The organism is Streptomyces rectiviolaceus, from assembly GCF_039533825.1.
Lineage (GTDB): Bacteria > Actinomycetota > Actinomycetes > Streptomycetales > Streptomycetaceae > Streptomyces > Streptomyces rectiviolaceus.
Map to the genome: position 1 here is coordinate 1 of NZ_BAAAUG010000156.1, position 56,156 is coordinate 56,156.

The following is a 56,156-nucleotide window of genomic DNA, read 5'->3' on the forward strand; positions in this document are numbered from 1 at the left end:
GGTCAGCCCGCGCACGCGTCGGGCGCGGGTCAGCCGCAGTTCGCCGTGGCCGGCGCGCAGCCCTGGTCGGACGCGCCGCTCGCGGCTGCCGGGCACGCGGCCCAGGGCCCGCACATCCCGCACATCCCGCAGGCCCCTCAGTACGTGGAAGCCCCCGTGGCCCAGGCGCCCGCGTCCCTCGGCCAGTTCGTGCCGGTCGAGGGTTCGGTGCCGACCACGCCCCACCTGGCACCGACGCCGCCGCACGCCCTGTCCGTGCCCCCGGAGCAGGTCGAGGCCCAGCAGCCCGAGGTCCCTCAGGCGCAGCCGGAGCCCGCCGCAGAGGCCGAGGCCCCCGCGCCGGACGCCGTACCGGCAGCCGAGATCCCGGAGACACCGGGCACCCCGGATTCCCCCGAGATCCCGGAGGCCCCGGAGACCCAGGAGCCCTCGGCTCTGCTCGAAGCGGCAGAAGTCGCAGAAGCGGTAGAAGCCGCGGAAGCCGCCCGCGCAGCAGAAGCCGCCCGCGCAGCAGAAGCCGCCCAGACCCCCGAGTCCGTGTCGCCGCAGCCCGCTGCCACCGTCCCCGCACCGCGTGACGGCGGAGAGTCAGCGGTGGCAACTCCCGTACCGGACACGGCGGAAGAGCCCGTGCCCGAGGTGCCCGAACCGGCGGACGCGGCAGCCGAAGCCATGCCCCTCGAAGTGGGCGAGGCCCCCGTCGAAGCGGAAGCAGCGGCAGTGGCCGAGGCCGAAGCCCCCGAGTCCGTGGCCGTCGCCGAAGCCGGGCCCGCCGAGGTGACCGAAGCCGCCGACCCGGCGGAAGCCCCGGACGGGACCGCCCTCCCGGAGCCGGTCAAGGAGTCGGCGCCGGTCAAGGAGCCGGTCAAGGAGTCGGAGGCGCCCGCCGCCCCCGCCTACGACGACGCCGAGCGCGAGGCCGTCCTGCGCGTCATGCGCGAACGCCGCGACATCCGTAACGGCTTCCGCAGCGACGCCATCCCGCACGAGGTCCTGCTCCGCGTCCTGGAGGCGGCCCACACGGCGCCCTCCGTGGGCCACTCCCAGCCCTGGGACTTCGTCGTCATCCGCTCGGCGGAGACCCGCCGCACCATGCACGAACTGGCCATGCGCCAGAAGGACGCGTACGCGAAGTCGCTCCCCAAGGGCCGCGCGAAACAGTTCAAGGAACTGAAGATCGAGGCGATCCTCGACACCCCGGTGAACATCGTGGTCACCGCCGACCCGACCCGGGGCGGCCGCCACACCCTGGGCCGCCACACGCAGCCGCAGATGGCGCCGTACTCCTCGGCCCTCGCCGTCGAGAACCTCTGGCTCGCGGCGCGCGCCGAGGGCCTCGGCGTCGGCTGGGTCAGCTTCTTCGACGAACGCGAGATGGTCAGAACCCTCGGCCTGCCCGAGCACCTCGAAGTGGTGGCCTATCTCTGTGTCGGATACGTCGACGAGTTCCCGGAGGAGCCCGAGCTGATGCAGGCAGGCTGGTCCAAGCGCCGCCCGCTCTCCTGGGTGGTCCACGAGGAGACGTACGGCCGCCGCGCCCTGCCCGGCGAGGAACCGCACGACCTGCTCGCCGAGACCGTCTCCAACATCCGCCCGCTGGACGCCAAGGCGCTCGGCGAGGCGTGGGAGCGACAGAAGCGGATGACGAAGCCGCCGGGCGCGCTCGGCATGCTGGAGATCATCTCCGCGCAGCTCTCCGGCCTGTCCCGGCAGTGCCCGCCGCCGATCCCGGAGCCCGCGGCCGTCGCGATCTTCGCGGGCGATCACGGCGTGCACGCCCAGGGCGTCACCGCCTGGCCCCAGGAGGTGACCGCGCAGATGGTCGCCAACTTCCTCGGCGGCGGCGCGGTCTGCAACGCCTTCGCCAATCAGGTGGGTGCCGAGGTCTGCGTCATCGACGTGGGCGTGGCGAGTGAACTCCCGGCCACCCCCGGCCTGTTGCCCCGCAAGATCCGCGCGGGCACGGCCGACATGACGACAGGCCCTGCCCTGAGCCGCGAGGAGGTCAAGGCGGCCATCGAGGTGGGCATCGAGACCGCCCGCGACCTGGTGGCCGCGGGCAACAAGGCCCTGCTCACCGGCGAGATGGGCATCGCGAACACGACGGCGTCCGCGGCCCTCATCTCCGTCTACACGGACACGGACCCGGGCGAGGTGACCGGCCGCGGCACCGGCATCAACGACGAGATGCACAGCCGCAAGGTCGATGTCGTGCGCCGCGCCCTCGAACTGCACAAGCCCGACCCGGCCGACCCGATCGGCGTCCTCGCGGCGATCGGCGGCCTGGAGCACGCGGCGATGGTGGGCCTGCTGCTCGGCGGCGCTTCCCTGCGTACGCCCGTGATCCTGGACGGCGTGAGCGCCGGCGCGGCGGCTCTGGTCGCCCGCGCCATCGCCCCCGAGGTCCTCGCCGCCTGCATCGCGGGCCACCGCAGCGCCGAGCCGGGCCACGTGGCGGCCCTCAACAAGCTGGGCCTGCGCCCCTTGGTCGACCTCGACCTCCGCCTGGGCGAGGGCACAGGCGCCCTCCTGGCCCTCCCGGTGGTCCAGAGCGCGGCACGTGCGATGCACGAGGTGGCCACGTTCGACTCGGCAGGGGTGACCGAGAAGTAACCCGTTTGTGGGCAGGCGTTCCGCATGGCGGAACGGGTGGGCACTAACACCCACGACCCGCAGACGATAAGGGGTCCGGGGCGAAGCCCCGGTTTCGGGAAGGGGCGGGGTTGGGGAACACTCCCGCCCCCGCCCCAGCCATACTGAACCCGCACGTCAGAACATTGCGCCGCCCCTCCACAGCGGCAGCGCCCCCGCACGAGGAGCCACCCGCCATGGCAGAAAGCCCCGCCTACCCCGTAGGCCTCCGCCTCACCGCCCGCCGCACGGTAGTGCTCGGCGGCGGACAGGTGGCCCAGCGCCGCCTGCCCGCCCTGATCGCGGCGGGCGCCGACATCCTCCTCGTATCCCCGACGGCGACCCCCTCGGTGGAGGCGATGGCGGACGCGGGTGAGATCACCTGGGAGCGCCGCCGCTACGAGCACGGCGACCTCAAGGACGCCTGGTACGCCCTCATCGCCACCAGCGACCCGGAAGCCAACACGGCGGCCTCCGCGGAAGGCGAGGCGCACCGCGTCTGGTGCGTCCGCTCCGACGACGCCGACGCCGCCACCGCCCTGACTCCCGCGACGGGCCGTTCCGCCGGCGTCACGGTCGCCGTCCTCACCACGGACATCCACGACCGCGACCCGCGCCGCACCGCCGCCATCCGCGACGCGCTCGTCGAGGGCCTGAGCGACGGGACCCTCGTGGCGCGCCAGCACCGCACCCGCACCCCCGGCGTCGCCCTCGTAGGCGGCGGCCCCGGCGACCCGGACCTCATCACGGTCCGCGGCCGTCGCCTCCTCGCCGAGGCGGATGTGGTCATCGCCGACCGGCTCGGCCCCCGCGACCTGCTCGACGAACTCCCGCCGCACGTCGAGGTGATCGACGCCGCGAAGATCCCGTACGGCCGCTTCATGGCCCAGGAGGCCATCAACAACGCCCTCATCGAGCACGCCAAGCAGGGCAAGTCGGTCGTCCGCCTGAAGGGCGGCGACCCCTTCGTCTTCGGGCGCGGCATGGAAGAGGCCCAGGCGCTCGCCGAGGCGGGCATCTCCTGCACGGTCGTCCCCGGTATCTCCAGCTCGATCTCCGTGCCCGGCGCCGCGGGCATCCCCGTCACGCACCGCGGGGTCGCCCACGAGTTCACGGTGGTCAGCGGCCACGTGGCCCCCGACGACGAGCGCTCCCTGGTCGACTGGCCGTCCCTGGCCAAGCTGCGCGGCACGCTTGTGATCCTGATGGGCGTGGACAAGATCGGCAGGATCGCCGAGGCGCTCACCGCACACGGCCGGCCGCCCGAGACCCCCGTCGCCCTGATCCAGGAGGGCACCACCGCGGCCCAGCGCCGCGTGGACGCCACCCTCGCCACGGTCGCCGCCGAGGTCGCCGCCCACGAGGTGAAGCCCCCCGCGGTGATCGTCATCGGCGACGTGGTGAACGTGGGTCCGGACAGCCCCGCGTAACCACACCGAGCCCCCGTGTAACCACACCGAGCCCCCGCGTAACCATCGGTAACCCAACCTGCCCCCGGGCGTTGGCACCACACCCAGGACAAGGCAGTATCACCCTGTGGCTGATCTCATCACCGTTGACGACCCCACCGACCCGCGCCTGCGCGACTACACGGGCCTGACCGACGTCGAACTGCGCCGCAAGCGCGAGCCCGCGGAGGGCCTCTTCATCGCCGAGGGCGAGAAGGTGATCAGGCGCGCCAAGCAGGCGGGCTACGAGATGCGCTCGATGCTGCTCTCCGCGAAGTGGGTCGACGTCATGCGGGACGTCATCGACGAGGTCCCGGCCCCCGTGTACGCGGTCAACCCCGACCTGGCCGAGCAGGTCACCGGCTACCACGTGCACCGCGGCGCCCTCGCCTCGATGCAGCGCAAGCCGCTGCCGACGTCGGACGAACTCCTTAACCGGGCGCGCCGCGTCGTCGTCATGGAGTCGGTCAACGACCACACCAACATCGGCGCGATCTTCCGCAGCGCCGCCGCCCTCGGCATGGACGCGGTCCTGCTCTCGCCGGACTGCGCCGACCCGCTCTACCGCCGCTCGGTGAAGGTCTCCATGGGCGCGGTCTTCTCCGTCCCCTACGCACGCCTCGAATCCTGGCCCAAGGGCCTGGAGGGCGTACGCGAAGCGGGCTTCAACCTCCTCGCGCTCACCCCGGACGAGAAGGCGAAGACCCTGGACGAGGCGGCGCCCCACCGCATGGACCGGGTCGCTCTGATGCTCGGCGCGGAGGGCGACGGCCTGTCCACGCAGGCCCTGGTCGCCGCGGACGAGTGGGTCCGCATCCCGATGGCCCACGGCGTCGACTCCCTGAACGTGGGAGCGGCGGCCGCGGTCGCGTTCTACGCGGTGGCGACGGGCCGCCCTCAGCTCTGAGAGCTCTGAGAACCCGGCCCCGGGTCCTGCCGCTGGCTCTGCTGTACGTCGCGCACATCGTGCACGCCGCTGCCGCCGAGCCCGCGCGCGGGCCCCTGGCACCCCTGGGCCGCCGCGATCCCCAGGGCCACGAGCAGCGTCACGACCACGAACACGAAGAGCCGCTGGCGCAGCAGCCGAGGATTGGCGGGCCGCCGCGCGCCACCGGAGCGTGTCGTGTTCCGGGGCGTCGCGGGCCGCGAGCCGGACCGCGAGGAACTGGACCCGGCCCGCGAGGAATTCGGCCGTGAGGAACCCGTGCGGGATGAACCCGTACGGGAGGACCCGGTCCGCGAGGAACCGGTGCGCGGGGAACCCGGCCGCGACGAACCGTCCCGCGGCGGGGGAGTGCCCTGCGGGTGACGCCGCTGGGTGCGCTGGTCCGCGTACTCCTCGGCCATCCGCCCCGTCGGCCGGTCCTGGTCCTGCCGCGGCGCGGGCGGCCGCGGGTCGGTGAGGCCCTGGGCCTCACGGGCCGCGATCTCCTTGAGCCTGAGCGACAGTTGGAGCGTGCTGGGGCGCTCCTCGGGGTCCTTGGCGAGGCAGGCCCGGATCAGCGGGGCGAGCGCGTCGGGAACCCCGCCGAGCTGCGCCTCCTCATGGACGACGCGGTAGAGCATGACCTCTGAACTGCCGTGCCCGAAGGGCGAGTCCGCCATCCCCGCGTACGCCAGCGTGGCGCCGAGGGCGAACACGTCCGTGGCGGGCGTGACGGCGGCGCCGCGCACCTGCTCGGGCGCGAGGAATCCGGGCGACCCGACGGCCGTGCCCACATGGGTCAGCGTCGAGGCACCGGTGGCCCAGGCGATGCCGAAGTCGATGATCCGCGGCCCCTTCGGGGACAGCAGGATGTTCGACGGCTTCAGGTCGCGGTGCACGACACCCGCTTCATGCACGGCGACGAGCCCTTCGGCGAGCGCCGAACCGACGACCGCCACATCGGCCGCGGAGAGCGGCCCCTCGGCGGCGACCTTGTCGTGCAGGGAGGGCCCGGGAACGTACTGCGTGGCGAACCACGGCCGGTCGGCGTCGAGATCGGCGGCGACGAGCCGCGCGGTGCAGCCACCGCGGATCCGCCGGGCCGCGGAGACCTCGCGCGCGAAGCGCGACCGGAACTCCTCGTCCTCCGCCAGATCGGGCCGGATCACCTTCAGGGCGACGCGCTGCCCCCGCCGGTCCGACCCCAGGTAGACGACACCCATGCCGCCGGCGCCCAGCCGCCTGTGCAGTCTGAACGAGCCGACGACACGCGGGTCCTCGCGCCGGAGCCGCATCATCGCCATGTCCATCCCCGCTGCCCGGTCCGTTGTCGTGCCACAGCTTACGTTTCCGTGGCCGGGCAGGTGCAGAGGCCGCGCCCTCGCGGCCCGACCGATTGTCAGTGCCGGGTGGGAAACTTGAAGAGTGGTCAGGGGAGCCGGGGCGCGCGGCTGTTGTGCCGGACGCCGTCCCCAACCATCCATCGCTGAAGGGGGATTGATCCCGTGAAGGGTGATCGCGTGGAGATAGTCGTGGACGCCGGGGACACGACACGGACGTACGAGGTGGTGGCGAGCCGGGCGGGCCGCCGGGTGGAGACGGCGGTCCGCAGAGGGGTGGTCGAAGTGAGCGAAGTCACCCGCAGCGGCTCCGTGGTGCGCACGGCGCGGTTCATGGCGACCCGCGTCCTGGCGCTCGTCGAGCAGCCCGTGCCCAGAGAGGACACATCCGAGCAGGCGGCCCGTCCCCTCCGGGAAGACCCCGAGACCTAGGACCCCGTCTCCACCCATGGGAGTACGCGAGCGACGATCGCTCATCCTCCGGGAGGCCCGGCAATCGGTACGAGGGCATGACGACCCAGGGCTCCCGCGCACCTAAATTTGAGGTCAAGCGGCGGGTGCAGCACTCGTCCCCCGAGGTCAAGCACCCGCCGCTGCCAAATCCATACAGACTCGGTCAGGAGAGGAACCATGGCGGACACGGCACCGCGGGCAATGATCCGCACGCAAGGACGTAAGGCTTTCGCCACGTTCGGCGTCCGCCCGTCCGGCACGCGCCACCCCTTGGTGGCGACGGCCATGGTTCTTCCTCTGGCGGCCCTGCTGGTAGTCGTCTTCGGCGGCTGGGAAGCAGTGGTCACACAGGCGTCGTCCGTGGGCGTGATGCTGGGGCGCTGAGCGGCGCCCCAGGCCCGGATGAGCGGTCCGGGCGGGGACATCCGGCCAGGAAACCCCGTGGGGACGGGGGTGCGGCGGACGGCACGAGAAATGCCCGCGCAGCTGGGGAGCTGCGCGGGCACTTCTTTGCGCGCCGGGGCTCTGCGGGGATCTCGTGGGCGCCGTAGATCACCGGCTGCGCCGAGCTCGTCCTCAAACGCCGGACGGGCTGGATGTCCCAGCCCGCGTACGCTCACCGGGAACGCCGATCGACGCACCTCGGGGGACCCTTGACCGCCTTGCTGCCCGCGCTGACCGCCAAGGTCCGTCACACAGCCCACCGCGCCCCGCGGGCCTGCGCCTGCGCCCCCGAGGCCGTTTTGGTGGACCGGGACGACGCCACCGTCGTCCGGCACGGGGGCATCGTCGCCAAGGCCCACGCCCCCGGTACGGACCCCACCGGGCTCGCGGCCCGCCTCAAGGTCGCCGCCGCCCTGAACGGCACCCTCCTCCCTCCGCTCGGCGAGACCGCGGTCCCGCTCCACGGCCGCCTGGTCACCCTCTGGGAGGCCGGCACCCCGGTGGACCGCGACGACCCCGACGCCGCTCCCTGGGAAGCCGTCGCCACCCTCCTCGCCCGCCTGCACGCCACACCCACGGCCGAACTCCCGCACCCGCTCCCGGACATGCGCGGCCCCACCAAGGCCGCCCGGGCCATGACGCGGATGCGGGCCGCGAGTCCGCACCCCGCGGCCGTCCCCGTCGAGCGCGCCTGGGCCACGCTCCCCGCCTGGGCGCGAGCCGAGGCCCCGGCACCGCTCCCGGGGCTCCTGTGCCACGGCGACCTGCACCTGGGCCAGCTGGTCCGCACCCCCGAAGGGCGCTGGCTGCTCATCGACGTCGACGACCTCGGCCTCGGTGACCCGGCCTGGGACCTGGCCCGCCCCGCGGCCTGGTACGCCTGCGGCCTTCTCGCCCCGGAGGAGTGGACCCGCTTCCTCGCCGCCTACCGCGCGGCACGCGGACCGGCGATCCCTGCCGACGGCACGGACCCCTGGCCCGCCCTCGACGTACCGGCCCGCGCCCTCACCGCGCAGACCGCCGCCCTGGCGATCGCCAAGTCGGTCAAGGAGAACCGGCCCCTGGACGAGATCGAGCAGGCAGTGGTCGACGCCTGTGATCGAATGGCCGCCGTCCCGCCGGAGTTGGCGCCCACCGCCACGAAGTAGGGTGCAACGCACCGAAGCCGGGAAGAGATCCGGCCACGCAGTCACGACCGGCGAGGAGTTGAGCCGACCATGCAGTGTCCCAAGTGCCATGCACCGATGCACACGTACAACCGCAATGGCGTCCAGATCGAGCAGTGCAGCGGTTGCCGCGGGATATTCCTCGACTATGGCGAGCTCGAGGCCCTGAGCCGGGTCGAGTCCCAGTGGGGCGGCCAGCAGGCCCCGCCCCCGCCGGCCGCCCCGCAGGCGTATCCGGCAGCTCCCGCTGCCCAGGCGTACCCGGCCGCCCCCGCCCCGGCGTGGGGCGCTCCCCAGCACGGCGGCCACCACGGCGGTCACGGCGGGCAGTACGGCCACAACAAGCGCCACAAGAGCTTCGGGCACATGCTCTTCTCCTCCTGACCGGAGGAACGACGAAGCCCCCGGCCGTGGGAACGGCCGGGGGCTTCGTACGGATGGTGCGCGATACTGGGATTGAACCAGTGACCTCTTCCGTGTCAGGGAAGCGCTCTCCCGCTGAGCTAATCGCGCAGGTCAACCTGCGTGTGCTGCGTACTGCGTGCGCGATACTGGGATTGAACCAGTGACCTCTTCCGTGTCAGGGAAGCGCTCTCCCGCTGAGCTAATCGCGCGGGTTCAGACCTCAGGAAGGCGAGCCTTCGAGAAGATCCAGTGGACGATACTGGGATTGAACCAGTGACCTCTTCCGTGTCAGGGAAGCGCTCTCCCGCTGAGCTAATCGTCCTTGGAGGTGGAGACGGGATTTGAACCCGTGTAGACGGCTTTGCAGGCCGTTGCCTCGCCTCTCGGCCACTCCACCAGGAGTGCGGGGGTTCGGGAAGATCCCCCACTTCCTGCGAGCGGACGACCAGGTTCGAACTGGCGACCTCAACCTTGGCAAGGTTGCGCTCTACCAACTGAGCTACGTCCGCTTGTCTTTCCCGGCCCGCTTGCGCGTCCCGGCGACGTGTTGAACTCTAGCGGATTCCTGGGCCAGTACAAAAACGCGTTTGCGCAGCGTGCTGCGCTGTCACCGGCCCGGGGCGCGACCAGGACACCGGTCATAGACTCACAGGCGTGCACAGCGCCCCTCAGATGTCCTCCCGGCCGCCCTCCGGGGCGCCCCTGCCCATGGCGCGCTTCGGCGGCCTGCTCGCGACCGGCCTCAGGGACGTGACCAGCGATCCCTCGGCCCTGGATTCCCGCGGCTTCTGGGCGGTCAGCGCGAGCTTCGAGGGCGAACTGGTCTGTGCCCGCTTCGACGACGTACGCGAAGAGCCGGTGCCCGCCCCGGTGCCGGGGGCGTGGCAGGGTCCTGCCGCCGGTGACTGGACGTCGTCGCTCGACCGCGCCGCGTACGTGGACGGTGTGCGGCGCGTGCGCGAACACATCGCGGCGGGCGATGTCTATCAGGCGAACCTCTGCCGCGTGCTGTCCGCGCAGGTCCCCGATGGTGCCGACGTCGACGCCCTGACCGCGCTCCTCGCACGCGGGAACCCCGCTCCGTACGCCGGGACGATCCGCCTGCCCGAGCACGGCGTCGAGATAGCGACGGCCTCGCCCGAGCTGTTCCTGCGCCGCGAGGGGCGGGTCGTGGAGTCGGGGCCGATCAAGGGCACGGGCCGCACCGAGGCCGATCTCCTGGAGAAGGACTACGCCGAGAACGTCATGATCGTGGACCTCGTCCGCAACGACCTCGGGCGGATCTGCGTGACCGGCTCCGTGACCGTCCCCGACCTCTGTGTGATCGAGAAGCATCCCGGGCTCGTCCACCTCGTCTCCACCGTCCGGGGCGAGCTCGTTCCCGGCGCCGGCTGGCCGGAACTCTTCGCCGCCGCGTTCCCGCCCGGTTCCGTCACCGGCGCCCCCAAGTCCAGCGCCCTGCGCATCATCGACGCCCTGGAGACCGCGCCCCGCGGTCCCTACTGCGGCGGCATCGGCTGGGTCGACGCCGACCGGGGCACCGGCGAACTGGCCGTCGGCATCCGCACCTTCTGGATCGACCGCGCGGAGGGCGTGCTGCGGTTCGGCACGGGCGCCGGGATCACCTGGGGCTCCGACCCCGAGGGGGAGTGGCGGGAGACCGAGCTGAAGGCGGAACGGCTGCTGGCGGTAGCGTCGGGAGCGTACGAAGTGAGTGGAGGGACCTCTTAGTGAAGATCTGGCTCAACGGCGGCCTGCAGGACCTCGAGACCGCCCGTGTCTCCGTGCTCGACCACGGCCTCACCGTCGGCGACGGAATCTTCGAGACGGTGAAGTCGGTCGAGGGGCGGCCCTTCGCGCTGACCCGGCATCTGGACCGCCTCGCCCGCTCGGCACACGGCCTCGGCCTGCCCGAGCCGGATCTCGACGAGGTGCGCGCGGCCTGCGCCGCCGTCCTCGACGCCAACCCGATGCCGCTGGGTCGGCTGCGCATCACGTACACCGGAGGCATCTCGCCGCTCGGCTCGGACCGTGGCGACCAGGGTCCGACGCTGGTCGTCGCCCTCGGGGAGGCGAACAGGCGCCCCGACACGACCGCCGTGATCACGGTGCCGTGGACCCGCAACGAGCGTGGCGCCCTGACCGGCCTGAAGACCACCTCGTACGCCGAGAACGTCGTCGCCCTCGCGCGCGCCCACGAACAGGGGGCTTCGGAGGCGCTGTTCGCCAACACGGTGGGGCAGCTGTGCGAAGGCACGGGAACGAACGTCTTCGTGGTGCTCGACGGCGAGCTTCACACGCCGCCGGTGGCCTCCGGGTGCCTGGCGGGCATCACGCGCGCGTTGGCCGTCGACTGGACGGGCGCGCGCGAGACCGATCTGCCGCTCGACGTCCTGGACCGCGCCGACGAGGTGTTCCTGACCTCCACGCTCCGTGACATCCAGGCCGTGCACCGTATCGACGGCCGTGAGCTGCCGGGCGCACCCGGCCCGGTGACCGCGAAGGCGATGCGGATCTTCGACGAGCGGGCGGCGGAAGACCTCGACCCGTGACCGGTCGGGCAAGTGGCCGCAACCGCACGTAATCCTGATGACGCACGAGCCGCAGGGCGGGTAGAACACCTCTGATGACCACGACCCTGCGGCCGACCGGGCCGCTTCAGCAGAGCGCTGACGGCGCGAAGTCACGCACGTACGAAGTGTGTGTGAACAGCCGTCCTGTGGGCGGGATAGAACTCGCCACGCACGCCGTGTTCGGGCCCGGCGTGGCCGAGATGCGGGACCTGAGCATCAAGGAGACCGACCGGAGGCGCGGTCGCGCCACGGTCGCCGTGCTCGCCGCCGAGGAGGTGGTGCGCGGCTGGGGCTGCAAGCGGATCGAGGTGGCCGTGCCCGCCGAGGCCGCGGCGGCCCACCGCCTCCCCGTGTCCGTCGGCTACGTGGAGCGCAACCGCCACATGGCCAAGCCCCTGGCCGCCGAGCCGCCCGCGCTGCCGGCGGGCGTCGAGGGGCGGGAGATGAACGAGGACGAGTACGAGGTGTGGCTGGCCCGCGAGAAGGAGGACTACGCGCGCACCTGGATCGAGCGCGGGGTCCCGGAGGCGGAGGCGCGGGCCAAGTCCGACGCAGACCACGCCGACCACCTGCCCCAGGGCCTCGCCACCCCCGGCACCAGCCTGTGCGTGCTCACCCACGAGGGCGTGAAGGTCGGCAATCTCTGGCTCGCCCTGCGTGACGGCGACGCGTTCGTCTTCGACGTGGAGGTCGACGAGGAGCACCGCGGACGCGGCCACGGCCGCTCCCTGATGCTCCTCGCGGAGACCCAGGCCCGGGACGTGGGCCTCGGCCGCATCGGCCTCAACGTCTTCGCGGGCAACACCCCGGCCCTGCGCCTGTACGAGTCGATGGGCTACGAACCGGTCATGTACTACGTCTACAAGCAGCTGCTCTAGTACAGGAAGCCGCAGTACAGGAAGCCGCTCTAGGAGCCGTCCCGCCCGGAGGCCGCGAGCAGGAGGTCCGTGATCTCCTCGACGCGCTCGAGCAGGCCGTCCTGGCTCTTGCCGCCGTCGAGGCGCTCGCCCCCGATGACGTACGTCGGTGTCCCGGTGACGCCGATCGCCTTGCCCTCGGCCTGGTCGGCGTCGACGATAAGCATGTGCCGGCCGTCGACGAGCGCGGTGTCGAACTCCTCCGCGTCCAGGCCGAGTTCACGCGCGGCCTCGACCAGGAAGGGTTCGCCCTCGCGGGTCAGATCCTCGACCCGGCCGAGCACGGCCTCGACGTACGCCCAGCCCTGGCCCTGCTCGAAGGCCTCCTCGGCGGCCTGGGCGGCGGCGAAGGCGTGCTTGTGCTTCTCGAGGGGGAAGTGCCGCAGCCGCAGGTCGACGCGGTCGCCGTAGCGGGCACGGAGCGTGCGTACGTCGTCGAGGGCGGTCCGGCAGTCCGGGCACTGCAGCTCGCACCAGATGTCGATGACGAGAGGGTTGGTGGGGTCGGCGGGGGCAGAGTCGCTCATGGGGCACAGTCTTCCAGCCCCGCGTCCGCCTCCCAACCGGGGCGGGGGCGCCGACCTGAACCTGCGGAGGAGGCGTGACCCTGATATGTCCCTGAAGTCCGCTCGAGGCGTGGCTTGTGAGGGTCCACCCGGTGCAGGATGGAGGGAGGACAGTGCCAGTCAGGGCCACCGTCTTCGCCCGCACGCCTGGAGGACCGGATGATTGCCGAGACCGTCTGTTCCGCCGTATCCGCGGCCGGCCTCGGCATTGCCGCGATCACGGCCTATCGCAAGCGCTTCCTCGCGGCGACGCGCCTCGCCGCCTACTCCCTGGTTCCGGTCGGCCTGGTGATGACCGGCGTCGTCGGATGGCTGGCCGACACCGCCTTCAGCATGAAGGCATGGGCGGGCTTCGGTGTCCTCGGCGTCGCCTGGCTGCTCTTCATGATCAGCCGCGCCGTGGAGCGCCGCTCCGGCGGCACCCGCAAGGAGCGCAAGGCCGCGAAGGCGGCCCAGCGTGAGGCGGTGGCCCCCGCGGCATCCGCGCCCTCCCTGGGCCAGGGCGCCCGCCCGGCCGCCCAGCCGGCGGCCAAGCCGAAGGCGGCCGCGCCCAAGGAGGACTTCAGCGACATCGAGGCGATCCTGAAGAAGCACGGCATCTGAGCGCGGCCCGGCATCTGAGGGACCACGGCATCCGAGGGGCCACGGCATCCGACGGGAGCGGTTCCCGCCCCTGGGTCAGCCGCCCAGCTGCACCTTCGCGACCACGTTCACGCCGTCGACCCACTCCGTCGACGCGTTCGCGCACCGCACCGCGCGCCCCCTCCCGGGGAACGCGGGGTCGGGCAGGGCCAGGCCCACGCGATGTGGACCGCGCGCCCCGGCGGGCACGGCGAGCTCCGCGCGTACGGTCGCCACGGCCGGGCCCGAGTGGTCGTCCCCGGTCTCCGCACGCCCCTGCGGCCGCCAGTCGCGCCAGTCCGCCCCGGTGTCCGTGGAGGCCACCGTCCGCCCGTCCGCGTCCAGGAGCACGAGCCGCACGGGACGCGGGTGCTTCGGCGCCGCGAAGCCGCGGTTGACCACGTCGACCTGCACGGGGAGACGGCCGCGCCGGACGCCGGACGGATCGTGGCGTGCCTCGCGCACCTCGATCCGGTAGCCCAGGTGATCCCGCAGATATTCGAACTGCGTGCGCGCCACCGGCCGCCCGTCACGCCCCCGGAAGTAGCCGTCCGAGACCGGAAGCAACGCGTCCGCAGTCTGCCGCTCGGTGAGCTCCGCCGTCTTCCAGGCCGGAACGGTCACTGTGGCGTTGTGCACCAGGGAGAGGCTGTCGAATCCCAGCGTCTGCAGCCGCCGCGCGGCGGCCACCCCCGGGATGACGGTGCTCCACGCGTACGGATCCGCGCTCTGCCCCTTGTCCCACGGCATCTCCCCGTCCACCATCCGCGTCCGCGAGACGTCGAGATAGCTGGGCCAGCCAGGGTTGTCGGGGACGTAGTAGTCCCATTCGCCCTCGCCGAGCGTCACGTAGTCGTTGTGGAAGCCGACCCGGTCAAGGATCGCCCTGTTGGTGATCATGTCGCGCTTCTCGGCGTAGCGGACCTGGGTGTGCAGGCCGGGCGGCAGCGCCTCGACGAGACTCGTCATGATGGCGGTGACGGCGTCGGGGTAGGTCTCGTGGGCGTAGTGACTTCCGTGCCACTCGCCCCAGGCGCCCAGGAAGCCGGCCTGCCACACGGCCACCACGTCGCTGTTGCGCGCGACGACCGGTGCCAGCTGCCCGATGTGCCGCTGGATGTCCCGCACGGTGTAGCGGCGGTTCTCCCGCACACCGTCGTCGTACACGAAGCGCAGGACGGCCGCGTATCCCTTGCGGCGCAGTCCGCGCAGGACGCTCTCGATGTTGTCCAGCGCGCTCGGCGGGATCGTGGAGGTCGCGAAGTCCCAGAGGTAGAAGTACAGCTGGGTCAGGTTGGCGCCGGGGCCGTACTCGCGCTCCAGGAGCTCCAGGGTCCGTGCGGCGTCGGGGGAGTGGTCCTGCTCGTTCGGCCAGGGGCTCGTCAGATCCACGGCGTTGTACGACATCTCGTAGCGGAACCCGCGCCGTGGATTGGCCAACGGGGCGCGGCCCGCCGGGTCGTCGGGGCGGATGCCGCGGTGGGGGCCCCGGTGCCAGGAGGTGGCCTGGGTGGTCGCCCTGGCGGCGGACGCGGTGGGTGCCGCGGAGAGCGGCACCAGCGCTGCCGCGGTCGTGCCGAGCGCGGTCGTCAACAACCGTCTGCGTTCGATGGGCATGAGACTCCCTCGTTCGTGTGGACGGCGGCGGTGCCGAGTCTGACGAGGTGCGTCGCTGGTGGGCCATGGACGGAACGCGCGGGGCGCTGGACTTTCGCAGTTCACGGAATGCGGCGAACTCCCGCGCCTTCCGGGCGTGTTGGTCACCGGTACCCCCGGGACTGAGTCATCATCGCCGCGAGATGCTGGACACCGCACAGGGCGATGCCGCCCCGCCGACCGATGAGCGAGCCGCGACCGAAGAGCCCAAGGGCTGTCTGTTCGCGCTCTCCCAGCCACCCCTGATGATCTTCCTGGCGGTGATCGGCGTCCTGCTCCTGCTGGGGTCGTTGCACGATCTGCTGGGGCCCTAGGAGGCGCCGCGGTGGGCTCAGCCCGCCGCTTCCTTGCGCCGGGCCCGGTAGGCGGCGACGTGCAGCCGGTTGCCGCAGGTGCGGCTGTCGCAGTAGCGGCGCGAGCGGTTGCGGGAGAGGTCGACGAAGGCGCGCCGGCAGTCCGGGGCCTCGCAGCGCCGCAGCCGCTCCTGCTCGCCGGCGACCACGAAGAACGCGAGCGCCATCCCGCAGTCCGCCGCGAGGTGGTCGGCGATGGAGGCGCCGGGCGCGAAGTAGTGCACGTGCCAGTCGTAGCTGTCGTGGTCGGTGAGCCGGGGCGTGGTGCCCGCCGCCGCGATCAGTTCGTTGATCACCGCCGCCGCGGCCCGCGGCTCGGGCGCCGTGAAGACTTCGTGGAAGCGGCTCCGGATCTGCCGGACGCCGATCAGGTCACGCTCCGAGAGCACGCCGACGTCACTTATGCCATGGCTTCGTACGAATTCTTCCAGGGCTGCGACGTCCGTGAGCCCCTCCGTCTCGGCGCCCGCCGCGCCCTCGGTGTCCGGCGCGGTGTTCACCAGATCGACCACGGCGTCGAGTGCGCACCGGGTGTCGTGGGTGATCAGCACGATTTGCTCCCTGGCCTGGGGGTAGTGGGGCCTGCCCTGCTCATGGAGAGCTCGGGGAAGGGTGCCCGCCGATGCTGGCCGATGCTAGCGGCTTCACGACACGACACACCGGCGCCGTCCCCGCGGGAATCCGCGGCGACGGCGCCGGTGTGTCTGCACGTGTGTCTGCACTGTGCGGTTGTCATGCCCGAGCCGTCGCCCCGAGTCGGACGGCGCCGGGCGCTCTCGCGCGGCCTGGAGCTAGCTTTCGGCCAGGATGTGCGAGAGCTCCGTATCCAGATCGAAGTGGCGGTGTTCCGTGCCGGGCGGCACGGCCGCGTCGGTTCGCTTCAGGAACGATTCCAGGGCCCGCGCCGGGGCCTCGAGCAGAGCCTCACCCTCGGGGGAACTCAGGGCGATGCAGACAACGCCCTGACCGTGGCTCCGGGACGGCCAGACTCGGACGTCGCCGGTACCGGTGGGCCGGTGCAGGCCCTCGGCGAGGAGGTCGCGGGCGAACACCCACTCGACGGTTTCCTCGGCTCCGGTGTGGAAGGTGGCGTGCACGGCATAGGGATCGGCCGTGTCATACCGCAGTCCTGCGGGTACAGGCAGTGAGGACTCGCTCGACACAACGAGGCGCAGGTGCAGCTCGCAGCTGACCGTGGTGTTCATAAGCGCCAGGGCCTTTCGCTCAGTGTGCGCTCGGGGATTCGCACGTCGGCGAAATCGACATGCCACCTACGGTGCCGTTGTAAACCCCTCTGAGGGTTTTGGGTGTCTTTAGGTAGCTCGTACGGCGGGTTGTTTGTTCGGTGGGTACAGCCATTCCAGTGACGGGTTTCCGTCCGGTAGGGTTTGGCCGTATGAATACGGGGAGTAACGAGCCGGGGGTTGCTGAAACAATCACCGGTACGAAGGACGAACAGCCGCTCGGATCGCGTGCGCCGGAGTTCATTCAGGCGCGCAAGGCGCTGCACCTCAGCTGGCAGGTGGGCGTCTTCGTCGTCGGCCTCGCTGTGGTTGCCGCGGGCATCGTCATGCTGCCGCTGCCCGGCCCTGGCTGGCTGGTGATCTTCGGCGGAATGGCGATCTGGGCGACCGAGTTCGTCTGGGCCCAGCTGGTCCTTCGCTGGACGAAGCGGAAGGTCACGGAGGCGGCGCAGCGCGCGCTCGACCCGAAGGTGCGCCGCCGGAACATCATCCTGACGACCATCGGTCTGGTGATCATCGCCGTGCTCGTCGGGATCTACGTCTGGAAGTTCGGCCTCGAGATGCCATGGAAGATCAAGGAGTGACCTCCGGGTGACTCCACGGCGGTCGGAGGCACCCGCTGACATGCGGTAATGTTCTCCGTGCGCCCGGGGCGATTAGCTCAGTGGGAGAGCGCTTCGTTCACACCGAAGAGGTCACTGGTTCGAACCCAGTATCGCCCACCCCGGAACTGCGGCCCGGAGGCTTACAGCCTCCGGGCCGCAGTCGTATTCGCTCGCTTTCCCGTGCGGCACAAGGGAATTGATGCCCCGTCGGCTGTCGCACGGAAAAGCGGAGTCAGCGCATTCTGCCGAGAACGTCACGGACGCGGCGTGCGTCGCGCAATCGCTGTTCGTACGTCGCGCCGATGGCGAGGAGCAGGAGGCCGGCGAGCGCGGGCGGCAGCCAGCGCGGCAGGACGTCCACCACTTGGACGATGTAGGGCGCCAGTTCGTGCAGCGCGTCCAGGGCGAGGACCGTGCCGCCGAGCGCCAACGGCGCCTGCAGCCGGTGCCGGGCGCCCGCCAGCGTGATCAGCAGAGCCGCGGTGCCCAGGAGCAGCGGTCGCTGCCAGTGCGCGTCGCTCCAGGCGGCGACGAGGCTCGGCAGGAGGGTCGCCGCGAGGCCGGGGCCGTAGGCCGTCCAGGAGGACGTCTCGGGGGTGTGGCGGCGCCGCAGAGCGCCGATCACGAGCGCCGGGACGGTGACCGGCAGGGTGTACGCCTCCGGGGTCTCGACGCCCCAGGCGGCCAGGCGCACCCAGGTCGCCAGGAGGAACAGCGCCCCGGCCGCGTACCCGACGGGGCGGCGGTCCGTGCGGAGCGCGGTGCCCGCGGCGATGACGCCGCCGAGCGCGAGGGCCAGGGCGAAGGTCGTTGCGTGTCCCATGGTGAGGGCGACGGCGATTGCGCCCGCGACCGCCCCGGTGATCTCCACCGGCGGCGTCAGCGGATGACGGCCGAGCCGGGCCGCGGCGAGGGCGCCGAGCGCGGGGACGACGAGCATGAGCAGCCCGACGTGCTCCGGACGCAGGTTCCAGGCCGTGCCGGTGGCGCAGACGAGCGCGGCGGCGTACGCGACCGTGGCGCAGGCGGCGACGGGTGCCACGCCCGGCGTGGCTTCCCTGCGGCGGGCGGCGAGCACGGTCGCTGCCAGGAACAGCGCCGTCAGGGCGCCGAGGGTGCCGAGCGTCGCCGCAGTGGTGGCAAGGGCCAGGAGCGCGACGCTCACCGAAGAAGTGACCGCCAGAACCAGTGAGGTGAAGGCAACCGCCTTCGAGCGGACCCGCGACGCGACGGCGAGCAGGGCCGCGCTCAGCGCGACGTACGCCGATACCCCGAATGCGTAGGGGAGTTGGAGTGCGGACGGGAGGATGAGGAGGGCGGCCCAGGTGAGGGCCAGGGCGCCCGAGATGGTGACGTCGGGGAGGGGCGGTTGGGCAGAAGCCTTGGTGGCGGGATGCCCGGCGGGGCCTGAGCCGGGACCTGAGCCGGGCTCTGCGGCGGGTTCCGCAGGCGGTGCGGCAGGGGTGGCCGGTGCCTGGCCGCTCGGCGGTTCCCCAGGCTGCTCGGCGGCCGCGGGCAGCAGCCGGGCCGCCGCGAACAGGACTCCGGCGACGGTGGCGAGGACGAGCGAGGCCATGACGGGGTGCTGCGCGGGCAGTTCGGGCACGGCGAGCGCGTCGCCCGTGTCCGACGGGGCGCCCGACCACGCCTTCGCCGCCCAACTCGCGGGCCCGAGCAGGGCGGTGACGAACGCGGGCAGCGTCCACAGCGCCGCGAGCGCCTGCACCAGGAGCGCCGACCCGGCGATCCCGCGCTGAACGGGGCGCGGCAAGGCGGTGCGTACGACCGCCAACAGTGCGACGGCACACGCCAGATAGCCGGGAACCGTCCACGCCGCGGGCAGCGCCTCGCGCAGCACGCCACCGGCCGCAGCCGTCACGAGCAGGCCGCCCGCGAACGCCGCACCCGTCGCCTGCGGAGGCTGCGTGATCAGCCATGCCGCCACCAGCGCGATCGACGCGGCCAGCAGGAGGAGCGCGCCCGCCCGCGCCGCGTCCGGCAGATCCGTGGCCGACCAGGACAGATATCCGGCGGCCATCGCGCCCCACAGCCCGGCGGCGCAGGCCCCGACGGTCGCGATGACGCGCACGCCAGGGTCGCCGACCCGCAGCGCGACGGCGACGTCGAACGCCGCCGTCGCCAGAAGGGCCGCCGCCGTCGCGTGGTCACCCGCGTCCGCGGCACGCGCCCAGAGGAACAAGGGGAGTTGAGCGGTCGCGACGGCCAGCGGCAACGGCAGCCGCAGCTCGCGGAACGCAAGGCCGTAGCCCGCCCACAGCGCTGCGAGCACGGCGGACGCGGCCGCCGTGTAACCGAGGGTGTCGGCCTGTGGCAGGGCGACGACATGGAGGGCGTACGCGTCGAGGACGGTCAGGGCGAGGCCGAGCGCGGCCACCGTCTCCGCCGTCGAACGCAGCTTCCGGCGCAGCAGTAGCGCGGGGACGCCGAGTGCCGTCAGCGTCACGGCCGCGAGGACGGCGCTGCGCCCGCCGATGCCCAGGTGCCCCCAGCTCACCAGCGTGAAGGCGATCGCCGCGATGGTCAGCAGGATGCCGCCCAGCGTGAGCAGCGCGTTCTGCACGTTCGGCGGTGCGGCCTCGGGGGCGCGGACCGGCCGCGGGGGAGCGGGAGCGGGTGCGGCAGCCGCTTGCAGCGCGCCGAGGAGCCAGGCGCGGCGTTGCAGCAACTGCGTCCTGCGCGCGTCGATTCGGCGCAGCTCCAGGTCGAGGATGCGGAGCTCCTCGGCCGGGGGCGGAATGTTCGTCATGCCCGGGAGTGTGGTCCAGGACACTGCGGCGGGCATGGGTTCGGATACTCACTACGTACTCAGATCGGGGTCCTACCGGCAGACTCGGACCATGGACTGGAGCCACTACCGCTTCCGCAGTGTCTGGAACGTGCCCGCGCCGCCCGCCGACGTGTACGCGGCCCTCGAACGTGCCGAGGACTATCCGGCGTGGTGGCCCCAGGTGCGCGAGGTGACACCCCTGGACGGACGGAGCGGCACCGCGCGCTTCCGCTCCCTCCTGCCGTACGACCTGCTCGTCACCGCCGAGGAACGGCGCCGCGACCCGGAGGCCGGGATCCTGGAGATCGTGATGACCGGGGATCTGGACGGCTGGGCGCGCTGGACCCTCACGGCGGTCACGGGCGGCACGCGGGCGGTCTACGACCAGGAAGTGGTGGTGCGCAAACCGCTGATGCGACGTCTCGCCGTCCCCGGGAGGCCCGTCTTCCTCCTCAACCACGCGCTGATGATGCGCGCGGGTGAGCGAGGTCTGAAGAAGCACCTCGGAAGGGACCTCAGGGGGGTCTGAGGGCTCTCGCACAAGCGGTTTGAAGGAAACCCGCGAAGACCTGTATTGTTCAGTCCGTTCCCGGGCGATTAGCTCAGTGGGAGAGCGCTTCGTTCACACCGAAGAGGTCACTGGTTCGAACCCAGTATCGCCCACCCGGAGAATGCCGGTCCGTCATCGACGGACCGGTTTTTTCATGCCCTCAGGCCAGTGCCGGGCCGGTAAGAGTCAGGCGGCCGCGGGCATTTCGGGACGCAGCGGCCATGCGGGATCCACTGCCTCCGGCGTACCGCTGCGCGCGAACCAGGCCTGCAGACCGCGCGCCTGTGCCGCGTGCCACACCGCCTGCAGCGCGTGCAGCTCGGCCGGCGAGAGCCGTTCGAGCCGGGACGCGAAGCGCTGCCCCACGGCACGCACGACATCCAGCGCCGCCTGCGCGTCGGCCGCCGCGTCGTGTGCCTCGTCCAGCTCCACCGCGTAGTGCGCGCACAGATCGGTCAGCGTGCGGCGGCCCTTGCGGTACCGGTCGAGCTGCTTGTCCAGGACCCTCGGATCCAGGACACACAGCGGTGACCCCGCCATGTAGTGGCTGAGCGACGACGCGCGGTGCCTGCGCAACTCCCGGTCCAGGATGGTCAGATCGAAGGGTGCGTTCATGACGACGATGGGGCGGCCCGCCGCGCCCTGTTCCGCCAGCTCCCTTGCTATCTCCTCCATCACCGGCGCGGGCCAGCGGCCGTTGTGCTGCAGATGTTCCTCCGTCAGGCCGTGCACCGCGGTGGCGCTCTCGGGCACCGGAACGCCCGGGTTCACCAGCCAGCGCGTGATGCGCGGACGGGTGCCCGCGCCCTGCTGGACGACGACGGCGGCCGACACAATGCGGTCGGTCTCGACGTCGACGCCCGTGGTCTCCGTGTCGAATGCGGCCAAGGGCCCCTCGTACCAGCACGTCATAGTGACGCAACTCCTCGATCATGTCCGGCAGATGGCTTTCCTCCCCTGCCCACACCGGTGATACCCGGGCCGTTTGCGCTGTACGCGGCCCGGAGACAACAGAGGTACAGGGCACGGGAATTGACCGGCCCGATGCGGGAATTCACTGGTTCGGAAGGCACGTTGGACATGGCGCTCGCGCAGCCCGAACAGGGTGGGCTGCTGCCCGAGCGGATCGCACCGCCGCGCGGCACACTCGCCACCACCGCCTGTATGGAGACCCTCCAGGTGGGCTATCTGCACGCCGTCGCCGCCGCGGCGGGGTGCTCGCTCTCCCAGCCATTTCCGGACAACGGAATCGACTGGCACGTCAGCCACAGCGCCCCCGGGCACACGGTCGACGACGAAGTCACCATCAAGGTGCAGCTCAAGTGCACCTACCAGATACCGCCGAACCCCCCGGGCGCCGCCTTCTCCTTCACGCTCGACAACCCGCATCTGGAGAAGCTCGCCCGGACCCCGGTCTCGGTGCACAAGATCCTGGTCGTGATGCTCGTGCCCCGGTCGCAGGACGACTGGCTGCGCGCGGGCCATGACCGGCTCGACCTGCGGCACTGCTGCTACTGGACCAACCTCGCCGGACACCAGGTGACCGGCCGGCGCAGGACCACCGTGCGCGTCCCGACCTCGCGGATCTTCGACGACAGGGCCCTCTGCGAGATCATGACGCGGGTCGGGACGGGAGGGAGACCCTGATGCACCGCCCGATCGAAGAGCCAGTACGACCCGTCCGCCCGCACCCCGTTGAAGCCGCGGGCAGCTGGGCCGATCCGCTGGCCCCGCTGGGTCCCCCCGAGCCTTCGCAGGTCGACCCCGCCGTGCTCGGCGCGCTGCTCGACCGGCACGGCTGGCACCGGCGCGGAGGAGCGGCGGGCCGCTATGCCCGCTGGACCCCGCCTGGCCCCGGCGCCGGTGGCACGAGCCTGCTCGTGCCGGAGAGCAGGGCCTTCCCCGACTGCGAGGACCTGCTCGGCGAGGCGCTCGTCGCCCTGTCGCGCAGCGCGTCGCCGTCCGCGCGTGACGTGCTCGTCGGGCTCACCGTGCCGAGCGACGAGATCCGCTGGTGGCGGGACGTCCCGGCAGGTCCGGCGGGCGCCGCGACCTGGACGGCCGAGGAACAACTGCGGGCGGCGGCGCGGCAGATGCTGCTCGCGGGGGCCCTCGCGGCGCGTGGCCGTGCCGGGTACTACGGGGCGCGGCACCGCGGGCCCGCCGCCGCGTCCCTGGAGAGCGTCCTGGTCGGGCCCGCTCCCGGCGGGCGGCAGCTCACGGCGTTCGTGCCCGTCCTGACCGGGCGGCTCCTCGCGGTGCGGCTGCACCAGGCGCTGTACGCGGTCCGCGAGGCCGTCGACTACCAGCGCGCCACCGGTGGCATGGACGCCTTCGACGGAGCCGTGGAGGCAGGCGTCAGCCATGAGCTGACGGAGGCCGTCGTGGCCCTGGTGCGGGGAACGGAGGGGGCGCGGATCGCCGTGGAGTGGGCGCCGGCCGCCGGGGTGCCCGAGGGGTGCGCCGTCGATGCCGAGCCCGTCGAGTTCTCGCCCGGTGACCTGACGGTGCTCAGGGAGGCGAGCGCCCGCTATCTGCGGGACGAGCCGGCGATGCCGGTGCGGATCACGGGGGCTGTGGTGCGGATGCGGCGGTCGGGGCCGCGGGGCGAGGGCACGGTGCGGGTCCGGGTGCTCGGGGGCGCGGACGTCCCCCACGTACGCATGACCCTCGACGAGGAGTCCTACCGCATCGCGGGCCATGCCCATCTGGTGGGGCTGCCGATCCGGGTGCACGGGCGCCTGGAGAGCCGGGGCGGGTTCCGGCGGCTCACCGGGGCCTCGGGAGTGGTGCCGGTGCAGGTGGACGAGGGGGAGAAGGACCGCCTGATGAAGTCGCTCCAGGAGAATCTCGACTTCTTCGAGGAGGCGTGCAGCGGCGACTGAGGAGGCGTGCAGCGGCGACTAGGGGCGTCTGAGGCGGGGCGCGGCCGGGGCCGGGGAGGTAACCGTTTCGCGATGGGCGCCCCCGGCTCGGTACGATTCGTTTCGCGCGCAGGAGCAGATCTGCCGCGACCCCCTTCAGGTAGGAGAAGACCGGTGTCAGACGTCCGTGTGATCATCCATCGCGATTCCGAGCGGGAAGAGCGCGTGGTGACGACGGGCACTACGGCCGCCGAACTCTTCGCCGGAGAGCGCACCATCGTCGCCGCCCGCGTGGCCGGCGAGCTGAAGGACCTCGCGTACGCCGTGCAGGACGGCGAGGAGGTCGAGCCGGTCGAGATCTCCTCCGAGGACGGCCTGAACATCCTGCGCCACTCCACCGCGCACGTGATGGCGCAGGCCGTGCAGGAGCTCTTCCCGGACGCCAAGCTGGGCATCGGCCCGCCGGTCCAGAACGGCTTCTACTACGACTTCGACGTCGAGAAGCCGTTCACGCCCGAGGATCTCAAGGCCATCGAGAAGAAGATGCAGGAGATCCAGAAGCGCGGCCAGCGCTTCTCGCGCCGCGTCGTCACGGACGAGGCCGCCCGCGAGGAGCTCGCCGACGAGCCGTACAAGCTGGAGCTCATCGGCATCAAGGGCTCCGCTTCGAGCGACGACGGCGCGGACGTCGAGGTGGGCGGCGGCGAGCTGACCATCTACGACAACCTCGACCCGAAGACCGGCGACCTGTGCTGGAAGGACCTCTGCCGCGGTCCCCACCTGCCCACCACCCGCAACATCCCGGCGTTCAAGCTGATGCGCAACGCCGCCGCGTACTGGCGCGGCAGCGAGAAGAACCCGATGCTCCAGCGCATCTACGGCACCGCCTGGCCCACGAAGGACGAGCTCAAGGCCCACCTGGAGTTCCTCGCCGAGGCCGAGAAGCGCGACCACCGCAAGCTCGGCAGCGAGCTGGACCTCTTCTCCATCCCGGAGCAGATCGGCTCGGGCCTCGCGGTCTTCCACCCCAAGGGCGGCATCATCCGCCGGGTCATGGAGGACTACTCGCGGCGGCGCCACGAGGAGGAGGGGTACGAGTTCGTCTACACCCCCCACGCCACGAAGGGGAAGCTCTTCGAGACCTCGGGCCACCTGGACTGGTACGCCGACGGCATGTACCCGCCCATGCAGCTCGACGAGGGCGTGGACTACTACCTCAAGCCCATGAACTGCCCGATGCACAACCTGATCTTCGATGCGCGCGGGCGTTCCTACCGTGAACTGCCGCTGCGTCTCTTCGAGTTCGGCACGGTGTACCGGTACGAGAAGTCCGGCGTCGTGCACGGTCTCACCCGTGCCCGCGGCTTCACCCAGGACGACGCGCACATCTACTGCACCAAGGAGCAGATGGCGGACGAGCTCGACACGACGCTCACCTTCGTCCTGAACCTGCTTCGCGACTACGGCCTGACCGACTTCTACCTGGAGCTGTCCACCAAGGACCCGGAGAAGTTCGTCGGCTCGGACGAGGCCTGGGAAGAGGCCACCGAGACGCTGCGCAGGGTCGCCGAGAAGCAGGGCCTGCCGCTGGTCCCGGACCCGGGCGGCGCCGCCTTCTACGGCCCGAAGATCTCCGTGCAGTGCAAGGACGCCATCGGCCGTACCTGGCAGATGTCGACGGTGCAGCTGGACTTCAACCTGCCGGAGCGCTTCAACCTCGAGTACACCTCGCCCGACGGCTCGAAGCAGCGTCCGGTGATGATCCACCGCGCGCTCTTCGGGTCGATCGAGCGGTTCTTCGCGGTGCTCCTGGAGCACTACGCGGGTGCGATGCCGCCGTGGCTCGCCCCGGTGCAGGCCGTGGGCATCCCGGTCGGTGACGCGCACATCCCGTACCTCCAGGAGTTCGCGGCCGAGGCCAAGAAGAAGGGCCTTCGGGTCGAGGTGGACGCCTCGTCCGACCGCATGCAGAAGAAGATCAGGACGCAGCAGAAGCTGAAGGTCCCGTTCATGATCATCGTCGGTGACGACGACATGAACGCGGGCACGATCTCCTTCCGCTACCGCGACGGCTCGCAGGAGAACGGCATCCCGCGCGACCAGGCGCTCGCCAAGCTCCTCGACGTGGTGGAGCGTCGCGAGCAGGTGTGATCCGCCCCCGCCGACGCGGGAGTCAGGCCCCCGGGACGATCACCGTCCCGGGGGCCTCTCGTCGTCCTCCCGCGTGAACACCTGCAACATCCACGACGAGAACGACCCCGTCACCGCGCCGAGCAGCGCGAGGCCGCAGAGCATCAGGCCCACCGCGATCACGCGCCCCAGCGGCGTCACGGGCGCCACATCGCCGTATCCCACGGTCGCGAGCGTGGCCGACGTCCACCACACCGAGTCCCCGAAGGTGAGGATCGTCGCGCCCGGAGCCGCGTGCTCATGCTGGTAGACGGCCAGCGCCCCGGCGAAGCCGAGGAGCAGCACCGAAAGACCGGCGTACGTGACCACGCGCGCGTGCAGGGGCAGACGCGGCCTCCCTTGTCTGCGCTGGACGGCCTCATAGATGTGCACGATGCGCAGCGGCCGCAGCAGGGGCAGCACGAGGACGAGGGTGTCCAGCCAGTGGCTGCGTACGAAGCGCGGTCCCTGCCCGCTCAGCCGCCACCGCACCGCGTAGTCCACTGCGAAGGCGGCCCAGGCCGCGAAGATCACCGAGAGACAGACGCCGCGCCATGCCCCGGGCAGCCCAGAGGCCAGGACCAGCACCGCGTACGAGATCAGGTAGAGCAGCGAGGCCACGGCCAGCGGTGCCTCCGTGCGGTTCTCCCAGCGTGCCTGACGGCTGTCATGGGTCATTCGCACAGCTTCGCGGTGCTGCGCCCGGCGGGCGCCCCGGCGACACGCTTCGATCGGGCTAAGTCATATGCTTCACTGCATGACGAGTGAGCCGGAGCAGCAGATCGGAGTGGGGACGCAGGACGCGTTCCAGCGCCTGTGGACGCCCCACCGGATGGCGTACATCCAGGGCGAGAACAAGCCGAGCGGTCCGGGCGCCGACGACGGCTGTCCCTTCTGTTCCATCCCGGCCAAATCCGACGAGGACGGTCTGGTCGTCGCGCGCGGCGAGCAGGTGTACGCGGTGCTCAACCTCTACCCGTACAACGGCGGCCACTTGATGGTCGTGCCCTACCGCCATGTCGCCGACTACACGGAGCTGACCGTCCCGGAGACGGCCGAGCTCGCCGAGTTCACCAAGCAGGCCATGACGGCACTACGCACCGCGTCCGGCGCGCACGGCTTCAACATCGGCATGAACCAAGGCACGGTGGCGGGCGCCGGCATCGCCGCGCATCTGCACCAGCACCTCGTGCCGCGCTGGGGCGGGGACACGAACTTCATGCCGGTCGTCGGCCACACCAAGGTGCTGCCGCAGCTGCTCGCGGACACCCGCAAGATGCTGGCCGACGCCTGGCCCGCCCCCGCCCTCTAGCGATCACCCCGGTCACGCGTCGTACACGTCCGCCTTCCTCGGCATCGGGTCCTGGACCGCGCCGCTGAGGAAGCCGGAGCGTGTGCCGAACTTCTCCGTGTCGACGCCGTTCTCCTCGAGGACCTTGATGGCCGCCGAGTGCACCACGCGCAGCACCGGTGTGGCCGCGCGCAAGGCGTCGTCGGCCATGAAGCGGTGGCGCCACGGCTTGTCCGCCCAGGCGTGCCGCAGGCCGAAGGGCTCGGGCAGCACCAGCTTGCCGCCGAGGTGGTCCAGGATCGGCGGATACCAGGTGAAGGGGGCGCGCACCGCGAGGCGTACGACCTCGTCGGCGTCGACAAGCGGCAGCTTGCGCTCGGTGGTCTCCCAGAACTTGATGGGCTTGGAGACCTTCTTGACCTTGGGGTCGGGCTTGCTGGTGAACAGCGAGTGGACCGGTCCGAGCGCGTGTCCTGTGACCTCGATGCGCAGGGTCTCGTGCAGGACCGTCACCGTGATCAGCATCGTGATCACCAACTGGCCGTCCCACAGCGTGAACTGGACCCCCAGATAGTGCCGGTTGCCGCTGCCGAACTGCTGCTCGTTGCAGATCCGCTGTATCTCGTGGCCCCGGACCTGGAAGGCCTCGACCTCCGTGCCGCCGGGGCGGGAGACCGCCTTCGCGTTCTCCCCGATGGGGGAGACGATCCAGTGCTTTATCGACGGGGTCGGGAAGCCGCCGGTGTGCAGCGGGCCGCGCTCGAGGAGGCGCAGCTGGTCGTGCACCGCGCGTATGACGTCCCAGCTGCGGAACGGGTGGATCTCCGTGCCTTCCTTGCCGGAGACCAGCTCCTCGGCGAGCTGCCAGCTTCCCCAGCGCGTGCCCATGCCCAGTATTCCCTTGGGGCCTGCGTAGAACACCGAGTTGCTCTGCTGCTCGGCCGACAGGCGCGCCAGGCCCTGGCGCAGCTGCTCGGCGGCCGTCTCGCCCGGGCTGCCCGGCACCGCCTCGGGGATCTTGGCGCCGATGCCGCCGCCGGAGAGCAGACCACCCCAGCGGTCGCGCAGGTCCCGCGCGGTGCGCTCGGCGATCATCTTGGCCCAGAACCAGCCAAGGACGGGGACGACGATCGCGGCGCGTATGTACCAGCCGAGGGGGCCGCCGATCGGCAGCTTGATGAGAAAGATCACGGCGAGGACGCCCATGGCGACCAGGACGGCCGTGGCGATCGCGCTCGCCCGCTTGTTGTCCCGCTTGACGACCGCCTGCTTGGCGGTGAAGAGCAGCAGCCAGACGAGGAGTCCGGGCAGGAACAGCAGCCCGCACAGCGCCATCACGGCGGTGAGCCAGCTGTCGCGCTCCTTGCGGATGCGGTTCGCCGCGAGGCAGTGCTCGACCACCGACTGCGGCTCCGTGCCGAAGGACTGGATGAGCGGCTTGCGGGCGCCGCCCAGCATCCGCACCTGCACGGCACGGGAGAACGCCTCGCCCAGGTTCGGCGCGAAGAGCGACCAAAGGCCGTCCTTCACCTCTGACTTGTGCCATTCGTTGTTGGCGTCGAGGATCTTCTTCGCCTTGTCGTCGCGGTACGCGGCCGACGCGAGGGCGTGGGTCGCCGCCGTCTGTCCTGCGGCCCCGGACAGCGGGACCTGGGCCCCGGGCCTGAAGTCGAATACGTCATCCGCCACTGCCGCCCCCATCGCCGCAATTCGTTCGCTGCTGCGGCTTTTCCCGACTTCCCTGCCTGGCACACCTGTTGATCAGGTCATCAGCGTATCGGTGCGCACCGACATCCGGCAGGGGACCTCCGGATGCCGCCCGTCCCGAGGGGCGGGGCGGGCGGCATCCGGCTGGTGTTCCCCTCGCGGTCGCTCAACTAGGAGACGTCCTGGGCCTGTTCACGGATCTTCTCGGAGAGCTGTGACGGCATGGGTTCGTGGCGTGCGTAGGTGCGGCTGAAGCGCGCGGTGCCCTGCGAGAGGGACCGCAGATCCACGGCGTACCGCCCGATCTCGATCTCGGGCACCTCGGCCCGTACGAGCGTGCGCCCGCCGGGCGCCTGCTCGGTCCCGACCACCCGGCCGCGGCGCCCCGAGAAATCGCTCATCACCGAGCCCACATGCTCGTCGCCGACCAGGACCCGCACCTCGGCCACCGGCTCCAGGAGGTGGATCTTGGCGTCGGCCGCGGCCTCGCGCAGGGCGAGCGCGCCCGCCGTCTGGAACGCGGCGTCGGACGAGTCCACCGAGTGCGCCTTGCCGTCGAGCAGCGTGATGCGTACGTCGATGAGGGGGTAGCCGGCGGCCACACCCCTCGCGGCCTGCGCGCGCACGCCCTTCTCGACGGACGGGATGAACTGCCGGGGCACGGCGCCGCCCACGACCTTGTCGACGAACTCGATGCCGCTGCCGCCCGGCAGCGGTTCGACCTCGATCTCGCAGATCGCGTACTGGCCGTGGCCGCCGGACTGCTTCACGTGGCGGCCGCGCCCCGCCGACTTGCCGGCGAACGTCTCCCGGAGGGAGACCCTGTGGTTCACGACGTCGACCTGCACGCCGTACCGGCTGCGCAGCCGCTCCAGGGCGACGTCCGCATGGGCCTCACCCAGGCACCACAGGACCACCTGGTGGGTGTCCTGATTCTGTTCCAGGCGCATCGTCGGGTCCTCGGCGACCAGCCGGGAGAGCCCCTGGGAGAGCTTGTCCTCGTCCGCCTTGCTGTGCGCCTGGATGGCGAGCGGCAGGAGCGGGTCGGGCATGTCCCAGGGCTCCATCAGGAGCGGATCGTCCTTGGCCGAAAGGGTGTCGCCCGTCTCCGCGCGGTTCAGCTTGGCGACGCAGGCCAGATCGCCCGCGATGCAGCTGACGAGCGAGCGCTGCTGCTTGCCGAAGGGGGAGGAGAGCGCCCCGATGCGCTCGTCGACGTCGTGGTCCTCGTGGCCGCGGTCGGCCAGGCCGTGCCCGGAGACGTGCACGGTCTCGTCGGGGCGCAGGGTGCCGGAGAAGACGCGTACGAGCGAGACGCGCCCCACGTAGGGATCGGAGGCGGTCTTCACGACCTCGGCGACCAGCGGGCCGTCGGGATCGCAGGTGACCGCGGGCCGCGCCTTGCCGCCCGGTGTGGTGACGGCGGGCGCCGGGTGCTCCAGGGGGGTGGGGAAGCCGCCCGTGATCAGCTCGAGGAGCTCCACCGTGCCGATGCCCTGCCGGGCGCCCTCGGCCGCGGGCGCCGCCGCGAGCACGGGGTGGAAGATGCCGCGCGCCACGGCCCGCTCCAGATCGTCCACGAGCGTCTTGAAGTCGATGTCCTCGCCGCTGAGATAGCGGTCCATGAGGGACTCGTCCTCGCTCTCGGCGATGATCCCCTCGATCAGTTTGTTGCGCGCGTCCTCGATGAGCGGGAGCTGTTCCTCGCCCGGTTCGGACTCCTTGCGTTCGCCGGACGCGTAGTCGAAGATCCGCTGCGAGAGCAGCCCGACCAGGCCGGTCACCGGTGCGTGCCCGTCCGGCCCCTTGGCGCCGTGCAGCGGCAGGTACAGCGGAAGGACGGCGTCGGGGTCGTCAGCCCCGAAGGCCTCGGCGCAGGTCCGTGTCATCTCGCCGAAGTCGGCGCGGGCCGCCTCCAGGTGGGTCACCACGATGGCGCGCGGCATGCCGACCGCCGCGCACTCCTCCCACACCATGCGGGTCGCGCCGTCCACGCCGTCGGCTGCCGAAACGACGAAAAGGGCCGCGTCCGCCGCGCGCAGACCGGCCCTCAACTCCCCGACGAAATCGGCGTACCCGGGGGTGTCCAGGAGATTGATCTTGTAGCCGCCCCATTCGACGGGGACCAGGGACAGTTGTACCGAGCGCTGCTGCCGGTGCTCGATGTCGTCGTAGTCGGATACCGCGGTGCCGTCCTCCACACGGCCCGCCCGGTTCACCGCCCCCGCGGTCAGCGCGAGGGCCTCCACCAGAGTCGTCTTGCCCGATCCGCTGTGGCCGACCAGCACCACATTCCGTACGGAGGCGGGGTGGTCGGCCGCTGTAGCCCTGCCGGCGGCTCCGGGGTGTGCGTTCGCCTTGTCGCCCATGCCTTGGCCTCCCGGTCACGTGCACGGTGAGGAGGCACAGCCCCCTCGGGGATGCTGGCTGCTCGCGGACACGCGGGGCCGTGTGCGGGTCGGCTCCTGCGACGCCCGCGGTGCTTTCGAGCTTTCCACTCGGGTCACTGTGCGTCCATACGTCGTACGCGATCGTGAGGGGGCGAGCCGGTCCGTCAAGGGCGTGACTACGATGGGCCAGCCGGTGGCCAACAGGGCCGCGCGGCTCACCGACCCCTCGGGAAGGCCATGCTGAACAAGTACGCGCGTGCATTCTTCACGCGTGTTCTCACACCGTTCGCCGCGTTTCTCATCCGTCGCGGCGTGAGCCCCGACGCGGTCACGTTCATCGGCACGGCCGGTGTGGTGGCGGGCGCGCTGGTCTTCTTCCCCCGCGGAGAGTTCTTCTGGGGCACGATCGTCATCACGCTCTTCGTGTTCTCCGACCTCATCGACGGAAACATGGCACGGCAGCTGGGACGCTCCAGCCGCTGGGGAGCCTTCCTGGACTCGACGCTCGACCGGGTGGCCGACAGCGCGATCTTCGGCGGCCTCGCGCTCTGGTACGCGGGCTCGGGCGACAACAACATCCTGTGCGCCGTCTCCATCTTCTGCCTGGCCAGCGGCCAGGTGGTCTCCTACACGAAGGCGCGCGGCGAGGCGATCGGCCTGCCCGTCGCGGTCAACGGCCTGGTGGAGCGCGCCGAACGCCTGGTGATCACGCTGGTCGCCGCGGGCCTCGCGGGGCTGCACAAGTTCGGGGTCCCGGGCATCGACGTACTGCTGCCCATCGCCCTGTGGGCCGTCGCCGTCGGCAGTCTCGTCACGCTGATCCAGCGCGTGGTGACCGTGCGCAAGGAGTCCGCGGAGGCGGACGCTGCCACGGACGCCCAGGCGCAGGAGAGTGAGGCCACGTCGTGAAGGAACGACTGACCGACGCGCTCTACGGAGCCGCCTGGAGCTCGGTCAAGAAGCTCCCCGAACCGGTGGCGGTGCGCCTGGGCCGGACCATCGCCGACGCCGTGTGGAAGCGCCGCGGCAAGGGCGTCCTGCGCCTCGAGGCGAACTACGCGCGCGTGGTGCCCGACGCGAGCCCGGAGCGCCTTGCCGAGCTCTCCAAGGCGGGCATGCGCTCGTACCTGCGCTACTGGATGGAGTCGTTCCGGCTGCCGTCCTGGAGCCGGGAGCGCATCAGGGAAGGCTTCGACGTCAAGGACGTCCACCACCTGACCGATGGCCTCGCCTCCGGCAAGGGCGTCATCATCGCGCTTCCGCACCTGGGCAACTGGGACCTGGCGGGCGCGTGGGTCACCACGAAGCTCGAGACGCCGTTCACGACGGTCGCCGAGCGGCTCAAGCCCGAGACGCTGTACGACCGCTTCGTCGCCTACCGCGAAAGCCTCGGCATGGAGGTGCTTCCGCACGAGGGCGGCTCCGCCTTCGGCACCCTGGCACGGCGGCTGCGCGCGGGCGGGCTGATCTGCCTCGTGGCCGACCGGGACCTCTCGGCGTCCGGCGTCGAGGTGAAGTTCTTCGGGGACACCGCGCGGATGCCCGCGGGCCCCGCGATCCTCGCGCAGCAGACGGGAGCGCTGTTGCTGCCCGTCACCCTCTGGTACGACGAGTCGCCCGTCATGAAGGGGCGCATTCACGCCCCCATCGATGTCCCCGAGACAGGTACCCGCACGGAGAAGACGTCTGTCATGACGCAGGCGCTGGCAGACGCCTTCGCCACGGGTATCGCCGACCATCCGGAGGACTGGCACATGCTGCAGCGCTTGTGGCTCGCTGATCTCGACCCAGCCAAGGGGCCCGCTGACGACTCCGTGCGACCCGCCGAGGGGACCGCCCCGTGAGGATCGGCATCGTCTGCCCCTACTCGTGGGACGTGCCGGGCGGCGTCCAGTTCCACATCCGCGACCTCGCGGAGCACCTGATCCGCCTCGGGCACGAGGTGTCCGTCCTGGCTCCGGCGGATGACGAGACCCCCCTTCCGCCGTACGTCGTGTCGGCGGGCCGCGCCGTTCCGGTGCCGTACAACGGCTCGGTGGCCCGGCTCAACTTCGGGTTCCTGTCGGCCGCGCGGGTGCGGCGCTGGCTGCACGACGGCACGTTCGACGTCATCCACATCCACGAGCCGACCTCGCCCTCCCTGGGGCTGCTCACGTGCTGGGCGGCGCAGGGCCCGATCGTCGCGACGTTCCACACGTCCAACCCGCGCTCACGGGCGATGATCGCGGCGTATCCGATCCTGCAGCCCGCCCTGGAGAAGATCAGCGCGCGCATCGCGGTGAGCGAGTACGCGCGCCGCACGCTCGTCGAGCACCTGGGCGGGGACGCGGTCGTCATCCCGAACGGCGTGGACGTCGACTTCTTCGCCAGGGTCGAGCCCAAGAAGGAGTGGCAGGGCGGGACGATCGGCTTCATCGGCCGCATCGACGAGCCGCGCAAGGGCCTTCCGGTGCTGATGAAGGCGCTGCCGAAGATCCTTGCCGAGCGCCCCGACACCCGGCTGCTCGTCGCGGGCCGCGGCGACGAGCACGAGGCCGTCTCCTCGCTGCCCGTGGAGATGCGGGAGCGCGTGGAGTTCCTCGGCATGGTCAGCGACGAGGACAAGGCGCGGCTGCTGCGCAGCGTCGACGTGTACGTCGCTCCCAACACCGGGGGCGAGAGCTTCGGGATCATCCTGGTCGAGGCGCTGTCTGCGGGCGCACCCGTCCTCGCCAGCGATCTGGACGCCTTCGCACAGGTCCTCGACCAGGGAGCCGCGGGCGACCTGTTCACCAACGAGGACGCGGACTCGCTGGCCGCGGGGGCCCTGCGCCTCCTCGGCGACCCCAAGCGCCGCGAGGAGCTGCGCGAGCGCGGCAGCAAGCACGTGCGCCGCTTCGACTGGTCGACGGTGGGCGCCGACATCCTCTCGGTGTACGAGACGGTGGCGGACGGGGCGGCGGCGGTGGCCGCCGATGAACGCTCGGGTCTGCGGGCGCGGTTCGGACTGGCGCGGGACTGACCGCTCGCCGGGCTCCGGGTGCACCGCCCGGGAGCCCGGCGGTGAAGCGGCGCCGCCGATGCGACTAGCCTTCCCCCGGTGACCTCGACACTGATCTGGATCGCGGTAGCCCTCTTCGCGATCGGCCTCTACCTGAGCTGGACCGCGGGCCGGCTCGACCGGCTGCACGCCCGCATCGACGCGGCCCGCGCCGCCCTCGACGCCCAGTTGCTGCGCCGCGCCTCGGTCGCCCAGGAGCTGGCCACCTCGGGGGTGCTCGACCCCGCGGCCTCCATCGTGCTCTACGAGGCGGCGCACGCGGCCCGACAGGCGGAGGAGGAGCACCGCGAGGTCGCCGAGAGCGAGCTCAGCCAGGCGCTGCGCGCGATCTTCGGCGAGGTGCAGCAGGTCGAGGCGGTGCGCGAGGCTCCGGGCGGCGACGAGGCGGCGGCCGAGCTGGCCGCGGCCCTGCGCCGGGTGCCGATGGCCCGGCGCTTCCACAACGACGCCGTACGCGCGGCCCGCGCCCTGCGCAGGCACCGCAAGGTCCGCTGGTTCCGCCTCGCGGGCCACGCGCCCTTCCCGATGGCCTTCGAGATGGACGACGAACCGCCGGTCGCCCTCGCCGACCGCGCGACGACGCAGAACCCCTGACGGGACGGGCCGACGGGCACGCCGCTGACCAGGGATCTTCGGGCCGCTGACCAGGGGCGTCCGGGAAAAATGAGCCACCGGTCATCCATTGGCCCTTGCTGTGGACTGGTGGTCGGGAGTTTCCTCGTAGACGCAGTAACCCGTCTTCAGCGAGCGAGGTCAACTCCGTGTCCAGCACCCTCCCCAGCAGCAACCAGTCGCCCGAGACCGGCACCGCGCGCGTCAAGCGCGGCATGGCCGAGCAGCTCAAGGGCGGCGTCATCATGGACGTCGTCAACGCCGAGCAGGCGAAGATAGCCGAGGACGCCGGCGCGGTGGCCGTCATGGCGCTGGAGCGGGTTCCGGCCGACATCCGCAAGGACGGCGGCGTGGCCCGGATGTCCGACCCGAACATGATCGAAGAGATCATCGAGGCCGTCTCCATCCCGGTCATGGCCAAGTCCCGCATCGGCCACTTCGTCGAGGCCCAGGTGCTCCAGTCGCTCGGCGTCGACTACATCGACGAGTCCGAGGTCCTGACCCCGGCCGACGAGGTCAACCACAGCGACAAGTTCGCCTTCACGACCCCGTTCGTGTGTGGCGCCACCAACCTGGGCGAGGCCCTGCGCCGCATCGCCGAGGGCGCGGCCATGATCCGCTCCAAGGGCGAGGCCGGCACCGGCAACGTCGTCGAGGCCGTGCGCCACCTGCGCCAGATCAAGAACGAGATCGCCAAGCTGCGCGGCTTCGACAACAACGAGCTGTACGCCGCCGCCAAGGACCTGCGTGCCCCGTACGAGCTGGTCAAGGAGGTCTCCGAGCTCGGCAAGCTGCCGGTGGTCCTCTTCTCGGCCGGTGGCGTCGCCACCCCCGCCGACGCCGCCCTGATGCGCCAGCTCGGTGCCGAGGGCGTCTTCGTCGGCTCCGGCATCTTCAAGTCGGGCGACCCGGCCGCGCGCGCCGCCGCCATCGTGAAGGCCACCACCTTCTACGACGACCCCAAGATCATCGCGGACGCGTCCCGCAACCTCGGCGAGGCCATGGTCGGCATCAACTGCGACACCCTCCCCGAGGCCGAGCGCTACGCGAACCGTGGCTGGTAAGGCACTACGTAGATGACTGACACCCCTGTAGTCGGCGTCCTGGCACTCCAGGGCGACGTACGGGAGCACTTGATCGCCCTGGCCTCGGCGGACGCCGTGGCCAGGCCGGTCAGGCGCCCCGAAGAGCTGGCCGATGTGGACGGCCTGGTCATCCCCGGCGGTGAGTCCACCACCATCTCCAAACTGGCCGCCCTGTTCGGCCTGTTGGAGCCCCTTCGCGCGCGCGTGCGCGCCGGTATGCCGGTCTACGGCACCTGCGCGGGCATGATCATGCTCGCCGACAAGATCCTCGATCCGCGCTCCGAGCAGGAGACCTTCGGCGGCATCGACATGATCGTGCGCCGTAACGCCTTCGGGCGGCAGAACGAGTCCTTCGAGGCGGCCGTCGACATCGCCGGCATCGACGGCGACCCCGTGGAGGGTGTCTTCATCCGCGCCCCCTGGGTCGAGTCCGTAGGCGCGCGCGTCGAGGTGCTCGCCGAGCACGAGGGACACATCGTCGCCGTGCGCCAGGGCAACGCGCTCGCCACGTCGTTCCACCCCGAGCTGACGGGCGACCATCGCGTGCACGAGCTGTTCGTCGGGATGGTGCGGGGGCACGCGGCGGCGGGATCCTAGTAGGATCTCTGCGTTCGTACAGTTGGGTAACGCGAAGGAGACAGGCAGATGTCCGGCCACTCTAAATGGGCTACGACGAAGCACAAGAAGGCCGTGATTGACGCCAAGCGCGGCAAGCTCTTCGCGAAGATGATCAAGAACATCGAGGTCGCGGCCCGTACGGGCGGCGCCGACGTGTCCGGTAACCCGACCCTCTTCGACGCCATCCAGAAGGCCAAGAAGAGCTCGGTCCCGAACAAGAACATCGACTCCGCGGTCAAGCGCGGTGCCGGTCTCGAAGCCGGTGGCGCCGACTACGAGACGATCATGTACGAGGGCTACGGACCGAACGGCGTCGCGGTGCTCATCGAGTGCCTCACCGACAACCGCAACCGCGCGGCATCGGACGTACGCGTCGCGATGACCCGCAACGGCGGTTCCATGGCCGACCCGGGCTCCGTCTCGTACCTCTTCAACCGCAAGGGCGTCGTGATCGTCCCCAAGGGCGAGCTGGCCGAGGACGACGTCCTGGGTGCGGTCCTTGACGCCGGTGCCGAAGAGGTCAACGACCTCGGCGAGTCCTTCGAGGTCCTCTCCGAGGCCACCGACATGGTCGCGGTCCGCACCGCGCTCCAGGAGGCCGGCATCGAGTACGACTCGGCCGACGCCAACTTCGTCCCGACCATGCAGGTCGAGCTCGACGAGGACGGCGCGCGGAAGATCTTCAAGCTGATCGACGCGCTCGAGGACAGCGACGACGTCCAGAACGTCTTCGCCAACTTCGATGTGAGCGACGAGGTCATGGAGAAGGTCGACGCGTAGCGCTGCCGCGAGCTGAGCAGTTTCGGCGGGCCGGATGGGACACACGTCCACCGGCCCGCCGCTGTTGTCGGTGGTAACGGATAGCCTGGCGTGAAGTCAAAGATCGTCGCCGCGACAAGGGGAGGACGCGCATGCGCGTACTGGGGGTGGACCCCGGGCTCACCCGGTGCGGCGTGGGCGTCGTCGACGGGGTCGCCGGGCGGCAGCTGACCATGCGCGGCGTCGGTGTCGTACGGACGCCGCCGGACGCCGAGTTGGGTCACCGCCTGGTCGCCATCGAGCAGGGCATCGAGCAGTGGCTGGACGAGCACGACCCCGAAGTCCTCGCCGTGGAGCGGGTGTTCAGCCAACACAACGTGCGTACGGTCATGGGTACCGCCCAGGCAAGCGCCGTGGCCATGCTCTGCGCATCGCGGCGCGGCATCCCCGTGGCCCTGCACACACCCAGCGAGGTCAAGGCCGCCGTCACCGGCAGCGGCCGCGCCGACAAGGCGCAGGTCGGGGCGATGGTCACCCGCCTCCTGCGGCTCGACGCACCGCCCAAGCCCGCGGACGCGGCGGACGCCCTCGCCCTCGCCATCTGTCACATCTGGCGCGCCCCTGCGCAGAACCGGCTCCAGCAGGCAGTCGCCCAGAACCGTCTCCAGCAGGCCGCGGCCCTGCACGCATCGAAGACCGCACCAGCACAGAAAGGCCGTACCGCATGATCGCCTTCGTCAGCGGCCCCGTCGCCGCCCTCGCCCCCGATACGGCGGTGGTCGAGGTCGGCGGCGTCGGCATGGCCATCCAGTGCACGCCGAACACCCTCTCCACCCTGCGGATCGGCCAGCAGGCCAAGCTCGCCACCTCCCTCGTCGTCCGCGAGGACTCCCTCACGCTGTACGGCTTCGCGGACGACGACGAGCGCCAGACCTTCGAGCTCCTGCAGACCGCGAGCGGCGTCGGACCGCGCCTGGCGCAGGCCATGCTCGCCGTGCACAGCCCGGACGCCCTGCGCCGCGCGGTCGCCACCGGCGACGAGAAGGCGCTCACCGCGGTCCCGGGCATCGGCAAGAAGGGCGCCCAGAAGCTCCTCCTGGAGTACAAGGACCGCCTCGGCCAGCCCCTCGGGAACGGAGGCCCCGCGATCGGCGCCCCTGTCACCGCGGGCTGGAGCGACCAGCTGCATGCGGCGCTCATCGGCCTGGGGTACGCGACGCGCGAGGCGGACGAAGCCGTCACCGCCGTCACCCCGCAGGCCGAGGCCTCCGAGAGGCCGCAGGTGGGCCAGCTCCTCAAGGCCGCGCTGCAGACACTGAACCGCACCCGCTAGCACCTGCTGGTATTCGCCGGCACCCGCTGGTATTCGCCACCCCCTGATCACCAGAACCACATCGCGAGGCGAGCTCATGAACTGGGACGAGACGACCGACGACACGACCGCCGCGGCGGGCGCGGCCGAGCGGCTCGTCGGACCCGCCGCGGAGCGGCTTGTGGACTCTGTCGCCGACGGCGAGGACCAGGCGGTCGAGGCCGCTCTTCGCCCCAAGGACCTAGGCGAGTTCATCGGCCAGGAGAAGGTCCGCGAGCAGCTCGACCTCGTCCTGCGCGCGGCCCGCGCGCGCGGCGCCACCGCCGACCACGTCCTGCTTTCCGGCGCTCCCGGCCTCGGCAAGACCACCCTCTCGATGATCATCGCGGCCGAGATGGGCGCCCCGATCCGCATCACCAGCGGCCCGGCCATCCAGCACGCGGGCGACCTCGCCGCGATCCTCTCCTCCCTCCAGGAGGGAGAGGTGCTCTTCCTCGACGAGATCCACCGGATGTCCCGGCCCGCCGAAGAGATGCTCTACATGGCGATGGAGGACTTCCGTGTCGACGTCATCGTCGGCAAGGGCCCCGGCGCCACCGCCATCCCGCTGGAACTGCCGCCCTTCACCCTGGTCGGCGCCACCACCCGCGCGGGCCTGCTGCCGCCGCCGCTGCGAGACCGCTTCGGCTTCACCGCGCACATGGAGTTCTACGAACCGGCCGAGCTGGAGCGCGTGATCCACCGCTCCGCACAGCTGCTCGACGTGGAGATCGACCCGGCGGGTGCCACCGAGATCGCCGGGCGCTCGCGCGGCACGCCCCGTATCGCCAACCGCCTGCTGCGCCGCGTGCGGGACTACGCCCAGGTCAAGGCCGACGGCGTGATCAACAGGGACATCGCGGGCGCGGCCCTCAAGGTCTATGAGGTGGACGCCCGCGGCCTGGACCGCCTCGACCGCGCCGTCCTGGAGGCCCTGCTCAAGCTCTTCGGCGGCGGCCCCGTCGGCCTGTCGACGCTCGCGGTCGCCGTGGGCGAGGAGCGCGAGACGGTCGAGGAGGTCGCCGAGCCCTTCCTGGTACGGGAGGGGCTGCTCGCGCGCACCCCCCGCGGCCGGGTCGGGACGCCCGCCGCATGGGCGCATCTCGGCCTTGTTCCGCCGCGGCAGGCGGGCGGAATCGGACAAGGGGACCTGTTCGGGGCGTGACGGCGCGCGTACTCGCACGGTCAGGAACTGCGGTGCCATGCTGAGCGTTGTTCCTTAGGTGCGGACTCGCTTAGACTCCGCCGATGCCGCCCTTGTGGGCGGCGTGCCCACCCCCGTCCATCAGGCCGCTTATCTGCGCGGTCATGCGAAGGAAACTCCGTCCCGTGAATATCGTGACCCTCCTCCCCTTCATCGTGCTCATCGGGGCCATGTTCCTGATGACGCGCTCCGCCAAGAAGAAGCAGCAGGCGGCCGCGCAGATGCGCAATGAGATGCAGCCCGGCACCGGCATCCGCACGATCGGGGGGATGTACGCCACCGTCAAGGAGGTTCACGACGACGCCGTCCTCCTTGAGGTGGCTCCTGGTGTGCACGCGTTCTACGCGAAGAACTCCGTGGGCGCCGTCCTGGACGACGACGAGTACAACCGCATCGTCCACGGCACGAGTGAAGACCTGAAGTCGGACAACCCTGTCGTCCCGGACGACGCCTCCTCCCTCACCGAGACCGACGAGCCCGCCGCCGACGCTTCCGACGACTCGCCCATCGACCTCGGCAAGAAGGACGCGGACAGCGCTCCCAAGGCCGACGACGCCGAGCCGAAGAAGACCGACGGCGAGTCCGACACGAAGTAGCCACCACCGGGGTCCGTGGGGCGCGCCGCTCGCGCTGCCACGGCCCCCGTAGTGCGTGGGTTTCGTGACGGGGCTCGACACCATTTCATGGCCGCCCAACCCGGGAACTCCCCGCTCAGCGATGGGGCAGTGCACCGGACGCCGGGCGGTTGGACAGGGAGAACGAGAAGGTGGCAGCACCCAAGAAGGGCCGAAGGCAGAGCGCCCCGGGCAAGCCGGGACGCTCTTTGGTCTTCATCCTGATCGCCCTCGTGGCGCTCACCGGGGGGATGTTCCTCTCCGGGAACACCACGCCTCGCCTCGGCATCGACCTCGCCGGCGGCACGAGCATCACGCTCCAGGCGAAGGACGAGCCGGGCCAGAAGAAGAGCGCGATCAACCCGACCAACATGAACACCGCGGTCAGCATCATCAACAACCGCGTCAATGGTCTGGGTGTGTCCGAGGCCGAGGTGCAGACCCAGGGCGAAGACAACATCATCGTCAACATCCCCAAGGGCACGAACGAGAAGCAGGCGCGCGAGCAGGTCGGCACGACCGCTCAGCTCTACTTCCGTCCCGTCCTGACGGTGGCCAGCGGTGAGCCCACCCCCGAGCCGTCCGCCTCGTCCGGCAAGGACAAGGAGAAGGACAAGGGCGCGGACCCGGACAAGGCGACCGAGAAGGGCGACGGCAAGGCGTCCTCGACCCCGACCGCCTCCGGCTCTCCCACCTCCCAGGGCCGCGCCGTCACCGACGGCCTGAAGGCCGACGCGACCCCGACTCCGAAGGCCTCGGACAAGGGCAGCGACAAGGACAAGGGCGCGCCGACCCCCACCCCGTCCGCAGACCCGGCCACCGCGGCGCTGCAGAAGAAGTTCACCGAACTCGACTGCACCGACAAGGCGGCCCGCGGCAAGGTCGGCGACGGCATCAAGCCGTCCGAGCAGACCGTGGCCTGCGGCAAGAACAACGCGGGGCAGTGGGAGAAGTACGTTCTCGGTCCTGCCGAGCTGAACGGCAAGGACGTCGACGACGCCAAGGCGACCATCAACCAGCAGAGTGGTGCCTGGGTCGTCAACATGGACTTCACGAGCGGTGGCTCGAAGAAGTTCTCCCAGACGACCAGCAAGCTCTCGCAGCAGCAGCCGCCGATGAACCAGTTCGCCATCGTCCTCGACGGCGAGGTCGCCTCGGCCCCCAGCGTCAACCAGACGCTGAGCGCGAACGCCGAGATCTCCGGCAGCTTCACCCAGGAGTCGGCCCAGGACCTCGCCAACATCCTGTCGTACGGCGCGCTGCCGCTGACCTTCCACGAGCAGAGCGTCACCACCGTCAGCCCGGCCCTCGGCGGCGAGCAGCTGCACGCCGGTCTGATCGCCGGAGCCATCGGCCTCGCGCTCGTCATCATCTACCTGGTGGTCTACTACCGCGGCCTCTCGCTGATCGCCATCGCGAGCCTCCTGGTCTCGGCAGCCCTGACGTACACCCTGATGACGCTGCTCGGCCCGGCCATCTCCTTCACCCTGAACCTGCCCGCGGTGTGTGGTGCGATCGTTGCGATCGGCATCACGGCGGACTCGTTCATCGTGTTCTTCGAACGTGTCAGGGACGAGATCAGAGAGGGACGCACGCTGCGTCCCGCGGTCGAGCGCGCCTGGCCGCGTGCCCGGCGCACCATCCTGGTCTCCGACTTCGTGTCGTTCCTCGCGGCCGCGGTGCTCTTCATCGTCACGGTCGGCAAGGTGCAGGGCTTCGCGTTCACGCTCGGCCTGACCACGCTGCTCGACGTCGTCGTGGTGTTCTTCTTCACCAAGCCGCTGATGACCCTGATGGCGCGCAAGAAGTTCTTCGCGAACGGCCACAAGTGGTCCGGCCTCGACCCGAAGCGGCTCGGCGCCAAGCCGCCGCTGCGACGCACCCGCCGTGCCACTGGTTCTGCCGCTGGCCCTGTCGACCCGAAGGAGGCGTGAGATGTCGAAGCTCGGCAGTCTCGGCGCCAGGCTCTACAACGGTGAGGTCGGCTACGACTTCGTCGGCAAGCGCAAGATCTGGTACGGCATCTCGATCCTGATCACCATCACGGCCATCGTCGGCCTGGCGGTGCGCGGCCTGAACATGGGCATCGAGTTCGAGGGCGGTGCCGTCTTCACCACCCCGAAGACCAGCGTCTCGGTCGCGCAGGCCGAAAGGTACGCGGAAGAGGCCTCCGGTCACGACGCGGTCGTCCAGGAGCTGGGTTCGGGCGGTCTGCGTATCCAGGTCGCCGGTGTGGACACCGCCAAGTCCGACCAGATCAAGGCGGATCTGGCCAAGGACATGGACCTCAAGGCCGACGCCATCAACGCCGACCTCGTGGGCCCCAGTTGGGGTGAGCAGATCAGCCAGAAGGCCTGGACGGGCCTGATCATCTTCATGGTCCTTGTGGTGATCTATCTGGCGATCGCCTTCGAGTGGCGCATGGCGCTCGCCGCGCTGATCGCCCTGATCCACGACATCACGATCACCGTCGGTGTGTACGCACTGGTGGGCTTCGAGGTCACACAGGGCACGATCATCGGTCTGCTGACGATCCTCGGTTATTCGCTCTACGACACCGTCGTGGTCTTCGACAGCTTGAAGGAGCAGTCGAAGGACCTCACCAAGCAGACGCGGTGGACCTACAGCGAGGTCGCCAACCGCAGCATCAACAGCACCCTGGTGCGTTCGATCAACACCACGGTCGTCGCGCTGCTGCCGGTCGCCGGACTGCTCTTCATCGGTGGCGGCTTCCTCGGCGCGGGCATGCTCAACGACATCTCGCTGTCGCTGTTCGTCGGCCTCGCGGCCGGTGCGTACTCCTCGATCTTCATCGCCACGCCGCTCGTCGCCGACCTCAAGGAGACCGAGCCGCAGATGAAGGCGCTCAAGAAGCGCGTCCTCGCCAAGCGTGCCGCTGCCGCGGCCAAGGGCGAGTCCGTGGAGAGCGCGGAGCAGGGCTACGACGACGAGCCGCAGGACGACCTGCCGGAGGACGCCGCCCCCGCGGGCGTCGTCGGCCCGCGCTCGCAGCCGGCCTCGCGGGGCCGGGGCCGCGGCCGTCCTTCGGGGAAGCGCCGATGACCGAGCTCGCCGGGACGACGGAGCTGCTGCTCAGCCGCATCCGGGACGTTCCCGATTACCCCGAGCCCGGGGTGATGTTCAAGGACATCACGCCGCTCCTCGCGGACCCGGAGGCCTTCGCCGCACTGACCGAGGCCCTCGCGGGCCTCGCGGTGCGGCACGGCGCCACGAAGATCGTCGGCCTGGAGGCCCGCGGCTTCATCCTGGGCGCCCCGGTCGCCCTGCGCGCGGGGCTCGGCTTCATCCCCGTACGGAAGGCGGGCAAGCTCCCCGGAGCGACGCTCAGCCAGTCGTACGACCTGGAGTACGGCAGCGCCGAGATCGAGGTGCACGCCGAGGACCTCGCCGCGGACGACCGCGTCATGGTCATCGACGACGTCCTTGCCACCGGCGGCACCGCCGAGGCGTCCCTGCGGCTCATCCGCCGTGCGGGCGCCCAGGTCGCCGGTGTGGCGGTCCTGATGGAGCTCGGCTTCCTCGGGGGCCGCGCCAAGCTGGAGACGGCTCTGGAAGGCGCCCCGCTGGCGGCCCTCCTCACCGTCTGAGGCGTCCTGAGGCGTCTGAGCAGCCACCACGCACACCCTGAGGCGGGCCCGGAGGAATCCGGCGCCCGCCTCAGATGTTCCTCCTGTAGAGACCCCGGGTTCGCGGTGTGGAGACCTCAGGCGTTTCTCCCGTAGAGAGCCGTCTCACGAGCTGAGGGCGAGCCGAAGGTCCAGGATCGATACCATGGGCTCTTCGGGGCCTGACCGGGGGACCCGGATCGCGCACAGGGAGCGCCTCTTGCCAGACGAGTCCAAGGCACTCACCGCCGCCAAGGCCGCAGAGCAGGCCCAGCGCGCGGCGGCGTCCGCCGCTGCGCAAGCGAAGAGCGCGACGCCCGCCAAGGGCGTGACGCCGGCGAAGCAGGAGAGCACGCCTCCCAGCACCAAGCCCGCACCGAGCACGCCCGCAGGTGACAGCGCCAAGGGCGACAAGCCGGCCGCCGATCCGTCGCGCCCCAAGCCCCCCACCGAGGCCCGTGCGGGCAGCACGACGCCCACTCCACGCCCCACCGCGGCCAAGAACGAGCGCTCCGGCTCCTCCAACCGCGTACGCGCCCGCCTGGCCCGCCTCGGCGTCCAGCGCTCCAATCCGTACAACCCGGTCCTGGAGCCGCTGCTGCGGATAGTGCGCAGCAACGACCCCAAGATCGAGACGGCCACGCTGCGCCAGATCGAGAAGGCCTACCAGGTCGCGGAGCGGTGGCACCGAGGCCAGAAGCGCAAGAGCGGCGATCCGTACATCACGCATCCGCTCGCCGTGACGACCATCCTCGCCGAGCTCGGCATGGATCCGGCCACCCTGATGGCGGGGCTCCTGCACGACACGGTCGAGGACACCGAGTACGGCCTGGACACCCTCAAGCGCGACTTCGGCGACCAGGTCGCCCTGCTCGTCGACGGCGTCACCAAGCTGGACAAGGTCAAGTTCGGCGAGGCCGCGCAGGCCGAGACCGTGCGCAAGATGGTCGTCGCCATGGCCAAGGACCCGCGCGTCCTGGTCATCAAGCTCGCCGACCGCCTGCACAACATGCGCACGATGCGCTATCTCAAGCGCGAGAAGCAGGAGAAGAAGGCCCGCGAGACCCTCGAGATCTACGCGCCCCTGGCCCACCGCCTGGGCATGAACACGATCAAGTGGGAGCTGGAGGACCTCGCCTTCGCGATCCTCTACCCCAAGATGTACGACGAGATCGTGCGCCTGGTCGCCGAGCGCGCCCCCAAGCGCGACGAGTACCTCGCCATAGTGACCGACGAGGTCCAGGCCGACCTGCGCGCGGCCCGCATCAAGGCCACGGTCACCGGACGCCCGAAGCACTACTACAGCGTCTACCAGAAGATGATCGTCCGCGGCCGTGACTTCGCGGAGATCTACGACCTGGTGGGCATCCGCGTCCTCGTCGACACGGTCCGCGACTGCTATGCCGCCCTCGGCACGGTCCACGCGCGATGGAATCCGGTCCCCGGCCGGTTCAAGGACTACATCGCGATGCCGAAGTTCAACATGTACCAGTCGCTGCACACGACAGTGATCGGCCCCAGCGGCAAGCCCGTCGAGCTCCAGATCCGTACGTTCGACATGCACCGCCGTGCCGAGTACGGCATCGCCGCCCACTGGAAGTACAAGCAGGAGCCGTCCGCCGGCGCCTCCAAGGTGCGTACGGACGTACCGAGGAAGACCGGTGGCAAGGACGACCACCTCAACGACATGGCGTGGCTGCGCCAGCTCCTGGACTGGCAGAAGGAGACCGAGGACCCCAGCGAGTTCCTCGAGTCGCTGCGCTTCGACCTGTCGCGCAACGAAGTCTTCGTGTTCACGCCGAAGGGCGACGTCATAGCGCTCCCGGCGGGCGCGACCCCGGTCGACTTCTCGTACGCGGTGCACACCGAGGTCGGCCATCGCACCATAGGAGCGCGGGTCAACGGACGGCTCGTGCCGCTCGAATCGACCCTGGACAACGGCGATCTGGTGGAGGTCTTCACCTCCAAGGCGGCCGGCGCGGGCCCGTCCCGCGACTGGCTCGGCTTCGTCAAGTCACCTCGGGCGCGCAACAAGATCCGCGCGTGGTTCTCCAAGGAGCGCCGCGACGAGGCCATCGAGCAGGGCAAGGACTCCATCGCGCGCGCCATGCGCAAGCAGAACCTGCCGATCCAGCGGATCCTCACGGGCGACTCGCTCGTCACGCTGGCGCACGAGATGCGCTACCCCGACATCTCGTCCCTCTACGCGGCGATCGGCGAGGGCCACGTCACCGCGCAGTCCGTCGTGCAGAAGCTCGTCCAGGCGCTCGGCGGTGAGGAGGCCGCCAACGAGGACATCGCCGAGAGCACGCCGCCCTCACGAGGCCGCAGCAAGCGCCGCGCCAACGCCGACCCCGGTGTCGTCGTCAAGGGCGTCGAGGATGTCTGGGTCAAGCTGGCCCGCTGCTGTACGCCCGTGCCCGGGGATCCGATCATCGGCTTCGTCACGCGCGGCAGCGGCGTATCGGTTCACCGCAGTGACTGCGTGAACGTCGACTCGCTCTCCCGCGAGCCCGAGCGCATCCTCGAGGTCGAGTGGGCGCCCACCCAGTCCTCGGTCTTCCTGGTGGCCATCCAGGTCGAGGCACTCGACCGCTCGCGCCTGCTCTCGGACGTCACGCGCATCCTCTCGGACCAGCACGTGAACATCCTGTCCGCGGCCGTCCAGACCTCCCGCGACCGGGTCGCCACCTCGCGCTTCACCTTCGAGATGGGCGACCCCAAGCACCTGGGCCATGTGCTCAAGGCGGTCAGGGGAGTAGAAGGTGTGTACGACGTCTACAGGGTGACGTCGGCGCGCAGGCCCTGAGCGGGGCCCGCGGAGTCCAAGGGGGGAGAGGGCGATGGACGACGGTGCGGGGGCGGCGGGGTTATTCGTGGCCGGGCGCTACCGGCTGCTCAAGCCGCTCGGGCGCGGCGGCATGGGCGTGGTCCACGAGGCCGAGGACACCCGGCTCGGCCGGCGGGTGGCCGTGAAGCTGCTGACCGCCGTGGAGGGCCTCGCCGAGGATGACGAGGCCCGTGACCGGTTCCTGCGCGAGGCGCAGGCCCTGGCGCGGATCCACCACCCCGGCGTGGTCACCCTGCTCGACGTAGGGGTGGCCGACGGCACGCCGTACCTCGTGATGCAGGTGCTCGACGGCCTGAGCCTCGCCGAGCTCGTGACGCGGACCGGGCCGCTGCCCACGGCCGTCGTCGCGCGGGTGGCGCTCGACGTGGTCCGCGGGCTCACCGCGGCCCACGAGGCCGGAGTACTGCACCGTGACGTCAAGCCGTCGAACATCGGGATCAACCGGGACGGGCGCGCCGTACTGCACGACTTCGGCCTGGCCCGGCTTGCCGGGGAGAGGGCGATCACCAGAACCGGGGAGCTCGTCGGAACCCCCCAGTTCATGGCCCCCGAGACCATCCGGGGCGCGGCACCGGGACCGTCCGCCGACCTGTACGGCCTCGGCGCCTGTATGTACCTCATGCTCACCGGCGAGCTGCCGTTCGGCACCCACACGGTGGACTTCGGCGCCATCGTGGAGAGCGCGCTCGGCGACGGCATCCCCCGCCTGAGCGGCCGTGGCCTGACCCGCCCCGACGGCCTGCTCGACCTGGTCGACCGGCTCTGCGCACAGGACCCCGCGGACCGGCCCCAGCGCGCGGACTCCGCGGAAGCGCTGCTCGCGCAGGGCGCTGAGGACGGCAGGGACGCCCTGGCCGCGCTCGTGGCGGACCAGTTGAGGGACGACGCGGTGCGTGGCCTGGCCGCATCGGCGCAGGACGCCGAGGGGCTCCCCGAGTACGACTGGGACGAAGCCGTCCCGGAGGCCAGGGCCGAGGAGGCCGACCCGCTGCGGCCACCGACGCTCAGCGACGCGACCCGCCGCATCGTGCTCAGCAGCATGACCCCGCAGAGCGCCCTGTCCCGCCAGCGCGAGGCGGTCAACCTCGTGCTGCGCGGTCAACTGCAGGAGGCCGCACAGATGCTGGCGGCGGTGGTGCCCGTCTGCCTCTCCTCGCTCGGCCCGGCACACCCGACCACGCTCACCAGCCAGTACTGGCACGCCGTCTGCCTGGCGAGGCTGGGCGCCGGTGACAAGGCCGTGGAGCTCCTGGCCAGAGTGAACCGTCACGTGGACCAGAGAAGGGGGAGCGGGCAGTGACCGACCTGATGGTGGCGGTGTCGGGGGACGAGGCCGACACCGAGGAGGAACTACGCTCCCTGGCCCGCTGGTTGCACGAGGACGAGTCCCTCGCCGGACAGCTCCGCGGCCGCGTCGGGGCGGCCACGCCCGCCCCCGCCGATCACATGGGAACAGGGTTCGACGTTCTCCAACTGGCCCTCGGCAGCACGCTGTCCACCGCCGCCCTCGTCGTCTCCGTACTCCAGTGGCAGCTCTCGCGCCGCCGGGCCCCGGCCCTCGTCCTGAGCCGGGGCGACGTACGCGTGGAGCTCACCCAGGAAGCGGCGCGCGACGAGCAGACCCTGCGGCGCGTCATGGAGGTACTGGAGCGGGCCGAGGGAGGCACGGCCGATGACGGCTCTTCCTGACCCGGGCCGCTCCCGGGCCGTCCTCATAGGCACCGCGTCCTACCGGCACCTGCCCCAACTCCCCGCCGTCGAGGCCAATGTGGTGGACCTGGCGGCCGAGCTGTGCGACTCCACCGTCTGGGGCCTCCCCGTCCAGCACTGCGCCGTGGTGACCGACCCGCAGAGCGCTCCCGCGATGCTCGACCCGGTGCACCAGGCGGGCGACGAGGCCACGGACACCCTGATCGTGTACTACGCGGGACACGGCATGCGGGACTCCGAGTCCGCGGATCTGTACCTCGCCCTCGGCGACTCCCGCGACACCATGGGCTACACCGCGGTCGCCTACCAGCACCTGCGCTCCGCCCTGCGCGCGTCCCGCGCCCGGCGCAAGATCGTCGTTCTCGACTGCTGCTTCAGCGGCCGCGCCGCGCGCACCCTCGCGGGCGGCGACGTACTCGCCGCACAGGCCGCCGTGGACGGGGCGTACGTCCTCACCGCCTCGCCCCGCGACCGCCTGGCCCTCGCACCGGACGGCGAGCGCTATACGGCGTTCACCGGAGAGCTGCTCACCGTGCTGCGCGGCGGAGTCCCCGGCGGCCCCGAGCTGATCGACCTCGAAACGCTCTACCGCGTCCTGGAGGAGCGGCTGCGCGCCAAGAACAGACCCCTGCCGCAGCGCTCACAGGAGAACGGCGTCGGCCGCCTCTCCTTCGCCCGCAACAAGGCCCGTGCCGGCCGCACCGCGCCGGCAGGCCCGGTGCTCGCCACGGACGTACGGGCGGCCGTGGTCGCCACCGGGCTGAACGTCGCCCGGCTGCTGCGGGCCGAGGGCAACACCAGGGACGCCCTGCCCGTCCTGCGCCTCGCGCTCCAGGAGCAGGTCAGCGGCGGCCAGGGCGAACTGCTCGCCGTACAGCTGGAGTTGTCGGAGCTGCTCGCCGGGACGGGGCAGATCCGCGAGGCCATCGAGGTGCTGGAGCTGGCGTTCCAACAAGTGCACAAGGTGTACGGGCCCGAGGCCGTCCTGGTCTGCCGCAGGCTCGCCGACCTGCTCCAGGAGTCCGGCAACCACATCCAGGCCTGCGAGGTCCTCAAGCACGCGCTGGACATCGCCGAGTACGGGGGCGCACGCACCACGGCGTAGACCCGCTGGACAGCGAACGGCCCGGCCGGTGGGCAATGCCACCTGCCGGGCCGTTCGATGTCCGGTCGCCCGTGCCTCAGCCGCCGAACTCGTGCAGACCCTTCAGCGCCTGGTCGAGCAGTGCCTGACGGCCGTCGAGCTCCCTCTGGAGCTTGTCCGCCTTGGCGTTGTTGCCCGCCGCGCGCGCCTTCTCGATCTGCTCGACGAGCTTGTCGACGGCGGCCTGCAGCTGACCGGTCAGACCCTCGGCACGCGCCCGCGCCTCAGGGTTCGTACGGCGCCACTCGGCCTCTTCGGTGTCCTGCAGGGCGCGCTCCACCGCGTGCATCCGGGCCTCGACCTTCGGCCGCGCGTCACGCGGGACGTGGCCGATGGCCTCCCAGCGCTCGTTGAGCGTACGGAAGGCCGCGCGAGCCGACTTGAGGTCCTTCACCGGGACGAGCTTCTCGGCCTCCTCGGCCAGCTCCTCCTTCAGCTTCAGGTTCTCCGTCTGCTCGGCGTCCCGCTCCGCGAAGACCGCGCTGCGCGCCGCGAAGAACACGTCCTGGGCGCCGCGGAAGCGGTTCCACAGGTCGTCCTCGTGCTCGCGCTGGGCGCGGCCCGCGGCCTTCCACTCGGTCATCAGGTCGCGGTACCGCGCGGCCGTCGGACCCCAGTCCGTCGAACCGGAGAGGGCCTCGGCCTCGCCGACCAGCTTCTCCTTGGTCTTGCGGGCCTCTTCGCGCTGGGCGTCCAGCGAGGCGAAGTGGGCCTTGCGCCGCTTGGAGAACGCCGAGCGGGCATGCGAGAAGCGGTGCCACAGCTCGTCGTCCGACTTGCGGTCCAGGCGCGGCAGACCCTTCCAGGTGTCCACCAGGGCGCGCAGCCGCTCGCCCGCCGCCCGCCACTGCTCGCTCTGCGCGAGCTCCTCGGCCTCGACGACCAGCGCCTCCTTGGCGTGCCTCGCCTCGTCCGACTGCTTGGCCTTTTGGACCTTGCGCTCTTCACGGCGCGCGTCGACGGTCTCGACGAGCTTGTCCAGGCGCGTGCTCAGGGCGTCCAGATCGCCGACCGCGTGTGCATCGACCACCTGCTGGCGCAGGTGGTCGATGGCGGTCATGGCGTCCTTGGCCGACAGGTCGGTCGTCTTCACCCGGCGCTCGAGAAGTCCGATCTCGACGACCAGACCGTCATACTTGCGCTCGAAGTAGGCAAGGGCCTCATCAGGAGATCCCGCTTTCCACGAACCGACTTCGCGCTCACTGCCGTCGGCCTTGCGCACGTACACGGTCCCCGTCTCGTCGACGCGGCCCCACGGGTCGCTGCTCACAGCGCCTCCTCCACATGATGCCTGCGCAGGGCCTCGGGGCCCCCGGCATCGTCCACAGTTTCGTCACCGCCAACATAGGCGACCGGCGGGGCGGCTGTCCGCATCCCGCGCGTCCGAAGTTTGCCCGCCGGCGGTCAGGATTTCGACACGGTCGCCTTGTCGATGACGACCGTCGCGTTCGGGGCGCCCTCGCCCTGCCCGGTGCTCTCACCGGCGTCGGCAATCTTCTTGAGCACCTTCATCCCGGAATCGGAAATGGTCCCGAACGGTGTGTAGTCGGGTGGCAGCTGACTGTCCTGGTAGACGAGGAAGAACTGGCTGCCACCGGTGTCCCGGCCCTTCTTCTCCTCGGCGTTGTACTGATTGGCCATCGCGACCGTGCCCGCCGGATACACGTTCCCCTTCAGACGCTTGTCCTTGAGGTTCTCGTCCGGGATCGAGTAGCCGGGGCCGCCCTTCCCGGTGCCCTTCGGGTCGCCGCACTGCAGGACGTAGATGCCGCCCGAGACGAGCCGGTGGCACCTGGTGTGGTCGAGATAGCCCTTGTTCACCAGGAAGTTGAAAGAGTTGACCGTGTGCGGGGCCTTCGCCGCCGAGAGGTCGAGGTCGATGTCGCCGCACGTGGTGCTCAGCTTCATCGCGTAATCCGCCGACTTGTCGATCGTCAGCGCCGGTTCCTTCTTGAAGCTGAGCGGCTTCACCTTGCCGCTCGCGGGCTTCTCGCAGGGGTCCGGCTTGGTGGTGGGGCTCGCGTTCGCGCCGTCCTTCGGGTTGCCGTCGTCGTCGAAGGCACCCGCCGCGTACGACACCGCGCCACCGGCCACGACCACCGCGAGCGCCGAGGCGATCACCGCGTTGCGCATCCGCGCCCTGCGCCGCGCGGCCTCCCGGCGCTGCTGCTGCCGCAAGAACTTCTCCCGGGCGAGCTGACGCCGCCGCTGATCGTTGCTGACCACCGGGTTCTCTCTCCTCTGCGTGGATGACCGCTTCTGTGTGCCCCGTACCGTATATGGGTTAGCTGTGGAATCGGGAGCGCCGGTAGGCTCTGATCTGCCGCGATCCTGCGCGGTCACCTCCGCCGGACGACGAACGAAGGACGATCGTGCTCATTGCCGGGTTTCCCGCCGGGGCCTGGGGCACCAACTGCTACTTGGTCGCCCCCGCCGCAGGCGAGGAGTGCGTGATCATCGACCCGGGCCACCAGGCCGCCGAGGGAGTCGAGGACGCGCTCAAGAAGCATCGGCTCAAGCCCGTCGCCGTCGTCCTCACCCATGGCCACATCGACCATGTCGCCTCGGTCGTCCCGGTCTGCGGGGCGCATGACGTGCCCGCGTGGATCCACCCCGACGACCGGTACATGATGAGCGACCCGGAGAAGGCCATAGGCCGCTCCTTCGGCGCGCAGCTCCTCGGTGAACTGACCGTGGGGGAGCCATCGGACGTCAAGGAGCTGGCCGACGGCGCGCGGCTGAAGCTCGCAGGTCTCGACTTCTCCGTCGCGCACGCGCCGGGGCATACGAAGGGGTCGGTGACCTTCCAGCTCCCCGAGTCCGCCGAGGTCCCCTCGGTGTTCTTCTCGGGCGACCTGCTGTTCGCCGGCTCCATCGGACGCACCGACCTGCCCGGCGGATCGCACGACGAGATGCTCGAGTCGCTGGCGCGCGTGTGCCTGCCGCTCGACGACTCGACCGTGGTCCTGCCCGGTCACAACGAGCACACGACCATCGGCCGTGAGCGCGCCACCAACCCGTATCTGCGCCAGGTGGCCGCCGGCCTGGGAGCCGACGCTCCCCGACGAGGAATGTGACGAGAGAAAACCCGTGAGCACCTTCAAGGCCCCCAAGGGCACCTACGACCTGCTCCCGCCGGACTCAGCGAAGTACCTGGCGGTGCGCGAGGCCATCGCGGCGCCGCTGCGGAACTCCGGGTACGGCTATGTGGAGACGCCCGGCTTCGAGAACGTCGAGCTGTTCTCGCGCGGCGTCGGCGAGTCCACCGACATCGTCTCCAAGGAGATGTACGCCTTCGAGACCAAGGGCGGCGACCAGCTCGCCCTGCGCCCCGAAGGCACCGCTTCCGTGCTGCGTGCCGCCCTGGAGGGCAACCTGCACAAGGCGGGCAACCTCCCGGTCAAGCTCTGGTACTCCGGCTCGTACTACCGCTACGAGCGTCCGCAGAAGGGCCGCTACAGGCACTTCTCGCAGGTCGGCGCCGAGGCGATCGGCGCGGAGGACCCGGCCCTGGACGCCGAGTTGATCATCCTCGCCGACCAGGCGTACCGCGCCCTGGGCCTGCGGCAGTTCCGCATCCTGCTGAACTCGCTGGGCGACAAGGAGTGCCGTCCCGTCTACCGCGCCGCGCTGCAGGACTTCCTGCGCGCCCTCGACCTGGACGAGGAGACGCGTCGACGTATCGACATCAACCCGCTGCGGGTCCTGGACGACAAGCGCGACGACGTCCAGAAGCAGCTGGTCGGCGCCCCGATGCTGCGCGACTACCTGTGTGACGCGTGCCAGGCGTACCACAAGGAGGTGCGCGAGCTCCTGACGGCGGAGGGTGTCGCGTACGAGGACGACCCGAAGCTGGTCCGCGGTCTGGACTACTACACCCGCACGACCTTCGAGTTCGTCCACGACGGCCTCGGCTCGCAGTCCGCGGTGGGCGGCGGCGGTCGCTACGACGGCCTGTCCGAGATGATCGGCGGCCCCTCGCTGCCGTCGGTCGGCTGGGCGCTCGGCGTGGACCGCACGGTCCTCGCCCTGGAGGCGGAGGGCGTGGAGCTCGAACTGCCATCGGCGACCAGCGTGTTCGCGGTGCCGCTCGGCGAGGAGGCCCGGCGGGTCCTGTTCTCCAAGGTGACGGAGCTGCGCAGGGCGGGCGTCGCGGCGGACTTCTCGTACGGCGGCAAGGGGCTCAAGGGAGCCATGAAGAACGCCAACCGCTCGGGCGCGCGGTACACCGTCGTCGCCGGTGAGCGGGATCTCGCCGAGGGCGTTGTGCAGCTGAAGGACATGGAGTCCGGGGAGCAGAGCGCTGTTGCGGTGGAGGAGCTGGTGGGCGAGCTGAAGGCCAGGCTGAGCTGACCCCGGGGCGGCTTTTTCGCCCCCTCCGCCCCTACCCGTCCCGTCCCTGGGGCTCCGCCCCCAGACCCCCGTATCGGCCTGAACGGCCTCGTCCTCAAACGCCGGACAGGCTGAAATCCAGCCCTCCGGCGTTTGAGGAGCGGGGTCTGGGGCGGAGGGGGCGAGAACCTCAGTCCAGCAGCCCGTGCCGCATCGCACTCGTGACCGCGGCGGTGCGGTCATCCACCCCCAACTTCCCGAAGACCCGCAGCAGATGAGTCTTCACGGTCGACTCGGCGACAAACAGCCGACGGCCTATCTCCGCGTTCGTACACCCCTCGGCGACAAGCCGAAGCACCGCAGTCTCGCGTACCGAAAGCCGAGGCCTCTCGGGCCGCGTACGGAGCTGGTCCACCAGCCGCGCCGCCACCGAGGGAGCAAGGACCGTCTCCCCGCGGGCAGCGGCCCGCACCGCCTCGGCCAGTTCACCCCGCGCCAGGTCCTTGAGCAGATAACCCGCAGCCCCCGCCTCCACGGCCCGCAGAATGTCGCGGTCGGTCTCGTACGTCGTCAGCACGATGACCCGGCAGGCCAGCCCCGCTGCCGCCATCCGCTCGATCGAGTCGGCCCCGCCACCGCCGGGCATCCGCAGGTCCATCAGGACGATGTCCGGCCGCAGTTCGGCGGCCAGCGCTTCCGCCCGAGGCCCGCTGGACGCCTCCGCGACCACGTCCAGGTCCGGCTCCGCGCTCAGCATGGCCCTCAGGCCCTCGCGTACGACGGGATGGTCGTCGGCCAGCACGATGCGGATCACAGGTGGGTCCTCTCGGGAATCGGAAGCAGGACGGTGACGGTCGTGCCCTCGCCGGGGCCGCTCGCCACCTCGGCGGTCCCGCTGACCTCGGCGGCCCGCGCGCGCAGCCCGGGCAGACCGTAGCCGCCGTGCGGTGCGGCGGGGTCGAAACCGCACCCCGTGTCCCGTACGGCAAGCGTGAGCGAGCCCTCCGCGTAGGCCAGCGCGACGGTCGCCGACGCGTCGTCCCCCGCGTGCTTGCCCACGTTGGCCAGTGCCTCCTGACAGGAGCGCAGGGCAACCACCTCGAGACCCGGCGGCAGCGGACGCACCTCGCCGCTCACGCTGACCGTCGCGTCATGGCGTGCGGCGATGCGTCGCAGCGCGTCCGGCAGCGAGCCGGCGCCCAGGTCGGCGGGCGCACGCCCGGCGACCAGGGCCCGCGCCTCGGCGAGGTTCTGCCGCGCCGTGACCTCCATGAGCTCCAGGTGACGGCGGGCGGCGGGCACGTCCCGCTCCAGTTCGGCGTCGACCGCCTGGACGAGCATCAGAACGCTGGTGAAGCCCTGCGCCAGGGTGTCGTGGATCTCGCGCGACATACGCTCCCGCTCCGTGAGGGCGCCGCGCTCGGCGGAGAGCCGGGCGACCTCCTCGCGGCTGGCGTCCAACTCGGCGATCAGATCGGCCCGTTCGAGGCTCTGCTCGATGATGCGGACGGTCCAGCTGCCCATCGCCACCGAGAAGACCAGCGTGACGACGGCGAAGACGGAGTTGAAGAAGACGTCCTGGGACGAGGGCCGCCACAGCAGGGCCCAGCCCGCCACCGGCGCGATGTTGATGACCGTGACCGCCGGGAGCGCCCAGCGCATCCGCAGGCAGATGAAGCATTGCGGGATGAGCGCGAAGGTCATCAGGCGGGTCTCGCCGACGAGCACGCCCGGCGCCAGGAACAGCACGATCGCACCCGCCATGTACGTCAGCGCCTGCCCTTCGTCGGCGCCCTCCTCGGTCAGGACGCGGCGCCCGAACCCCAGGTACCAGGGGACGAGGAGCAGTAGAAGTCCGCCCGCGGTGAGCCGGACGGGCCACCCCGGCTCCGCCGTGCCGAGCACGAAGACCAGGGTGGCCGTCCACACCACGGCGAAGTACGCGTCCCAGAGCCGGAAGGTGCGCTGCCAGATGTTCGAGTCGCGCGGCCCGGCCGCCTCGCTCATCCGTCGCGCCGGTTCTTCCACCGGAAGGTCAGCAGACACAGCACCAATCCTCCGACGCACCAGGCCCCGAGCACCAGGGCGATGCGTCCGTACTCCC

53 protein-coding genes and 7 tRNA genes (1 of these 60 running past the window's edge) are annotated in these 56,156 nt (G+C 70.9%); 40 read left to right on the plus strand and 20 right to left on the minus strand.

The window, feature by feature from the left end:
* The 3 genes from cobT to ABD378_RS34965 all read left to right on the plus strand — a co-directional run.
* The coding region (gene cobT / locus ABD378_RS34955) for a nicotinate-nucleotide--dimethylbenzimidazole phosphoribosyltransferase (protein WP_344527776.1) at positions 1-2,613 on the plus strand (2,613 nt) is incomplete at its 5' end.
* A gap of 215 nt (positions 2,614-2,828) precedes the next feature.
* Entirely contained in the window at positions 2,829-4,061 is a 1,233-nt protein-coding gene (gene cobA, locus ABD378_RS34960; RefSeq protein ID WP_344527778.1) for a uroporphyrinogen-III C-methyltransferase, read from the plus strand.
* Positions 4,062-4,167: 106 nt separating this feature from the next.
* On the plus strand, positions 4,168-4,986 hold the full coding sequence (locus ABD378_RS34965; RefSeq protein ID WP_344527780.1) for a TrmH family RNA methyltransferase: 819 nt from the start codon (positions 4,168-4,170) through the stop codon (positions 4,984-4,986).
* Here the strand turns inward: ABD378_RS34965 and ABD378_RS34970 are convergent.
* The gene (locus ABD378_RS34970) at positions 4,977-6,314 is read right to left on the minus strand and encodes a serine/threonine-protein kinase (RefSeq protein ID WP_344527782.1); all 1,338 of its coding nucleotides are present in this window, start codon (positions 6,312-6,314) and stop codon (positions 4,977-4,979) included. The two genes, ABD378_RS34965 and ABD378_RS34970, sit on opposite strands and share 10 nt — an antisense overlap.
* A gap of 195 nt (positions 6,315-6,509) precedes the next feature.
* Between ABD378_RS34970 and ABD378_RS34975 the strand changes: the two genes are divergently transcribed.
* The 4 genes from ABD378_RS34975 (at position 6,510) to ABD378_RS34990 (ending at position 8,791) form a co-directional block, all read left to right on the plus strand.
* The gene (locus tag ABD378_RS34975; protein ID WP_266868958.1) at positions 6,510-6,776 is read left to right on the plus strand and encodes a hypothetical protein; all 267 of its coding nucleotides are present in this window, start codon (positions 6,510-6,512) and stop codon (positions 6,774-6,776) included.
* A gap of 198 nt (positions 6,777-6,974) precedes the next feature.
* Complete coding sequence (locus tag ABD378_RS34980; RefSeq protein ID WP_160503827.1) at positions 6,975-7,181, plus strand: hypothetical protein; 207 nt, start codon at positions 6,975-6,977, stop codon at positions 7,179-7,181.
* 269 nt (positions 7,182-7,450) lie between these two features.
* A complete protein-coding gene (locus ABD378_RS34985) occupies positions 7,451-8,389 on the plus strand; it encodes an aminoglycoside phosphotransferase family protein (protein WP_344527787.1) in 939 nt (312 codons plus the stop codon).
* Between the two features lie 69 nt (positions 8,390-8,458).
* Positions 8,459-8,791 carry a TFIIB-type zinc ribbon-containing protein gene (locus ABD378_RS34990; RefSeq protein ID WP_344527789.1) on the plus strand — a complete coding sequence of 111 codons (333 nt, stop codon included), beginning with the start codon at positions 8,459-8,461 and terminating at the stop codon, positions 8,789-8,791.
* Between the two features lie 54 nt (positions 8,792-8,845).
* On the opposite strand, the gene ABD378_RS34995 is transcribed toward ABD378_RS34990, so the two are convergent.
* The 5 genes from ABD378_RS34995 to ABD378_RS35015 all read right to left on the minus strand — a co-directional run bounded on the left by ABD378_RS34995 (position 8,846) and on the right by ABD378_RS35015 (position 9,321).
* Positions 8,846-8,920 (minus strand) — tRNA-Val (locus ABD378_RS34995).
* A 29-nt stretch (positions 8,921-8,949) separates the two neighbouring features.
* A tRNA-Val gene (locus ABD378_RS35000) sits at positions 8,950-9,021 on the minus strand.
* Between the two features lie 41 nt (positions 9,022-9,062).
* Positions 9,063-9,134 (minus strand) — tRNA-Val (locus ABD378_RS35005).
* 1 nt (position 9,135) lies between these two features.
* Positions 9,136-9,209, minus strand: a tRNA-Cys gene (locus ABD378_RS35010).
* A gap of 39 nt (positions 9,210-9,248) precedes the next feature.
* A tRNA-Gly gene (locus ABD378_RS35015) sits at positions 9,249-9,321 on the minus strand.
* A gap of 163 nt (positions 9,322-9,484) precedes the next feature.
* Here ABD378_RS35015 and ABD378_RS35020 point away from each other — a divergent pair.
* The 3 genes from ABD378_RS35020 to ABD378_RS35030 all read left to right on the plus strand — a co-directional run bounded on the left by ABD378_RS35020 (position 9,485) and on the right by ABD378_RS35030 (position 12,263).
* The gene (locus tag ABD378_RS35020; RefSeq protein WP_344527894.1) at positions 9,485-10,543 is read left to right on the plus strand and encodes a chorismate-binding protein; all 1,059 of its coding nucleotides are present in this window, start codon (positions 9,485-9,487) and stop codon (positions 10,541-10,543) included.
* Positions 10,543-11,364, plus strand: coding sequence for an aminotransferase class IV (locus ABD378_RS35025; RefSeq protein WP_344527791.1), 822 nt, complete (start codon positions 10,543-10,545; stop codon positions 11,362-11,364). The genes ABD378_RS35020 and ABD378_RS35025 overlap by 1 nt, the downstream gene beginning before the upstream one ends.
* Positions 11,365-11,438: 74 nt before the next feature.
* Positions 11,439-12,263 carry a GNAT family N-acetyltransferase gene (locus ABD378_RS35030; RefSeq protein WP_344527793.1) on the plus strand — a complete coding sequence of 275 codons (825 nt, stop codon included), beginning with the start codon at positions 11,439-11,441 and terminating at the stop codon, positions 12,261-12,263.
* A gap of 29 nt (positions 12,264-12,292) precedes the next feature.
* Here the strand turns inward: ABD378_RS35030 and ABD378_RS35035 are convergent, their stop codons facing one another.
* Positions 12,293-12,829 carry a DsbA family protein gene (locus ABD378_RS35035; protein ID WP_344527795.1) on the minus strand — a complete coding sequence of 179 codons (537 nt, stop codon included), beginning with the start codon at positions 12,827-12,829 and terminating at the stop codon, positions 12,293-12,295.
* Positions 12,830-13,027: 198 nt separating this feature from the next.
* Here ABD378_RS35035 and ABD378_RS35040 point away from each other — a divergent pair, with 198 nt between their 5' ends.
* Complete coding sequence (locus ABD378_RS35040; protein ID WP_344527797.1) at positions 13,028-13,471, plus strand: hypothetical protein; 444 nt, start codon at positions 13,028-13,030, stop codon at positions 13,469-13,471.
* A gap of 75 nt (positions 13,472-13,546) precedes the next feature.
* On the opposite strand, the gene ABD378_RS35045 is transcribed toward ABD378_RS35040, so the two are convergent.
* On the minus strand, positions 13,547-15,106 hold the full coding sequence (locus tag ABD378_RS35045) for a DUF4874 domain-containing protein (protein ID WP_344527799.1): 1,560 nt from the start codon (positions 15,104-15,106) through the stop codon (positions 13,547-13,549).
* Between the two features lie 182 nt (positions 15,107-15,288).
* On the opposite strand from ABD378_RS35045, the gene ABD378_RS35050 reads away from it, so the two are divergent.
* Positions 15,289-15,459: a hypothetical protein gene (locus tag ABD378_RS35050; protein ID WP_344527801.1), complete on the plus strand. Its 171-nt coding sequence runs from the start codon at positions 15,289-15,291 to the stop codon at positions 15,457-15,459.
* 17 nt (positions 15,460-15,476) lie between these two features.
* Here the strand turns inward: ABD378_RS35050 and ABD378_RS35055 are convergent, their stop codons facing one another.
* Entirely contained in the window at positions 15,477-16,049 is a 573-nt protein-coding gene (locus tag ABD378_RS35055) for a CGNR zinc finger domain-containing protein (RefSeq protein WP_344527803.1), read from the minus strand.
* Positions 16,050-16,289: 240 nt separating this feature from the next.
* Positions 16,290-16,703, minus strand: a complete 414-nt coding sequence (locus ABD378_RS35060; RefSeq protein WP_003959770.1) for an SsgA family sporulation/cell division regulator — start codon at positions 16,701-16,703, stop codon at positions 16,290-16,292.
* A 191-nt stretch (positions 16,704-16,894) separates the two neighbouring features.
* Between ABD378_RS35060 and ABD378_RS35065 the strand changes: the two genes are divergently transcribed.
* Positions 16,895-17,326, plus strand: coding sequence for a TIGR02611 family protein (locus tag ABD378_RS35065; protein ID WP_344527805.1), 432 nt, complete (start codon positions 16,895-16,897; stop codon positions 17,324-17,326).
* Between the two features lie 66 nt (positions 17,327-17,392).
* A tRNA-Val gene (locus ABD378_RS35070) sits at positions 17,393-17,464 on the plus strand.
* Positions 17,465-17,579: 115 nt separating this feature from the next.
* Here the strand turns inward: ABD378_RS35070 and ABD378_RS35075 are convergent.
* Positions 17,580-20,114: an SCO7613 C-terminal domain-containing membrane protein gene (locus ABD378_RS35075; RefSeq protein ID WP_344527807.1), complete on the minus strand. Its 2,535-nt coding sequence runs from the start codon at positions 20,112-20,114 to the stop codon at positions 17,580-17,582.
* A gap of 91 nt (positions 20,115-20,205) precedes the next feature.
* Here ABD378_RS35075 and ABD378_RS35080 point away from each other — a divergent pair, with 91 nt between their 5' ends.
* Together ABD378_RS35080 and ABD378_RS35085 are read left to right on the plus strand one after the other, a co-directional pair.
* On the plus strand, positions 20,206-20,664 hold the full coding sequence (locus ABD378_RS35080) for an SRPBCC family protein (protein ID WP_344527809.1): 459 nt from the start codon (positions 20,206-20,208) through the stop codon (positions 20,662-20,664).
* Between the two features lie 62 nt (positions 20,665-20,726).
* A tRNA-Val gene (locus tag ABD378_RS35085) sits at positions 20,727-20,798 on the plus strand.
* A gap of 73 nt (positions 20,799-20,871) precedes the next feature.
* Here the strand turns inward: ABD378_RS35085 and ABD378_RS35090 are convergent.
* Positions 20,872-21,597 (minus strand): 3'-5' exonuclease, encoded by a 726-nt coding sequence (locus tag ABD378_RS35090; protein WP_344527811.1) that lies wholly within the window; start codon positions 21,595-21,597, stop codon positions 20,872-20,874.
* Positions 21,598-21,765: 168 nt separating this feature from the next.
* On the opposite strand from ABD378_RS35090, the gene ABD378_RS35095 reads away from it, so the two are divergent.
* The 3 genes from ABD378_RS35095 (at position 21,766) to thrS (ending at position 25,700) form a co-directional block, all read left to right on the plus strand.
* Positions 21,766-22,332: a DUF4365 domain-containing protein gene (locus tag ABD378_RS35095; protein WP_344527813.1), complete on the plus strand. Its 567-nt coding sequence runs from the start codon at positions 21,766-21,768 to the stop codon at positions 22,330-22,332.
* Positions 22,329-23,570, plus strand: a complete 1,242-nt coding sequence (locus ABD378_RS35100) for a hypothetical protein (protein WP_344527896.1) — start codon at positions 22,329-22,331, stop codon at positions 23,568-23,570. The genes ABD378_RS35095 and ABD378_RS35100 overlap by 4 nt, the downstream gene beginning before the upstream one ends.
* 153 nt (positions 23,571-23,723) lie before the next feature.
* Entirely contained in the window at positions 23,724-25,700 is a 1,977-nt protein-coding gene (gene thrS / locus ABD378_RS35105) for a threonine--tRNA ligase (protein ID WP_344527815.1), read from the plus strand.
* A 39-nt stretch (positions 25,701-25,739) separates the two neighbouring features.
* Here the strand turns inward: thrS and ABD378_RS35110 are convergent, their stop codons facing one another.
* Positions 25,740-26,396: a potassium channel family protein gene (locus ABD378_RS35110; protein WP_344527817.1), complete on the minus strand. Its 657-nt coding sequence runs from the start codon at positions 26,394-26,396 to the stop codon at positions 25,740-25,742.
* Between the two features lie 67 nt (positions 26,397-26,463).
* On the opposite strand from ABD378_RS35110, the gene ABD378_RS35115 reads away from it, so the two are divergent.
* On the plus strand, positions 26,464-27,030 hold the full coding sequence (locus ABD378_RS35115) for an HIT family protein (RefSeq protein ID WP_344527819.1): 567 nt from the start codon (positions 26,464-26,466) through the stop codon (positions 27,028-27,030).
* A gap of 12 nt (positions 27,031-27,042) precedes the next feature.
* On the opposite strand, the gene ABD378_RS35120 is transcribed toward ABD378_RS35115, so the two are convergent.
* Both ABD378_RS35120 and ABD378_RS35125 read right to left on the minus strand, forming a co-directional pair.
* The gene (locus tag ABD378_RS35120) at positions 27,043-28,710 is read right to left on the minus strand and encodes a hypothetical protein (RefSeq protein ID WP_344527821.1); all 1,668 of its coding nucleotides are present in this window, start codon (positions 28,708-28,710) and stop codon (positions 27,043-27,045) included.
* Positions 28,711-28,886: 176 nt separating this feature from the next.
* Entirely contained in the window at positions 28,887-31,085 is a 2,199-nt protein-coding gene (locus ABD378_RS35125) for an elongation factor G-like protein EF-G2 (protein WP_344527823.1), read from the minus strand.
* 258 nt (positions 31,086-31,343) lie between these two features.
* Here ABD378_RS35125 and pgsA point away from each other — a divergent pair, with 258 nt between their 5' ends.
* The 18 genes from pgsA (at position 31,344) to ABD378_RS35215 (ending at position 49,681) form a co-directional block, all read left to right on the plus strand.
* Positions 31,344-32,015 carry a phosphatidylinositol phosphate synthase gene (pgsA, locus tag ABD378_RS35130; RefSeq protein ID WP_344527825.1) on the plus strand — a complete coding sequence of 224 codons (672 nt, stop codon included), beginning with the start codon at positions 31,344-31,346 and terminating at the stop codon, positions 32,013-32,015.
* The gene (locus ABD378_RS35135) at positions 32,012-32,950 is read left to right on the plus strand and encodes a phosphatidylinositol mannoside acyltransferase (protein ID WP_344527827.1); all 939 of its coding nucleotides are present in this window, start codon (positions 32,012-32,014) and stop codon (positions 32,948-32,950) included. Before pgsA ends, ABD378_RS35135 begins: the two co-directional genes overlap by 4 nt.
* Entirely contained in the window at positions 32,947-34,107 is a 1,161-nt protein-coding gene (locus tag ABD378_RS35140; RefSeq protein WP_344527829.1) for a glycosyltransferase family 4 protein, read from the plus strand. The genes ABD378_RS35135 and ABD378_RS35140 overlap by 4 nt, the downstream gene beginning before the upstream one ends.
* Positions 34,108-34,185: 78 nt before the next feature.
* The gene (locus ABD378_RS35145) at positions 34,186-34,740 is read left to right on the plus strand and encodes a LemA family protein (protein ID WP_344527831.1); all 555 of its coding nucleotides are present in this window, start codon (positions 34,186-34,188) and stop codon (positions 34,738-34,740) included.
* Positions 34,741-34,907: 167 nt separating this feature from the next.
* Positions 34,908-35,822, plus strand: coding sequence for a pyridoxal 5'-phosphate synthase lyase subunit PdxS (gene pdxS / locus ABD378_RS35150; RefSeq protein ID WP_160503800.1), 915 nt, complete (start codon positions 34,908-34,910; stop codon positions 35,820-35,822).
* Between the two features lie 12 nt (positions 35,823-35,834).
* A complete protein-coding gene (gene pdxT / locus ABD378_RS35155; RefSeq protein ID WP_160503799.1) occupies positions 35,835-36,440 on the plus strand; it encodes a pyridoxal 5'-phosphate synthase glutaminase subunit PdxT in 606 nt (201 codons plus the stop codon).
* Between the two features lie 48 nt (positions 36,441-36,488).
* Complete coding sequence (locus tag ABD378_RS35160) at positions 36,489-37,241, plus strand: YebC/PmpR family DNA-binding transcriptional regulator (RefSeq protein ID WP_344527835.1); 753 nt, start codon at positions 36,489-36,491, stop codon at positions 37,239-37,241.
* Between the two features lie 131 nt (positions 37,242-37,372).
* Complete coding sequence (gene ruvC / locus ABD378_RS35165; protein WP_344527837.1) at positions 37,373-37,948, plus strand: crossover junction endodeoxyribonuclease RuvC; 576 nt, start codon at positions 37,373-37,375, stop codon at positions 37,946-37,948.
* Positions 37,945-38,553 carry a Holliday junction branch migration protein RuvA gene (gene ruvA / locus ABD378_RS35170; RefSeq protein ID WP_344527839.1) on the plus strand — a complete coding sequence of 203 codons (609 nt, stop codon included), beginning with the start codon at positions 37,945-37,947 and terminating at the stop codon, positions 38,551-38,553. The genes ruvC and ruvA overlap by 4 nt, the downstream gene beginning before the upstream one ends.
* Positions 38,554-38,629: 76 nt before the next feature.
* Positions 38,630-39,736 carry a Holliday junction branch migration DNA helicase RuvB gene (gene ruvB / locus ABD378_RS35175; RefSeq protein WP_344527841.1) on the plus strand — a complete coding sequence of 369 codons (1,107 nt, stop codon included), beginning with the start codon at positions 38,630-38,632 and terminating at the stop codon, positions 39,734-39,736.
* 164 nt (positions 39,737-39,900) lie between these two features.
* Positions 39,901-40,371 (plus strand): preprotein translocase subunit YajC, encoded by a 471-nt coding sequence (gene yajC / locus ABD378_RS35180; protein ID WP_344527843.1) that lies wholly within the window; start codon positions 39,901-39,903, stop codon positions 40,369-40,371.
* Between the two features lie 170 nt (positions 40,372-40,541).
* On the plus strand, positions 40,542-42,323 hold the full coding sequence (gene secD, locus ABD378_RS35185) for a protein translocase subunit SecD (RefSeq protein ID WP_344527845.1): 1,782 nt from the start codon (positions 40,542-40,544) through the stop codon (positions 42,321-42,323).
* Position 42,324: 1 nt separating this feature from the next.
* On the plus strand, positions 42,325-43,452 hold the full coding sequence (gene secF, locus ABD378_RS35190) for a protein translocase subunit SecF (protein WP_344527848.1): 1,128 nt from the start codon (positions 42,325-42,327) through the stop codon (positions 43,450-43,452).
* The gene (locus ABD378_RS35195) at positions 43,449-43,997 is read left to right on the plus strand and encodes an adenine phosphoribosyltransferase (protein ID WP_344527850.1); all 549 of its coding nucleotides are present in this window, start codon (positions 43,449-43,451) and stop codon (positions 43,995-43,997) included. Before secF ends, ABD378_RS35195 begins: the two co-directional genes overlap by 4 nt.
* Before the next feature lie 238 nt (positions 43,998-44,235).
* Positions 44,236-46,824, plus strand: a complete 2,589-nt coding sequence (locus tag ABD378_RS35200; RefSeq protein WP_344527852.1) for a RelA/SpoT family protein — start codon at positions 44,236-44,238, stop codon at positions 46,822-46,824.
* A gap of 34 nt (positions 46,825-46,858) precedes the next feature.
* Positions 46,859-48,166, plus strand: coding sequence for a serine/threonine-protein kinase (locus tag ABD378_RS35205; RefSeq protein ID WP_344527854.1), 1,308 nt, complete (start codon positions 46,859-46,861; stop codon positions 48,164-48,166).
* Positions 48,163-48,555, plus strand: coding sequence for an effector-associated constant component EACC1 (locus tag ABD378_RS35210; RefSeq protein WP_344527856.1), 393 nt, complete (start codon positions 48,163-48,165; stop codon positions 48,553-48,555). The genes ABD378_RS35205 and ABD378_RS35210 overlap by 4 nt, the downstream gene beginning before the upstream one ends.
* Complete coding sequence (locus ABD378_RS35215; protein WP_344527858.1) at positions 48,539-49,681, plus strand: caspase, EACC1-associated type; 1,143 nt, start codon at positions 48,539-48,541, stop codon at positions 49,679-49,681. The genes ABD378_RS35210 and ABD378_RS35215 overlap by 17 nt, the downstream gene beginning before the upstream one ends.
* Before the next feature lie 76 nt (positions 49,682-49,757).
* Here ABD378_RS35215 and ABD378_RS35220 read toward each other — a convergent pair whose 3' ends face one another.
* Positions 49,758-50,990 (minus strand): DUF349 domain-containing protein, encoded by a 1,233-nt coding sequence (locus ABD378_RS35220; protein WP_344527860.1) that lies wholly within the window; start codon positions 50,988-50,990, stop codon positions 49,758-49,760.
* A 134-nt stretch (positions 50,991-51,124) separates the two neighbouring features.
* The gene (locus tag ABD378_RS35225; RefSeq protein ID WP_344527862.1) at positions 51,125-51,946 is read right to left on the minus strand and encodes a peptidylprolyl isomerase; all 822 of its coding nucleotides are present in this window, start codon (positions 51,944-51,946) and stop codon (positions 51,125-51,127) included.
* Between the two features lie 146 nt (positions 51,947-52,092).
* Between ABD378_RS35225 and ABD378_RS35230 the strand changes: the two genes are divergently transcribed.
* Together ABD378_RS35230 and hisS are read left to right on the plus strand one after the other, a co-directional pair.
* Positions 52,093-52,797, plus strand: coding sequence for an MBL fold metallo-hydrolase (locus ABD378_RS35230; protein WP_160503787.1), 705 nt, complete (start codon positions 52,093-52,095; stop codon positions 52,795-52,797).
* Between the two features lie 13 nt (positions 52,798-52,810).
* Positions 52,811-54,073: a histidine--tRNA ligase gene (hisS, locus tag ABD378_RS35235; protein ID WP_344527865.1), complete on the plus strand. Its 1,263-nt coding sequence runs from the start codon at positions 52,811-52,813 to the stop codon at positions 54,071-54,073.
* A gap of 169 nt (positions 54,074-54,242) precedes the next feature.
* Here hisS and ABD378_RS35240 read toward each other — a convergent pair whose 3' ends face one another.
* The 3 genes in view from ABD378_RS35240 to ABD378_RS35250 are tightly spaced (each overlapping or abutting the next) and all read right to left on the minus strand, a layout consistent with a single transcriptional unit that may run on beyond the window.
* Complete coding sequence (locus ABD378_RS35240; RefSeq protein ID WP_344527867.1) at positions 54,243-54,866, minus strand: response regulator; 624 nt, start codon at positions 54,864-54,866, stop codon at positions 54,243-54,245.
* Complete coding sequence (locus ABD378_RS35245; RefSeq protein WP_344527898.1) at positions 54,863-56,059, minus strand: sensor histidine kinase; 1,197 nt, start codon at positions 56,057-56,059, stop codon at positions 54,863-54,865. Before ABD378_RS35245 ends, ABD378_RS35240 begins: the two co-directional genes overlap by 4 nt.
* On the minus strand, positions 56,056-56,156 hold the 3' portion of the coding sequence (locus ABD378_RS35250) for an ABC transporter permease (RefSeq protein WP_386545773.1). The gene runs 754 nt beyond the window's last position; the window shows 101 of its 855 coding nt (coding positions 755-855); the start codon falls outside the window, past its right edge; its stop codon occupies positions 56,056-56,058. Before ABD378_RS35250 ends, ABD378_RS35245 begins: the two co-directional genes overlap by 4 nt.

What these genes read in the sequence shown, in the direction of transcription:
- pgsA (WP_344527825.1), top strand. Translation starts at nt 31,344, where the DNA reads ATGCTGAACAAGTACGCGCGTGCATTCTTCACGCGTGTTCTCACACCG.
- pdxT (WP_160503799.1), top strand. Translation starts at nt 35,835, where the DNA reads ATGACTGACACCCCTGTAGTCGGCGTCCTGGCACTCCAGGGCGACGTA.
- ABD378_RS35125 (WP_344527823.1), bottom strand. Translation starts at nt 31,085, where the DNA reads ATGGGCGACAAGGCGAACGCACACCCCGGAGCCGCCGGCAGGGCTACA.
- ABD378_RS34980 (WP_160503827.1), top strand. Translation starts at nt 6,975, where the DNA reads ATGGCGGACACGGCACCGCGGGCAATGATCCGCACGCAAGGACGTAAG.
- ABD378_RS35050 (WP_344527801.1), top strand. Translation starts at nt 15,289, where the DNA reads ATGCTGGACACCGCACAGGGCGATGCCGCCCCGCCGACCGATGAGCGA.
- ABD378_RS35095 (WP_344527813.1), top strand. Translation starts at nt 21,766, where the DNA reads ATGGCGCTCGCGCAGCCCGAACAGGGTGGGCTGCTGCCCGAGCGGATC.
- ABD378_RS34990 (WP_344527789.1), top strand. Translation starts at nt 8,459, where the DNA reads ATGCAGTGTCCCAAGTGCCATGCACCGATGCACACGTACAACCGCAAT.
- ABD378_RS35215 (WP_344527858.1), top strand. Translation starts at nt 48,539, where the DNA reads ATGACGGCTCTTCCTGACCCGGGCCGCTCCCGGGCCGTCCTCATAGGC.
- ABD378_RS35205 (WP_344527854.1), top strand. Translation starts at nt 46,859, where the DNA reads ATGGACGACGGTGCGGGGGCGGCGGGGTTATTCGTGGCCGGGCGCTAC.
- ABD378_RS35060 (WP_003959770.1), bottom strand. Translation starts at nt 16,703, where the DNA reads ATGAACACCACGGTCAGCTGCGAGCTGCACCTGCGCCTCGTTGTGTCG.
- ABD378_RS35115 (WP_344527819.1), top strand. Translation starts at nt 26,464, where the DNA reads ATGCTTCACTGCATGACGAGTGAGCCGGAGCAGCAGATCGGAGTGGGG.
- ruvC (WP_344527837.1), top strand. Translation starts at nt 37,373, where the DNA reads ATGCGCGTACTGGGGGTGGACCCCGGGCTCACCCGGTGCGGCGTGGGC.
- ABD378_RS35195 (WP_344527850.1), top strand. Translation starts at nt 43,449, where the DNA reads ATGACCGAGCTCGCCGGGACGACGGAGCTGCTGCTCAGCCGCATCCGG.
- ABD378_RS35160 (WP_344527835.1), top strand. Translation starts at nt 36,489, where the DNA reads ATGTCCGGCCACTCTAAATGGGCTACGACGAAGCACAAGAAGGCCGTG.
- cobA (WP_344527778.1), top strand. Translation starts at nt 2,829, where the DNA reads ATGGCAGAAAGCCCCGCCTACCCCGTAGGCCTCCGCCTCACCGCCCGC.
- ABD378_RS35090 (WP_344527811.1), bottom strand. Translation starts at nt 21,597, where the DNA reads ATGACGTGCTGGTACGAGGGGCCCTTGGCCGCATTCGACACGGAGACC.
- ABD378_RS34970 (WP_344527782.1), bottom strand. Translation starts at nt 6,314, where the DNA reads ATGGACATGGCGATGATGCGGCTCCGGCGCGAGGACCCGCGTGTCGTC.
- ABD378_RS35035 (WP_344527795.1), bottom strand. Translation starts at nt 12,829, where the DNA reads ATGAGCGACTCTGCCCCCGCCGACCCCACCAACCCTCTCGTCATCGAC.
- ruvB (WP_344527841.1), top strand. Translation starts at nt 38,630, where the DNA reads ATGAACTGGGACGAGACGACCGACGACACGACCGCCGCGGCGGGCGCG.
- ABD378_RS35245 (WP_344527898.1), bottom strand. Translation starts at nt 56,059, where the DNA reads ATGAGCGAGGCGGCCGGGCCGCGCGACTCGAACATCTGGCAGCGCACC.
- ABD378_RS35075 (WP_344527807.1), bottom strand. Translation starts at nt 20,114, where the DNA reads ATGACGAACATTCCGCCCCCGGCCGAGGAGCTCCGCATCCTCGACCTG.
- ABD378_RS35020 (WP_344527894.1), top strand. Translation starts at nt 9,485, where the DNA reads ATGTCCTCCCGGCCGCCCTCCGGGGCGCCCCTGCCCATGGCGCGCTTC.
- ABD378_RS35040 (WP_344527797.1), top strand. Translation starts at nt 13,028, where the DNA reads ATGATTGCCGAGACCGTCTGTTCCGCCGTATCCGCGGCCGGCCTCGGC.
- ruvA (WP_344527839.1), top strand. Translation starts at nt 37,945, where the DNA reads ATGATCGCCTTCGTCAGCGGCCCCGTCGCCGCCCTCGCCCCCGATACG.
- ABD378_RS35045 (WP_344527799.1), bottom strand. Translation starts at nt 15,106, where the DNA reads ATGCCCATCGAACGCAGACGGTTGTTGACGACCGCGCTCGGCACGACC.
- ABD378_RS35110 (WP_344527817.1), bottom strand. Translation starts at nt 26,396, where the DNA reads ATGACCCATGACAGCCGTCAGGCACGCTGGGAGAACCGCACGGAGGCA.
- secF (WP_344527848.1), top strand. Translation starts at nt 42,325, where the DNA reads ATGTCGAAGCTCGGCAGTCTCGGCGCCAGGCTCTACAACGGTGAGGTC.
- ABD378_RS35120 (WP_344527821.1), bottom strand. Translation starts at nt 28,710, where the DNA reads ATGGGGGCGGCAGTGGCGGATGACGTATTCGACTTCAGGCCCGGGGCC.
- ABD378_RS35030 (WP_344527793.1), top strand. Translation starts at nt 11,439, where the DNA reads ATGACCACGACCCTGCGGCCGACCGGGCCGCTTCAGCAGAGCGCTGAC.
- ABD378_RS35065 (WP_344527805.1), top strand. Translation starts at nt 16,895, where the DNA reads ATGAATACGGGGAGTAACGAGCCGGGGGTTGCTGAAACAATCACCGGT.
- ABD378_RS35080 (WP_344527809.1), top strand. Translation starts at nt 20,206, where the DNA reads ATGGACTGGAGCCACTACCGCTTCCGCAGTGTCTGGAACGTGCCCGCG.